We start from the raw sequence: 57,206 nt of genomic DNA, 5'->3' as shown, positions 1-57,206 counted from the left end.
TGGGTACTTCCGCCGGCGCGCAAAACCTCTCCGCCTACATGTGTAATCAGCAAGGCTATGCCCGCAAAGTTATCACCCGCTACACCACTTCACGCCAGTTTTTCGATCCGATGCGCTTTGTGCGCGGCGGCAACCTTATCGATCTCGACTGGCTGGTTGAGGCCACTTCGCAGCAAATGCCGCTTGCCATGAACTATGCCGAAGCGCAGTTCGCGTTGGGCAAAGAGCTGTGGCTATGCGCTTGCCGCGGTGACGATTACTCCGCCAGCTATTTTTCGCCGACGCCGCAAACGTGGCTGGATCTGATCCGCGCCTCCAGCGCCATCCCCGGCTTTTATCGCAGCGGCGTGTTGCTCGACGGCGTTAGCTACCTGGACGGCGGCGTCAGCGATGCGATCCCGGTGCAGGAGGCGGCCCGCCGCGGCGCCCAGACCATCGTGGTGATCCGTACCGTCCCTTCGCAGATGTTTTATACCCCGCAGTGGTTCAAGCGGATGGAGCGCTGGCTGGGAGAGAGTAGTCTGCAACCGCTGGTCAATTTGGTGCATCATCACGAAACCACCTACCGCGCCATCCAGCAGTTCATCGAGAAACCGCCGGGTAAGTTGCGGATCTTCGAAATCTATCCGCAGCGGCCGCTGCGCAGCATGGCGCTTGGCAGCCGACTACCGGCGCTGCTGGAGGACTACAAAACCGGGCGCCAGTGCGGCCGTTATTTCCTGGCAACTGTGGGTAAACTACTGGCCGACCAGCCGCCGCTGCTGCGCCACGCGCCGCGTATTGCCCGGCCCGCGCCGGTGGTGGTGCCGCCGGTGCCGGTGGCCAATGAAGCGCCCCAGGCGACCATCATTCCTGCGCCCCAGGCGAATGACCCCAGTTTTGATCATGAGGATCTGGCGTGACGCACCGTTTTATCGATACCCACTGTCACTTTGATTTTCCCCCCTTCGCGGCAGATGAGGTCGCCAGCCTGGCGCGTGCGGCGCAGGCCGGCGTCGGGCGAATTATCGTTCCAGCCATCTCTGCTGAGCGTTTTAGCCGCGTGCTGGCGCTGGCAGCTCAGCACGAAGCGCTGTACGCCGCGCTGGGTATGCATCCGATCGTCATCGAAGAGCATACTGATGAGGGACTGGCGCAGCTGGAAGCCTTGATGGCGCAGCGGCCGCCTAAACTGGTGGCGGTGGGAGAGATTGGCCTCGATCTTTATCGCGACGATCCGCAGTTTGATCGTCAGCAGGCGCTGCTGGAAGCGCAGCTGAGGCTGGCGAAGCGTTACGATCTGCCGGTGATCCTCCACTCCAGACGCACCCACGATAAGCTGGCGATGCTGCTGAAAAAACATGCCCTGCCGCGTACCGGAGTCATCCATGGCTTTGCCGGCAGCCTGCAGCAGGCCGAGCGCTTCGTTCAGCTTGGCTATAAGATCGGCGTTGGCGGCACCATTACCTATCCCCGCGCCAGTAAAACCCGTGAAGTGATGGCGCGTCTGCCGCTTTCCGCTCTGCTGCTGGAGACCGATGCGCCGGATATGCCGCTAAATGGCTTTCAGGGACAGCCCAATCGACCGGAACAAGCTGCACGGGTATTTGAGGCGCTGTGTGAACTGCGTCCGGAGTCGCCGGCAGCCATAGAAGAAGGGATCATGCACAATACGCTCGCCTTGTTTTCCCTTCCCCCGGCCTCTGTATGGTGATCGATTTCTCATAATTGTCCATCCATATCATTGATTTGCTTAAAATGTGTGAAGCCAGACGGGCAGGATAGTTTCAGGCCGATATAATCACGCGGTTAGTACTGGACTATCAAAAACACAGGGAATCTGTATGCAAATCCTCATGGGACTTATCGGCATGGTGGCGCTATTGGCCATTGCTGTGCTGCTCTCCAATAACCGAAAAGCCATTAACCTGCGCACCGTGCTCGGCGCCTGGATAATCCAGGTGGGTATCGGCGCGTTAATATTGTATGTACCGGCCGGGCGCGCGGCGCTATTAGCGATGTCGAATGGCGTCGCCAGCGTTATTGCCTACGGCAATGAAGGGATTAGTTTCATCTTCGGCGGGCTGGTCTCCGATAAAATGTTCGAGGTGTTTGGCGGCGGCGGCTTCGTCTTTGCCCTGCGCGTGCTGCCGGTGATCGTCTTCTTCTCGTCGCTGATTGCCGTGCTTTACTACCTGGGCATTATGCAACTGGTCATTCGCATTCTCGGCGGCGCGCTGCGGGCAGTGCTGAAGACCTCACGTACCGAATCGCTGTCGGCCACGGCGAACATCTTTGTTGGCCAGACCGAAGCGCCGCTGGTGGTGCGTCCTTATATCGCCACCATGACTCGCTCGGAGCTGTTTGCGGTCATGTGCGGCGGCCTGGCCTCGGTGGCGGGCTCGGTACTGGCGGGCTATGCGCAGATGGGCGTTCCGCTGGAGTACCTTATTGCCGCGTCGTTTATGGCGGCGCCGGGAGGTCTGCTGTTTGCCAAAATTATCGTACCGGAAACGGACAAACCGGACGATAACCCGGCTCATGACAGCCAAAGCGCTGACGCGGATAAACCGGCCAACGTGCTGGATGCTGCCGCCTCCGGCGCCGCGTCTGGTATGCAACTGGCGCTCAACGTCGGCGCGATGCTGCTGGCGTTTATTGCGCTGATCGCCCTGCTGAACGGCATACTCTCCGGCGTCGGCGGCTGGTTTAACCATCCTGAGCTGTCGCTGCAGATGATCCTCGGCTGGATCTTCTCACCGCTGGCGTGGGTGATTGGCGTGCCGTGGCACGAAGCGACGGTGGCGGGGTCGTTTATCGGCCAGAAGCTGATCATTAACGAGTTTGTGGCCTACATGAACTTTGGCGAATATTTAAAGGCGGATGCCGAAGTGGCGGCGGCCGGGCTGCAGGTCATTTCAGATCACACCAAAGCCATTATCTCTTTCGCGCTGTGCGGCTTTGCCAACCTGTCATCGATCGCCATTCTGATTGGCGGACTCGGGGGAATGGCGCCCAACCGGCGGCAGGATATCGCTCAGCTTGGGCTACGTGCGGTAGCGGCGGGGACGCTGTCCAACCTGATGAGCGCCACCATAGCCGGGGTTTTTCTCGCCCTGTAAGCCTGTCTCCTGAACCAGCGGCCACCGTGCCGCTGGTGTTGCAGTAAATGTGATAATTCCATCACCTCTCTCTCTTTTGAAAAATAGTTTATATTTCAATTTGTAGCGTTTTTATTGCCCGTAAATTGGGCAAAATGTGCGCCACGCTATCGAGTGCATCTGTTATTGTGTGTTAGAATTATCACATTCTCATCGGCGGTATAGTATCGATTATGCTTAAGAGGGGACTAACGATAATTGCTGCGGTATTGAGTGCTAATTTGTGATTTTAATCACGTTACAGTAATGCAAATTAGTAAGTAGTTTTCATTAACTGTGATGAATGTCGAAGTGTAACGACGAGCGAATGTTACAATAGTAACAGACTCGCAAGGTGAACAAACTATTGATCCGGCATGACGCCGGCGGAGTATGAAATGACTGATTTAAAAGCAAGCAGCCTGCGCGCGTTAAAACTGATGGACCTGACCACCCTGAATGACGACGACACCAATGAGAAAGTCATTGCCCTGTGTCATCAGGCGAAAACGCCGGTGGGTAACACCGCGGCGGTCTGCATCTACCCGCGCTTCATCCCGATCGCCCGTAAGACGCTGAATGAGCAGGGGACGCCGGATATTCGCATCGCCACGGTCACCAACTTCCCGCACGGGAATGACGATATCGACATTGCGCTGGCGGAAACCCGCGCGGCGATCGCTTACGGCGCTGACGAAGTGGACGTGGTCTTCCCGTACCGCGCGCTGATCGCCGGCAACGAGCAGGTCGGTTTCGAGCTGGTGAAAGCCTGTAAGGAAGCCTGTGCGGCGGCTAACGTGCTGCTGAAAGTGATCATCGAAACCGGTGAGCTGAAAGAAGAAGCGCTGATCCGTAAAGCGTCTGAAATCTCTATCAAAGCTGGGGCCGATTTCATCAAAACCTCGACCGGTAAAGTGCCGGTGAATGCCACGCCGGAAAGCGCGCGCATCATGATGGAAGTGATCCGCGATATGGGCGTTGAGAAAACCGTTGGCTTCAAACCGGCGGGCGGCGTGCGCAGCGCGGAAGACGCGCAGCAGTTCCTGGCGATCGCTGATGAACTGTTCGGCGCCGACTGGGCCGATTCTCGTCACTATCGTTTTGGCGCATCCAGCCTGCTGGCTAGCCTGTTGAAAGCCCTGGGTCACGGCGACGGCAAGAGCGCCAGCAGCTACTAATCCCTTGATTTGCCGGATGGCGCTGCGCTTATCCGGCCTACGAATTGATGCCTGTAGGCCGGATAAGGCGCTCGCGCCGTCATCCGGCAATTTATTCTCTTTGGGAGGTTACCGTGTTTCTCGCACAAGAAATTATTCGTAAAAAACGTGATGGTCAGGCATTAAGCGATGAAGAGATCCGCTTTTTCATCAACGGCATCCGCGACAATACTATCTCTGAAGGGCAGATCGCCGCGCTGGCGATGACCATCTTCTTCCACGATATGTCTATGCCGGAGCGCGTTTCGCTGACCATGGCGATGCGGGATTCCGGTACCGTTCTGGACTGGAAAAGCCTCAACCTTAACGGTCCGATCGTCGATAAACACTCTACCGGCGGCGTCGGGGATGTCACTTCGCTGATGCTGGGGCCGATGGTGGCCGCCTGCGGTGGTTACGTACCGATGATCTCCGGCCGCGGCCTCGGCCATACCGGCGGTACGCTGGACAAACTGGAAGCGATCCCGGGCTTCGATATCTTCCCGGACGACAACCGCTTCCGCGAGATTATAAAAGATGTTGGCGTGGCAATTATCGGGCAGACCAGCTCCCTTGCCCCGGCCGACAAACGTTTCTATGCCACCCGCGATATTACCGCGACGGTGGACTCCATCCCGCTGATTACCGCCTCGATTCTGGCGAAGAAGCTGGCGGAAGGGCTGGATGCGCTGGTGATGGACGTCAAAGTCGGCAGCGGCGCGTTTATGCCGACTTATGAACTCTCTGCCGCGCTGGCCGAAGCGATCGTGGGTGTCGCCAACGGCGCCGGCGTGCGCACCACCGCGCTGCTGACCGATATGAATCAGGTACTGGCCTCCAGCGCCGGCAACGCCGTTGAAGTTCGCGAAGCGGTGCAGTTCCTGACCGGCGAATACCGCAACCCGCGCCTGTTCGACGTGACAATGGCGCTGTGTGTGGAAATGCTGATCTCCGGCAAGCTGGCGGCGGACGATGCCGAGGCGCGCGCGAAGCTGCAGGCGGTGCTGGATAACGGTAAAGCGGCGGAAGTGTTTGGCCGCATGGTCGCGGCGCAGAAAGGGCCGAGCGACTTTGTCGAGAATTATGCTAATTATCTGCCGACGGCGATGCTGAGCAAAGCAGTCTATGCTGATACCGAAGGTTTTATCAGCGCGATGGATACTCGCGCGCTGGGCATGGCAGTGGTTTCTATGGGCGGCGGCCGCCGTCAGGCATCGGACACCATTGACTATAGCGTTGGCTTTACCGAGATGGCGCGTCTGGGTGACCGCGTCGACGGACAGCGTCCGCTGGCGGTGATCCATGCCAAAGACGAGAACAGCTGGCAGGAGGCCGCGAAAGCGGTCAAAGCGGCCATTAAACTGGACGATAAAGCCCCGGAAATTACACCGACAGTCTATCGCCGTATCACTGAATAGCGATATACTGATCTGATCGCTTTTTTGCAGCGCAAGATGTATGGAGAACAAGATGAAACGTGCATTTATCATGGTGCTGGACTCCTTTGGGATTGGCGCAACGGAAGACGCAGACCGCTTTGGCGACGTCGGCGCCGATACGCTGGGCCACATTGCAGAAGCCTGCGCCAAAGGCGAGGCTGACCACGGCCGCAAAGGCCCGCTGAATTTACCGAACCTGACTCGTCTGGGTCTGGTGAAAGCGCATGAAGGCTCCACCGGTAAAATTGCCGCGGGTATGGATGGCAATGCCGAAGTGATTGGCGCCTATGCCTGGGCGCATGAACTTTCTTCCGGTAAAGATACCCCGTCCGGCCACTGGGAAATCGCCGGCGTGCCGGTGCTGTTTGACTGGGGCTACTTCAGCGACCAGGAAAACAGCTTCCCGCAGGAGCTGCTGGATAAGCTGGTGAAACGCGCCAACCTGCCGGGCTATCTCGGCAACTGCCACTCCTCCGGGACGGTGATCCTCGATCAGCTCGGCGAAGAGCATATGAAAACCGGGAAACCGATCTTCTATACCTCCGCTGACTCGGTGTTCCAGATCGCCTGTCACGAAGAGACCTTTGGCCTCGACAAGCTGTATGAGCTGTGCGAAATCGCGCGTGAAGAGCTGACCGAAGGCGGCTATAACATTGGTCGCGTGATTGCTCGTCCTTTCGTGGGCGACAAAGCCGGTAACTTCCAGCGTACCGGTAACCGTCACGACCTGGCGGTAGAGCCGCCGGCGCCGACCGTGCTGCAGAAGCTGGTCGACGAGAAAAACGGCCACGTGGTGTCCGTGGGTAAAATCGCCGATATCTACGCCAACTGCGGTATCACTAAGAAAGTGAAAGCCACCGGACTGGACGCGCTGTTCGACGCGACCATCAAAGAGATGAAGGAAGCGGGCGACGAGACTATCGTCTTCACTAACTTCGTCGATTTTGACTCCTCCTGGGGCCACCGTCGTGACGTCGCTGGCTACGCGGCGGGTCTGGAGCTCTTCGACCGCCGTCTGCCGGAGCTGATGGAGCTGGTTGGTGAGGACGACATCCTGATCCTCACCGCCGACCACGGCTGCGACCCGACCTGGACTGGTACTGACCACACCCGCGAGCATATCCCGGTGCTGGTGTACGGCCCGAAAGTGAAACCAGGTTCGCTCGGTCACCGTGAAACCTTCGCGGACATCGGCCAGACTATTGCGAAATACTTTGGTACGTCTGACATGGAATATGGCAAAGCCATGTTCTGAGGTCATTGCCCGGTGGCGCACAGCGATCCGGGCCTACGATTTGTAGGCCGGGTAAGGCGTAGCCGCCACCCGGCAAAAACAACAATGTAAAAGGAACTGAAGATGGCAACTCCTCACATTAACGCAGAAATGGGCGATTTCGCTGACGTCGTTTTGATGCCGGGCGACCCGCTGCGCGCGAAGCACATTGCAGAAACCTTCCTCGAAGACGTGCGTGAAGTGAACAACGTGCGCGGCATGCTGGGCTTCACCGGTACCTATAAAGGCCGCAAAATCTCCGTGATGGGCCACGGGATGGGTATCCCGTCCTGCTCTATCTACACCAAAGAGCTGATCACCGATTTCGGCGTGAAGAAAATCATCCGCGTGGGCTCCTGCGGCGCGGTGCGTGAAGATGTCAAACTGCGTGACGTGGTGATCGGCATGGGCGCGTGCACCGACTCTAAAGTGAACCGTCTGCGTTTCAAAGACCATGATTTTGCGGCGATTGCCGATTTCGGCATGGTGCGTAATGCGGTAGACGCGGCGAAAGCGCTGGGCGTTGACGCGCGCGTCGGCAACATCTTCTCCGCAGACCTGTTCTATACGCCGGACCCGTCCATGTTCGACGTGATGGAAAAATACGGCATTCTGGGCGTGGAAATGGAAGCGGCGGGTATCTACGGCGTGGCGGCGGAGTTCGGCGCGAAAGCGCTGACCATCTGCACCGTCTCCGACCACATCCGTACCCACGAGCAGACCACTGCCGCTGAACGTCAGACGACCTTCAACGACATGATCAAAATCGCGCTGGAATCCGTGCTGCTGGGCGATAAAGAGTAAGAGCTGTTGTGCCGGGTGGCGGCTTCGTCTGACCCGGCCTACGGTTTTCCAGGCCCGCTAAGCGCAGCGGGCTTTTTTTATCAGCGCACCGCGCCGGCAATCCACGCCGACAGTTCTTTCAGTTCCGCTTCCTGCTCCGGGAAATCGCCGACCAGCGCCTCGCACTGCTGCTGTAATACTTCCGCCCGATACTGACAGCCGACTAAGCGTGCCGCCAGGGCCTCCAGCGGCGCCGGGTTCAGGCTATCGGTAAAGGCCTGCGCGCGGGTGATATGCCCTTTTTCGACGTCAAAATGCAGCTCAACGCCGCCCCAGCGAAAGCGCTCGTCCAGAAGATGAGAGAAGGCCGGCGCCTGGCCGAAGTTCCACTCCCAGCTGCTCTGACGGGCGAAGGTCTCAGCAAAATTTGGTAGATCCGGCGTGTTGTCCGGGGAGATCACCTCGGCGTCCACCCGTTCGCCGTAATGGCTGAAGAATGCTTCCTGGATCGCCTCGCAAACTTGCTGATGGGTAATGCCCGGCAGCAGCTCAACCAGGTTCGCCACCCGTCCGCGCACCGAGGTAATGCCTTTAGCCTGCAGCTTTTTCTGGTCCGGGTTGAGGTAGTTGGCGAGACGGCTTAAATCGGCGTTGAGCAGCAGGGTGCCGTGATGAAAACCGCGGTCCATGGTTTCACGATAGGCGGAGCCGGAGACTTTGCGGTCGCCGCTGTCGGTTTTGACCACCAGATCGTTGCGCCCGGAGGCTTCGGCGGTTACGCCGAGTGAATTAAGCGCCGTCAGCACAATAGCGGTGGAGACGGTTTTGTCGTACTCCGGTTTGCCTGCCATAAAGGTAAAGCAGGTATTGCCGAGGTCGTGGAACACCGCGCCGCCGCCGCTGCTGCGACGGGCCAGCCGCACATGGTCTTCCTCCATGCGGCGGGTATTACACTCCTTCCACGGGTTCTGCGCGCGGCCGATGACCACGGTATCGGCATTGCGCCACAGGAACAGCACCCGCTGGGTGGCGGGCATCTGGCGGAAAATGCACTCCTCGACCGCCAGGTTGAACCACGGGTCGTAAGAGTCAGAGAGCAGGAGGCGCAATGTGGACATTATAGATTTCCTTTCTTTTCATCGTCTTCATCCTCAACCGGCTTGTTGGCGGTGAGCAGGAAGGGCGATTGCTGCCAGCGGGTGCGTTTGCCCTGCAGCAGCGTGCGGGTCAGCACCACGCCGATAGCCAGGGACAGTAACAGCATCAGGCGTAAGATATTGGTGGTATTATCCACCTGCTTCGCCTCGGTCGCCAGGGTATGAGTATCGAGGGTCAGACGCAGGTAGCCCAGCGGGCCGTTTTTTCCTGGCACCGGTTCGACAATCTGCTGGTTGAAGTAGCCGCCGGCTTTTTTGCCATCCAGCGCCAGCCGGTCGCGAACCTCGACGCTTTCGCCAGAGCGCGCCACCAGGTCGCCCTGTTCGTCATATACCCCGGCGTCCAGGACGCGGCTGTTATGAGTTAGCTGGGTCAACAGCTGATTGATGCGCTTCTCGTCAGGCGTCTCGCTGCGCATCAGCGGCGCGAGATTCAGCACCACCTGCTGCGCCAGCGTGCGGGCCAGCTCTTCCAGCTGCGGATTGCGTTGTTTCTGACTGTTCTGACTGAACCACGAAGCGCCCTGCATCAGCGCGACGAGCAGGGCGAGACAGATAAGAACAATGACCGCACGATGCAGCCGGAATTTCAGTTTTGCGCGAACCATATTCCACCTTTGAAAATTTGCAGCTTAATGTTGCCAGAAGCGCTGGTTACAAGGTAGCCTCATGCGTTATTTTCCTCGCCTGAATGAAGAGATGTGGAGCCGTAATGCCTAACAGTTTGACCTGGTGCGACCTGCCTGAAGACGTTTCCCTGTGGCCTGGGTTGCCGCTTTCCCTGAGCGGCGACGAGGTCATGCCGCTGGATTATCACGCCGGGCGCAGCGGCTGGCTGCTGTATGGTCGCGGTCTGGATAAACGTCGGCTGACGGCGTGGCAGCGTGAGCTGGGCGCCGCGTTAGTGATCGTTGCCTCCTGGGTGGTCGAGGATTACCAGGTGATCCGTTTGGCCGGTTCGCTGACTCCCCGTGCGACGCGACTGGCGCATGAGGCGGGGCTGGACGTCGCGCCATTGGGTAAAATTCCCCATTTGCGCACCCCGGGCCTGCTGGTGATGGACATGGACTCCACGGCGATTCAGATCGAATGCATCGATGAGATCGCGAAACTGGCCGGCACCGGCGAGCTGGTCTCGGAAGTGACCGAGCGGGCGATGCGTGGCGAGCTGGACTTCACCGCCAGCCTGCGCCAGCGCGTGGCGACGCTGAAAGACGCCGATGCCAGTATTTTACTGCAGGTTCGCGACGCGCTGCCGCTGATGCCGGGCCTGGCGCAGCTGGTGCTCAAGCTGGAAACGCTGGGCTGGAAAGTGGCGATCGCCTCCGGCGGTTTCACCTTCTTTGCCGAGTATCTGCGCGACAAACTGCATCTCGACGCGGTATTCGCCAATGAGCTGGAGATCCGCGACGGCAAGCTCACCGGCAACGTGCTCGGCGATATCGTCGATGCGAAATATAAAGCCAATACGTTGCGCAAGCTGGCGGAAAAGTATGAGATCCCAACGGCGCAAACCGTGGCTATCGGCGATGGCGCCAACGACCTGCCGATGATTAAGGCAGCAGGGCTTGGCATCGCCTATCACGCGAAGCCCAAAGTGAATGAACAGGCGGAAGTGACTATCCGCCACGCTGACCTGATGGGGGTATTCTGTATTCTCTCGGGCAGCATGAACCAAAAGTAAGAGGTAAACGTGGCGAAAGCTCCAAAACGCGCATTTGTCTGTAATGAATGTGGTGCGGATTATCCGCGCTGGCAGGGGCAGTGCAGCGCCTGCCATGCCTGGAACACCATCACCGAGATGCGCATCGCCGCGTCGCCGCAGGTGGCGAGAAACGAGCGTCTTTCAGGCTATGCCGGTAACGCCGGCGTGTCGAAGGTGCAGAAGCTGTCAGATATCAGCCTGGAGGCGCTGCCGCGTTTCTCCACCGGCTTTAAAGAATTTGACCGCGTGCTGGGCGGCGGCGTGGTGCCGGGCAGCGCGATCCTAATTGGCGGCAACCCCGGCGCGGGCAAATCGACGCTGCTGCTGCAAACCCTCTGCAAACTGGCGGAAGGGATGAAAACCCTGTACGTCACCGGGGAGGAGTCCCTGCAGCAGGTGGCGATGCGCGCCCATCGTCTCGGGTTGCCAACGGCCAACCTGAACATGCTCTCGGAAACCAGCATTGAGCAGATCTGTCAGATCGCCGATGAAGAAAAGCCGCAGCTGATGGTGATCGACTCCATCCAGGTGATGCATATGGCCGACGTGCAGTCGTCGCCGGGCAGCGTCGCCCAGGTACGGGAAACCGCGGCCTATTTGACGCGCTTTGCTAAAACTCGCGGCGTGGCGATTGTGATGGTCGGCCACGTCACCAAAGACGGCTCGCTGGCCGGTCCGAAGGTGCTGGAGCACTGTATCGACTGCTCGGTGCTGCTGGACGGGGATGCCGACTCCCGCTTCCGCACGTTGCGCAGCCATAAAAACCGCTTTGGCGCGGTGAACGAGCTGGGCGTCTTCGCCATGACCGAGCAGGGCCTGCGCGAAGTGAGCAACCCGTCCGCTATCTTCCTCAGCCGGGGAGATGAAATCACCTCCGGTAGCTCGGTGATGGTGGTCTGGGAAGGGACCCGCCCGCTGCTGGTGGAGATCCAGGCGCTGGTCGATCACTCGATGATGTCCAACCCGCGCCGCGTTGCGGTGGGGCTGGAACAGAACCGTCTGGCGATCCTGCTGGCGGTGCTGCACCGTCACGGCGGCCTACAGATGGCCGATCAGGACGTCTTCGTCAATGTGGTCGGCGGGGTGAAGGTCACGGAAACCAGCGCCGACCTGGCGCTGCTGCTGGCGATGGTCTCCAGCCTGCGCGACCGTCCTCTGCCGCAGGATCTGGTGGTCTTTGGCGAAGTGGGGCTGGCCGGGGAAATTCGCCCGGTACCGAGCGGTCAGGAGCGTATCTCCGAAGCGGCGAAGCACGGCTTCCGTCGCGCCATCGTCCCGGCGGCCAATGTGCCGAAAAAAGTGCCGGAAGGCATGCAAATCTTTGGCGTGAAAAAGCTTTCAGACGCGCTAAGCGTTTTTGACGACTTATAATAAGTTAAAAGGAGATTAGCGATGTCGTCATTTGACTATTTAAAAAGCGCCATTAAGCAGAAAGGCTGTACCCTGCAGCAGGTGGCGGAAGCCAGCGGAATGACCAAGGGGTATCTCAGCCAGCTGCTGAATGCCAAAATCAAAAGCCCGAGCGCGCAGAAGCTTGAAGCGCTGCATCGTTTCCTCGGGCTGGAGTTTCCCCGCCGACAGAAAAGCGTCGGCGTGGTGTTTGGTAAGTTTTACCCACTGCATACCGGGCATATCTACCTGATACAGCGCGCCTGTAGCCAGGTCGATGAGCTGCATATCATTATGGGCTATGACGATACCCGCGACCGCGAGCTGTTTGAAGAGAGCGCCATGTCGCAACAGCCGACGGTGCCTGACCGCCTGCGCTGGCTGCTGCAAACCTTTAAATATCAGAAGAATATTCGCATCCACGCCTTCAATGAAGAGGGGATGGAGCCCTATCCGCACGGCTGGGACGTGTGGAGCCATGGGATCCGCGCTTTTATGAGCGAAAAAGGGATCGAGCCGAACCGGATCTATACCTCGGAAGAGGCCGATGCGCCGCAGTACCTTGAGCATCTGGGGATCGAGACGGTGCTTATCGATCCTAAGCGGACCTTTATGAATATTAGCGGCGGGCAGATCCGCGAGAACCCGTTCCGCTACTGGGAATATATTCCGACGGAAGTGAAACCGTTCTTTGTGCGGACGGTGGCGATCCTCGGCGGCGAGTCGAGCGGTAAATCGACGCTGGTCAATAAACTCGCCAATATCTTCAATACCACCAGCGCCTGGGAATATGGCCGGGATTATGTTTTTTCGCATCTCGGCGGCGATGAGATGGCGCTCCAGTATTCGGATTACGATAAAATTGCCCTTGGGCATGCGCAGTATATTGATTTTGCGGTGAAATATGCCAACAAGGTGGCGTTCATCGATACCGACTTCGTCAGCACTCAGGCCTTCTGTCTGAAGTACGAGGGACGTGAGCACCCGTTTGTGCAGGCGCTGATTGATGAATACCGCTTCGACCTGGTGATCCTGCTGGAGAACAATACCCCGTGGGTGGCCGATGGACTGCGCAGTCTTGGGAGCTCGGTGGATCGTAAAGAGTTTCAGTCGTTGCTGGTATCGCTGCTGAAAGAGAACGAGATCGAATTCGTTCATGTGAAGGAGTCGGACTACGATGCCCGGTTCCTGCGCTGCGTCGAGCTGGTGAAACAGCTGATGGGCGAGCAGGGGTAGGGGCTCTGCGGGCTGTTGCCCTCACCCCAACCCTCTCCCAATGGGAGAGGGAGCAAACATTAAAAAAGGCAACTTGCGTTGCCTTTTTGCGTTTTATTTCGCGATACGTTTGTACTTGATTCGCTTCGGCTCCAGCGCGTCGGCGCCGAGAGTGCGTTTCTTGTACTCTTCGTACTCGGTAAAGTTACCTTCGAAGAACTCAACCTTACCTTCATCCTGGTAATCCAGAATGTGGGTGGCAATACGGTCAAGGAACCAGCGGTCGTGCGAGATAACCATCGCGCAGCCCGGGAACTCCAGCAGGGCGTTTTCCAGCGCGCGCAGGGTTTCGATATCCAGGTCGTTGGTTGGTTCATCGAGCAGCAGGACGTTACCGCCGACCTGCAGCAGTTTCGCCAGGTGCAGACGACCACGTTCACCGCCGGACAGCTCGCCAACGCGTTTACCCTGGTCGACGCCTTTGAAGTTAAAGCGGCCCACGTAGGCGCGGCTCGGCATCTCGGTGTTGCCGATCTTCATGATATCCAGGCCGCCAGACACTTCTTCCCACACGGTCTTACTGTTGTCCATCGCGTCGCGGAACTGATCGACGGAAGCCAGCTTAACGGTTTCACCCAGGGTGATGGTGCCGGAATCAGGCTGTTCCTGGCCAGACATCATGCGGAAGAGGGTGGATTTACCCGCGCCGTTCGGACCGATGATGCCGACGATAGCGCCTTTCGGTACCGAGAAGCTCAGATCGTCAATCAGAACGCGGTCGCCGTAGGATTTGCGCAGATGGCTGACTTCCAGAACTTTATCGCCCAGACGCGGGCCTGGCGGAATGAACAGTTCGTTAGTCTCGTTACGTTTCTGATATTCAACGTTGTTAAGCTCTTCAAAGCGCGCCAGGCGGGCTTTGCCCTTAGACTGACGGCCTTTCGCGCCCTGGCGAACCCACTCGAGTTCTTTCTCGATAGATTTGCGGCGTGCGGCTTCCTGAGAAGCTTCCTGCGCCAGACGCTGGTCTTTCTGCTCCAGCCAGGAGGAGTAGTTGCCTTCCCACGGAATACCTTCGCCGCGGTCAAGCTCGAGGATCCAGCCGGCGACGTTATCAAGGAAGTAACGGTCGTGGGTAATCGCCACCACGGTGCCTTCGAAGTCGTGCAGGAAGCGTTCCAGCCAGGCGACGGACTCGGCGTCGAGGTGGTTGGTCGGTTCGTCGAGCAGCAGCATATCCGGTTTTTCCAGCAGCAGACGGCACAGCGCGACGCGGCGGCGTTCACCACCGGAAAGATTAGCGATTTTCGCATCCCAGTCCGGCAGGCGCAGGGCGTCGGCCGCGCGCTCCAGCTGGACGTTCAGGTTGTGGCCGTCGTGCGCCTGGATAATCTCTTCGAACTTGCCTTGCTGTGCGGCAAGCTTATCGAAGTCCGCATCCGGCTCGGCGTATTTGGCATAGACTTCGTCCAGACCCTTCAGCGCGTTAACCACTTCGGCGACCGCTTCTTCCACGGACTCGCGCACGGTGTGCTCCGGGTTGAGCTGCGGCTCCTGCGGCAGGTAGCCGATTTTGATGCCGGGCTGCGGACGCGCTTCACCTTCGATCTCGGTGTCGATACCGGCCATGATGCGCAGCAGGGTAGATTTACCGGCGCCGTTCAGACCGAGCACACCGATTTTCGCGCCAGGGAAAAAGCTGAGGGAGATATTTTTCAAAATATGACGTTTCGGCGGAACCACTTTGCCGACACGATGCATGGTATAAACGAATTGAGCCACGTTGGACTTCGCCTCTTTCTATTTTGATAGATAGTTCAAAGCCGAAGTGTAGCCTTTTTCGCGCGCTAATCCCAGCGAGGCGACAGGATTCACAGAAGCGTAAAAAAATGTCCAGGACATGGCGCGTTTAGCGTTGTCTGATTAGCATAAGTAAAGCCGCCTGCCGAACCGGCAGGGGTTTTTAAGCGGCACGATGCTGCGAAAATGCACCGGAAAGAGGAAGAGCTTGTGGAAAAAGCCAAAAAAATGGCGTGGCATCTTTTGGCTGCCAGCGTTGGTTTGTTGACGTTGAGTCAGCTGGCGCATGCGGATTCACTGGATGAACAGCGCAGCCGCTACGCACAAATTAAGCAGGCGTGGGATAACCGGCAGATGGATGTAGTCGACCAGCTGATGCCCACGTTAAGCACCTATCCCCTGTATCCCTATTTGCAGTACCGACAGATCACCGACGATCTGATGAACCAGCCGGCGCTGGTGGTGAAAAACTTTATTGACGCCAATCCGACGCTGCCCCCTGCGCGTTCATTACGTTCGCGCTTCGTGAATGAACTGGCCCGGCGCAGCGACTGGCGCGGCTTGCTGGCGTTTAGCCCGGATAAGCCGACCAGCACCGAGGCGCAGTGCAACTATTACTACGCCAAGCTGAGCGTGGGGCAGTCGCAGGAGGCCTGGAGCGGGGCGAAAGAGCTGTGGTTGACGGGCAAGAATCAGCCCGGCGCCTGTGAACCGCTGTTCAGCGCCTGGCGCGACTCCGGTCAGCAGGATCCGCTGGCCTATCTCGAACGGATCCGCCTGGCGATGAAGGCCGGCAATATCGGGCTGGTGAAATCGCTGGCCCAGCAAATGCCCGCCAACTACCAGAGCATCGCCAGCGCCGTGGTCGCCCTGGCTAACGATCCAAACAGCGTCCTCACCTTCGCCCGCACCACCGGGGCGACGGACTTTACCCGTCAGATGGCCGCCGTCGCCTTCGCCAGCGTCGCCCGCCAGGACGTGGAAAATGCCCGCCTGATGATCCCTTCGCTGGTACAGGCTCAGCAGCTCAATGAGGATCAGACCCAGGAACTGCGCGATATTGTCGCCTGGCGCCTGATGGGTAGCGATGTAACCGAAGAGCAGGCCATCTGGCGCGATGACGCAATCATGCGTTCGCAGTCCACGCCGCTGGTGGAGCGGCGGGTACGGATGGCGTTGGGGACGGGCGATCGCCATGGCCTCAACACCTGGCTGGCGCGTCTGCCGATGGAGGCGAAAGAGAAAGACGAATGGCGCTACTGGCAGGCGGATCTGCTGCTGGAGCGCGGCAGGGATGAGGAGGCGCAGGCGATCCTTCGCTCGTTGATGCAACAGCGAGGCTTCTACCCGATGGTCGCCGCGCAGCGTCTTGGCGAGGAGTATACCTTCCGCATCGATAAAGCCTCGGGCACCATCGATCCGGCGCTGGCCTCCGGGCCGGAGATGGCGCGGGTACGTGAGCTGATGTACTGGAATATGGATAACACCGCGCGCACCGAATGGGCCAACCTGGTCACTAGTCGCACCAAATCCCAGCAGGCGCAGCTGGCGCGCTATGCCTTCGATCAGCACTGGTGGGATCTGAGCGTGCAGGCGACGATCGCCGGTAAGCTGTGGGATCAGCTGGAAGAACGTTTCCCGCTGGCCTATAACGACCTGTTTGCCCGCTATGTTAGCGGCAAAGATATTCCGCAGAGCTACGCGATGGCGATTGCCCGTCAGGAGAGCGCCTGGAACCCGAAAGTGCGCTCGCCGGTCGGCGCCAGCGGACTGATGCAGATTATGCCGGGCACCGCGACGCATACCGTCAGTATGTTCAGCATTCCCGGCTACAGCGGCCCGTCGCAGCTGTTGGATCCGGAAACCAACATCAATATCGGCACCAGCTATCTGCAGTACGTTTATCAGCAGTTCGGCAATAACCGTATCTACGCCTCAGCGGCCTATAACGCCGGGCCGGGCCGGGTACGCAGCTGGCAGGGGAATAGCGCCGGACGGATCGACGCCGTGGCGTTTGTCGAGAGTATTCCGTTTTCGGAAACCCGCGGCTACGTGAAGAATGTCCTCTCCTATGACGCCTACTACCGCTACTTTATTGGGCAGCAGGATAAGATCCTCAGCGATGCGGAGTGGCGCCAGCGTTACTGATCGCCGGGAAGTATGTTATGCTTTGTACTCGTTGAAGAGTACATTCGACGGGCAGCGTAAGCTGCCCGTCTCAATATGGTGGCGCGATATGACCCAACAATCTCCCTATTCCGCGGCCGTTGCCGAACAACGTCATCAGGAGTGGCTGCGCTTTGTTGCCCTGCTTCAGCAGGCCTATGCTGAGGATCTGCATCTGCCGTTGCTGCAGCTGATGCTGACGCCCGACGAGCGCGAAGCCCTGGGTACCCGGGTGCGCATTATCGAAGAGTTGCTGCGCGGCGAGATGAGCCAGCGTGAGCTGAAAAATGAGCTCGGCGCCGGAATTGCGACCATTACCCGCGGGTCGAACAGCCTGAAATCGGCGCCGGTAGAGCTGCGCCAGTGGCTGGAGCAGACGCTGCTGGCTAGCGATAAATAGCGTTATGGAACGGGCTTAGCGCCAGCACGACCGCCTGGTGGTAAACGCTGCTGCGGGTTAATCTGCCGCCGGTGAAAACCCCAATCGCCCCCTCTTTACGACCGATCTGATCGATGCCGGTATACTGCGACATGACCGGGCCGAGGGCTTCGCCAGCGCGAACCTGCTCAAGAATAACGTCAGGCAACGGCAGCGTGGCTGAGCGCGCTTCTCCGCGCTGGCTGGCGCTTTCGATGACCACCCAGCTAAAGGTGCTGTCATCGTCGATACCGGCTTCGATAGCTACCCAGAAATCGGCATTTGGCCGGGCAAGGCGCGCATTGGCGACGCGATTTCGTGCGCCAGCGCGCGTTTCCTCGCTGCCGAAGGGCTGTTCCGGCACGCCGCTCTCGACGGCGACGGACTCAATGTGGCAGGATCCTTCGCCGAAAATCTCGTCAAAAGCCTGCAGAATTGCCTGAATTTTGGCGGGATTAGTGGTCGCTGAGACAACATGGTGCATAATCAAAACAACTCAGAATAAACTAACGTCATCGCAGTATACTCTAAATCACCCCGAGGGCAGGCGGTAATGCCCGAAAGCGGTTGATAACGAGTCCAGAACGGAAAAAAAGCATGTTACAAGTATACCTTGTTCGCCACGGTGAAACGCAGTGGAACGCCGAGCGACGTATTCAGGGTCAGTCCGACAGCCCGCTGACCGCCCATGGTGAGCGCCAGGCCTGGCAGGTTGGCGAGCGCGCCAGAACGCTGGGGATCACCCATATTATTACCAGCGATCTGGGACGAACCCGCCGCACAGCAGAGATTATCGCCGAAGCCTGCGGCTGCAGCGTGATCGCCGATGCGCGCCTGCGCGAACTGGATATGGGGGTGCTGGAGAAGCGCCATATCGACTCGCTCAGCGAAGAAGAAGAAGGCTGGCGTCGCCAGCTGGTCAACGGCACACCGGACGGTCGTATTCCGCAGGGCGAATCGATGCAGGAGCTCAGCGAGCGTATGCATGCGGCGCTGGCATCCTGTCTGGAATTACCCGCCGGTAGCCGGCCGCTGCTGGTGAGTCATGGGATCGCGCTGGGCTGCCTGGTGAGCACGATATTAGGGCTGCCGGCGTACGCTGAGCGTCGTCTGCGGCTGCGCAACTGCTCTATTTCGCGCGTCGACTATCAGCAAAGCCCGTGGCTGGCTTCCGGCTGGGTGGTGGAAACGGCGGGCGACGTCTCGCATCTTGACGCCCCCGCAATGGACGAGCTGCAGCGTTAACGGCGGATCGGGATCAGATACTCGCAGCGCAACTGAATCGGCGTGGCCTGATCCCGGCTTTCATCTTCAGGGTAGAAGCGTTCAATATCCAGCCCCTTGCGACGCGTCAGGTTCAGCATCGGCATGCAGGTGCCGTAGACGGTCAGGATGAATTCCTGCAGACCGGTACCCAGCCCTTCATACGTAAACATGACATACTCGCCGCCCTCCAGGGTCACTGGATGGGCATGCTGCAGGTGGCCGTTAGCCATCTCCGGCGTCAGCGCGGTGGTATAGAATACTTCCTGCTCATCGTCTTTTTCCAGGCTCGGACGCGGCTCATGCAGCCCGTAGAGCACCGGGGGGATTGACGGTGAGTTGCCGAGGAAGTCTCGCCAGAACTGGACCCGCATCTGGTTACGAAAATCGGAGATTTCCTCGAGCTTACAGGTATAGCTCTGGGTCACGCCAAGCAGCTGAGTAGGGGGCAGAGTGATAAACTCATGTTTCGGCAGGATAAATTCGCCAAGACGCAGCGGCGGGCGCATACCGAACGAGCTCCAGTCCGGCGAGCGGCGGTAGAGCGCCGGCGTCAGCGAGAATTGTTTCTTAAACGCTCGGGTGAAGGTCTGCTGGGAGTCGAAACGGTACTGCAGCGCAATATCAAGGATTGGACGGGCGGTCAGGCGTAATGCGACAGCAGATTTCGACAAGCGGCGCGCGCGAATATAGGCACCGATGGCATGGCCGGTGACATCCTTAAACATTCGCTGCAAATGCCACTTGGAATAACCTGCCTTCGCCGCCACATTATCCAGAGAAAGCGGCTGATCCAGGTGACCTTCCAGCCAGCTAAGGAGATCGCGAATAATCCCTGCTTGATCCATAAAATGTCCCCATCCTTAAACACAGGTGCCTGATATTAAAGTAGCGGATAATAGCATTTTTTGATGTTTTAGCATTCAGTGTTTTTTTTGCTTTTAAATGCGGTAGGTCAGGGGATTTGAACGATAATTTTGTAAAGCTGTGATCTATAAACCTTTTCTGCTAAGTGCGTGATAATCACTCAGCTATATTTTTTAATAATGGTAACAATATGAAATACAAGAAGTTTGCGATGGGGCTGCTCCTGCTGGCCGGTAGCCAGCTGGCTCAGGCGGAGCAGATTGGTTCCGTGGATACGGTCTTCAAATGGTTAGGGCCGGATCACAAAATCGTCGTCGAAGCCTTTGACGATCCGGATGTACAGAACGTGACCTGCTATATCAGCCGGGCGAAAACCGGTGGCATCAAAGGCGGGCTGGGGCTGGCGGAAGATACCTCTGACGCGGCGATTTCCTGCCAGCAGGTCGGGCCGATTGAGCTAACGGACAAAATCAAAAACGGTAAAAGCCAGGGCGACGTGGTGTTCCAGAAGCGCACCTCGCTGGTGTTTAAAAAACTGCAGGTCGTGCGTTTCTATGATGCGAAGCGCAATGCGCTGGTCTATCTGACCTACTCGGATAAAGTGGTTGATGGCTCGCCGAAGAACGCCATCAGCGCCGTGCCGATCATGCCATGGAATAAATAAACGGGAGCGCGCATGCAGCAGCCACGGATTTGGTTAGTTGAGGATGAACAGAGTATCGCTGATACCCTGGTTTACATGCTGCAGCAGGAGGGCTTCCAGGTCAGCGTCTTTGGCCGCGGTTTGCCCGCGCTGGAGGCGGCGGCGCATCAGGCGCCAGATGTCGCCATCCTCGACGTCGGCTTGCCGGATATCAGCGGCTTCGAGCTCTGTCGGCGTCTGCTGACGCGTTATCCGGCGCTGCCGGTGCTGTTTTTGACGGCGCGTAGCGACGAGGTCGATAAGCTGCTGGGGCTGGAAATCGGCGCTGACGATTACATCGCCAAGCCGTTTTCACCACGCGAAGTCTGCGCGCGGGTGCGAACCGTGCTGCGGCGGCTGCAGAAGTTTGCCGCGCCATCGCCGGTGGTACGCGTCGGCGAGTTTGTGCTCGATGAGCAGGCGGCGGCGATCAGCTGGTTCGGCCAGCCGCTGAATCTGACTCGCTACGAATTTCTGCTGTTGAAAACCCTGCTTCACGCGCCCGGTCGCGTCTTCTCCCGTCAGCAGCTGATGGAGCTGGTGTGGATCGATGCCTGGGAAAGCCTCGACCGTACCGTCGATACCCATATCAAAACCCTGCGCGCTAAGCTGCGGGCTGTGAATCCTGAAAAGGCGCCAATCAATACCCATCGCGGTATGGGCTACAGCCTGGGGAGCGGCTGATGCGTATCGGCATGCGCCTGCTGCTGGGCTATTTTCTTATCGTCGCGATCGCCGCGTGGTTTGTGCTGTCGATCTTTGTCCAGGAAGTGAAGCCGGGCGTGCGCCGGGCGACAGAGGGGACCCTCAATGATACCGCTACCCTGTTGGCGGCGCTGGCGCGTGAGGATCTGCTGGCGGCAAACCCGCAGCAGGGCAGGCTGGCGCAGGCCTTTCACCAGCTCAACCAGCAGCCGCTCAACGCCAATATTGGCGGAATTAAAAAGGTACGTAATGAGTACCGCGTCTATCTGACCGATGCCCGGGGCAAGGTGGTGTTTGACTCCAGCGGGCAGGCGACAGGGCAGGACTATTCGCGCTGGAACGATGTCTGGCTCACCCTGCGCGGCCAGTACGGCGCGCGCAGTACGCGCAGCGATCCGCATGATGAAGCCAGCTCGGTGATGTATATCGCCGCGCCGGTGATGGATAAGGGGCGGATTATCGGCGTGCTGAGCGTCGGTAAACCCAACCTGGCGATGACGCCGGTCATTAAGCGCAGCGAGCGGCGGATCCTCTGGGCCGGCGGCGCCCTGCTGGGCATTGCGCTGTTGATTGGCGGCGGCGTCGTCTGGTGGATCAATTTCTCTATCGGCAAGCTGGTGCGCTATGCGGACTCGGTGACCGCTGAGCGCCCGCTGCCGCTGCCGGAGGTTGGCAGCAGCGAATTGCGCAAGCTGGCCCAGGCTCTGGAGAGCATGCGGGTAAAGCTCGAAGGTAAGAATGCCATCGAAAACTATGTCTATGACCTGACCCATGAACTGAAAAGCCCGCTGGCGGCCATCCGCGGCGCGGCGGAGATCCTGCGTGAAGGGCCGCCGCCTGAGGTGGCGGCGCGGTTTACTGATAATATCCTCGCGCAAAACACCCGGATGCAACTGCTGGTGGAGCGGCTGCTCCAGCAGGCGAGACTGGAAAGCCGGCTGGAGATAAAGCAGCATCCGGTGTCGATAGATGCGCTATACCAACGGCTGACGGAGGAGCGCAACATCGCTCTGGCGGCGAAAGCTATCACCCTGCGCTGGCGGGAGAGTGGGATGCTGGTCAATGGCGATGGCGAGCTGCTGGCCCAGGCGCTGGGTAATCTGCTCGACAACGCGATTGACTTTACCCCCCAGGGCGGTGAGATCGCCCTGGCTGCGGAGAAGCGAAATGAAGAGGTGCAATTGAGCGTTATCGACAACGGGTGCGGTATTCCGGACTATGCCCTGGAACGAATCTTTGAGCGATTCTATTCGCTGCCGCGCGAAGACGGCCATAAGAGCAGCGGCCTTGGGCTGGCGTTCGTTCGTGAAGTCGCGCGCCTGCATCACGGCGATATCAATCTGCACAATCGGCCCGAAGGCGGCGTGGTCGCCACGCTGCGACTTCACCGTCCCTTCACATAGCTTCAAATTCTCCCCACACAGCCGTCCTATTGTGAGGCCATCACGATAGGGAGAAAGGCTATGTTGAAATCACCGTTATTCTGGAAAATCACCACGTTAATAGGCTGTATTGTGCTGCTATCTTTGCCGTTAATGATGGTCAGGGAGCTTATTAATGAACGAGCGGATTATCGTAGCGAAGTGGTGGACGCCATTGAGCAAAGCACCAGCGGCTCGCAAAAACTCGCCGGACCGCTGATCGCTATTCCGATAACCGAGACCCTGACCCGCATGGAGAACCAAAAAGAGGTCAACTATCAGCGGAGCTGGGTGTATTACTGGCTGCCGGAGTCGCTGGCGGTCGCCGGCAAACAGACCGTGGAGTCGAGGAGGGTAGGTATCTACAGCGGCCAGGTCTGGCATAACGTCTTGCAGATTAAGGCCTCGTTTGATCCGCTGCGTCTGGCGGCGCTGAGAAAAACGAATATCGTCTTAGGCCAGCCGCGGCTGGTGGTGAGCGTCGGCGATGCCCGCGGCATTGGCGCCATCCATGCCCCGGAGGTCAACGGTAACGTATTAAGCGTGGAGCCGGGGCTGGGGATAAGCGGCGATGGCGCAGGTATTCATATGCCAATGCCTGCGCTGGCGGAGGACAACAAGCCGCTTGAGATTGCCTTTTCACTCGATCTGAACGGGACGGGTGAGTTTTCACTGGTGCCGCTCGGGCGTAACAGCGAGCTGCAGCTGACCAGTAACTGGCCGCATCCCGGTTTTCTCGGCAGCTTCCTGCCAACGCAACGGGAAGTGAGTGCTGCCGGCTATCGCGCCCACTGGCAAAGCAGCTGGTTCGCCAACGATATGGGGAGCTATTTCAAGGATGATATGGAGATCCCATGGTCGCGACTGCCGGCGTTCAGTGCCGATGTGATGTCCTTTGCCGACCAGTACCAGCTAACCGATCGGGCGACAAAATATGCCATCCTGTTAATCGGGCTGACCTTTATGGCTTTTTTCGTGTTCGAGAGCCTGACCCGTCGTCCCCTGCATCCGATGCAATATCTGCTGGTGGGTTTATCGCTGGTGCTGTTTTACCTGGTGCTGCTGGCGCTCTCAGAGCACATTGGTTTTACCGCCGCCTGGCTGGCGGCCAGCCTGTCTGGCGCGGTGATGAATGGGATCTACCTTCAGGCGGTGCTCAGAGGATGGCGTAACAGCCTGCTGTTTGTCGCCGCGCTACTGCTGCTGGATGGCGTGATGTGGTTTCTGTTGCATTCTGAGGATAGCGCGCTGCTGCTGGGTACCGGGGTGCTGGCGCTGGCGCTGAGCGTCCTGATGTTTTTGACCCGTCGCGTGGACTGGTATGCGTTATCGCTGCCGAAAGGCACAGTGCCTCCGACACCGGCTGCCGATGACGATAAGCTGCGTCTCTGGAAAGAGTGACGGCATAAAAAACGGCGCCCCTGGGGCGCCGTTTTCGCATCATGGCTGCGGAATAAATCGTATTATTCCTGCAGATCGCCACAGAAACGGTAGCCTTCACCGTGAATGGTAGCGATGATTTCCGGGGTATCCGGAGTGGATTCGAAGTGTTTACGAATCCGACGAATGGTCACGTCAACGGTACGGTCATGCGGCTTCAGCTCGCGACCGGTCATTTTCTTCAGCAGCTCGGCACGAGACTGAATTTTGCCCGGGTTTTCGCAGAAGTGCAGCATCGCGCGGAATTCACTGCGCGGCAGCTTGTACTGTTCGCCGTTCGGGCTAACCAGGGAACGGCTGTTGATATCGAGTTCCCAGCCGTTGAACTTGTAGCTTTCCACGCTGCGACGCTCTTCGCTCACGGTACCGAGGTTCATGGTACGGGAGAGCAGGTTGCGCGCGCGAATAGTCAGTTCACGCGGGTTAAACGGTTTAGTGATATAGTCGTCAGCGCCGATTTCGAGGCCAAGGATCTTATCCACTTCGTTGTCGCGGCCGGTTAAGAACATCAGCGCGACGTCAGCCTGCTCGCGCAGCTCGCGCGCCAGCAGAAGACCATTTTTACCCGGCAGGTTGATATCCATGATCACCAGGTTGATATCATTTTCAGACAGGATCTGATGCATTTCCGCGCCATCGGTCGCTTCGAATACATCGTAACCTTCTGCTTCGAAAATACTTTTTAACGTGTTGCGTGTTACCAACTCGTCTTCAACGATAAGAATGTGCGGGGTCTGCATGTTTGCTACCTAAATTGCCAACTAAATCGAAACAGGAAGTACCAAAGTCCCTGACCTGCCTGCTGCATGTCGCAAATTAACATGCGCGGCGTAACATGACTAAAGTACGTAATTGCGTTCTTGATGCACTTTCCATCAACGTCAACAACATCATTAGCTTGGTCGTGGGTACTTTCCCTCTGGACCCGACGGTGTCAAAAACGGCTGACATCCTAACCATTTTAACAGCAACATAACAGGCTAAGAGAGGCCGAACACCCAATAAAACTACGCTTCGTTGACATATATCAAGTTCAATTGTAGCACGTTAACAGTCTTGTGAAATCATTGCATCGCCATGCTCTTTATAGTCACAATCTTTACCAGGCTCAACTAGTTGCGTGGATAAATTAATAAATACAGTGAATCCAAAGCCTGAAACGATGCATCAGATGAAATTGCATTGCCCATCATATGGATAAATGGGTTCTGTTAACATACTCCTTGTCACGGCCTCCTGAGAACAGTTTAGATTTTTTTATGGGTAAGAAAACGCAATTTTAGTGATTTTTGTTGCAAATTTGTAAATTTTCACCGCGTAAAATGGGGGGCGCTGCGCCTCGATAACGCCTGAGAGAGAGAAAGAAACCGCAATGCGTTTAACGATTATTTTAGTCGGTCCTGCCCGGGCCGAGAACGTCGGCGCTGCCGCCAGGGCGATGAAAACCATGGGATTTCGCGAACTACGGATCGTCGATAGCGAAGCCCACCTGGCGCCGCCGGCACGCTGGGTGGCACATGGCTCAGGCGACATCCTCGATGGTATCACCACCTATCCCACCCTTGCCGAGGCGCTGCATGACGTTGATTTTACCGTCGCCACCACCGCCCGCAGCCGCGCACGTTTTCACTATTACGCCACGCCGCAGCAGCTGTTGCCGCTGCTGGAGGAGAAGGCGCAGTGGATGAACCATACTGCCCTGGTATTTGGTCGTGAGGACGCCGGATTGACCAATGAGGAGCTGGCGCTGGCTGATGTGTTGACCGGTGTGCCGATGGCTGCGGATTATCCGTCGCTGAATCTCGGCCAGTCGGTGATGGTCTACTGTTATCAATTAGCATCGCTAATGCAACAAACGGCGCCCGCCGCCGCTGCGGCAGACCATCATCAGCTGCAGGCCTTACGTACTCGTACCCTGGCGTTACTTTCGCGTTTGGGCGTGGAGGATGATGCCAAACTGGCCGACTGGTTGTCGCAACGGCTGGGCCTGCTGCAGCAGCGTGACACGGCAATGTTGCATCGTTTGCTGCATGATATTGAAAAAAACCTGCCAGAATAAAACTCTGTAATATTTTTTATTTATGGATGTGTATGCTGTTCTATGGGCTGGTTTTCCGCCGATCTGGATGTTTTTTCTCACGGCAGCGGGAAAATACGTAAGCCTGCTGAAATGGGGCAAATTGAGAAATTCATTGACTTAAGACGGCAGATACTTTAACCAATATAGGCAGGACATACAGACAGATAAAAATACAGAGTACACAACATCCATGAATCGCATCGGCATGATTACCACCATTATCACCACCACCATTACCACAGGTAACGGTGCGGGCTGACGCGTACAGGAAACACAGAAAAAAGCCCGCACCTGAACAGTGCGGGCTTTTTTTTTGACAAGAGATCAAGGGGTAAGAACCATGCGAGTGTTGAAGTTCGGCGGTACATCAGTGGCAAATGCGGAACGGTTTCTGCGGGTTGCCGATATTCTGGAGAGTAATGCCAGGCAGGGGCAGGTAGCGACGGTCCTGTCTGCCCCGGCGAAGATCACTAACCACCTGGTAGCGATGATTGAAAAGACCATTGGCGGCCAGGATGCCCTCCCCAATATTGCCGACGCCGAACGCATTTTTGCCGAACTTCTTCAGGGCCTTGCCGACGCCCAGCCCGCTTTCCCGCTTGCCCAGTTAAAAGCCTTCGTGGAGCAGGAATTTGCTCAGATTAAGCATGTTCTGCACGGCATCAGCCTGCTGGGTCAGTGCCCGGACAGCGTCAATGCCGCGCTGATCTGCCGCGGCGAAAAGCTCTCCATCGCCATCATGGCGGGTCTGCTGGAAGCCCGTGGACATAAAGTCAGTGTCATTAACCCGGTCGAAAAACTGCTTGCCGTGGGCCACTATCTGGAATCCACCGTCGATATCGCCGAATCCACCCGCCGCATTGCCGCCAGCCAGATCCCGGCAGACCATATGATCCTGATGGCCGGGTTTACCGCCGGCAATGAGAAAGGCGAGCTGGTGGTGCTGGGGCGTAACGGCTCCGACTACTCGGCTGCGGTACTGGCCGCCTGCCTGCGCGCTGACTGCTGCGAAATCTGGACCGATGTCGACGGAGTGTACACCTGCGATCCGCGTCAGGTGCCGGATGCGCGCCTGCTGAAATCGATGTCTTATCAGGAGGCGATGGAGCTCTCCTACTTTGGCGCGAAAGTGCTGCACCCGCGCACCATCGCCCCTATCGCCCAGTTCCAAATCCCATGCCTGATTAAAAATACCGGCAACCCACAGGCGCCGGGAACGCTTATCGGCGCCAGCCGCGACGAGGACGATTTGCCGGTGAAAGGCATCTCTAACCTCAACAACATGGCGATGTTCAACGTCTCCGGGCCGGGGATGAAAGGGATGGTCGGCATGGCGGCCCGCGTCTTCGCCACCATGTCCCGCGCCGGCATCTCGGTGGTGTTGATCACTCAATCTTCTTCCGAGTACAGCATCAGTTTCTGCGTGCCGCAGAGCGACTGCGCACGTGCCAAACGGGCGATGGAAGATGAGTTTTATCTGGAGCTGAAAGAGGGGCTGCTGGAGCCGCTGGCGATTATGGAGCGTCTGGCGATCATCTCCGTGGTGGGCGACGGAATGCGTACCCTGCGCGGTATCTCGGCGAAATTCTTTGCGGCGCTGGCCCGCGCCAATATCAATATCGTGGCGATTGCCCAGGGCTCTTCCGAGCGCTCAATTTCGGTAGTGGTCAGCAATGACGACGCCACCACCGGCGTGCGCGTGACCCATCAGATGCTGTTCAACACCGATCAGGTGATTGAAGTGTTTGTCATCGGCGTCGGCGGCGTCGGCGGCGCGCTGCTAGAGCAGATCAAGCGCCAGCAGGGGTGGCTGAAGAACAAACATATCGATCTGCGCGTCTGCGGTGTAGCCAATTCTCAGGCGCTGCTGACCAGCGTGCATGGCCTGAATCTGGAAAACTGGAGTGCGGAACTGGCGGAGGCGAAAGAGCCGTTTAATCTTGGCCGCCTGATCCGCCTGGTGAAAGAGTACCACCTGCTCAATCCGGTGATCGTCGACTGTACCTCCAGCCAGGCGGTCGCCGATCAGTATGCCGACTTCCTGCGCGAAGGTTTCCATGTTGTGACGCCGAACAAAAAGGCCAATACCTCTTCGCTGGATTACTATCACCAGCTGCGCCATGCGGCCAGCAGCTCGCGGCGTAAGTTCCTCTATGACACTAACGTTGGCGCGGGCCTGCCGGTGATTGAGAACCTGCAGAACCTGCTCAACGCCGGCGATGAGCTGCGCCACTTCTCCGGGATCCTGTCCGGCTCCCTGTCGTTTATCTTCGGCAAGCTGGACGAGGGGGTGAGTTTCTCCGCGGCGACGGCGCTGGCCCGTGAGATGGGGTATACCGAGCCGGATCCACGCGACGATTTATCCGGGGTGGATGTGGCGCGTAAACTGCTGATTCTGGCCCGTGAGACCGGGCGTGAACTGGAGCTGGCGGACATTATCGTCGAGTCGGCGCTGCCGCCGGACTTCGACGCCAGCGGCGATGTCGAGACCTTTATGGCCCGCCTGCCGTCGCTGGACGATGGTTTTGCCTCGCGGGTTGCTAAGGCGCGCGATGAAGGTAAAGTCTTGCGCTACGTCGGTAACATCGAAGAGGATGGTACCTGCCGGGTAAAAATAGCCGCGGTTGACGGCAACGATCCGCTGTTCAAAGTTAAGAATGGTGAGAACGCGCTGGCTTTTTATAGCCATTATTATCAGCCATTGCCGCTGGTGCTGCGCGGCTATGGCGCCGGGAACGACGTCACGGCGGCCGGCGTATTCGCCGACCTGCTGCGCACCCTGTCCTGGAAGTTAGGAGTTTAAGATGGTCAAAGTATATGCCCCGGCTTCCAGTGCCAATATGAGCGTCGGGTTTGATGTGTTGGGCGCGGCGGTCACGCCGGTCGATGGCACGCTGCTTGGCGACAACGTCACTGTCGAAGCGGCGGAGCAATTTAGCCTGCAGAATCTTGGACGCTTCGCCAGCAAACTGCCGACGGCGCCGCAGGAGAACATTGTTTACCAGTGCTGGGAAAGCTTTTGCCGGGAGATCGGCAAGACGGTGCCGGTGGCGATGACGCTGGAAAAAAACATGCCGATTGGCTCCGGGCTGGGTTCCAGCGCCTGCTCGGTGGTCGCTGCGCTGGTGGCCATGAACGAGTTCTGCGGCAAGCCGCTGAACGAGACGCGCATGCTGGCGCTGATGGGAGAGATGGAAGGGCGTATCTCCGGCAGCATTCACTACGACAACGTGGCGCCGTGCTATCTTGGCGGCATGCAGTTGATGATCGAAGAGAATGGGATTATCAGTCAGCAGGTGCCCGGGTTTGATGAGTGGCTGTGGGTGCTGGCCTATCCGGGGATTAAAGTCTCTACTGCTGAAGCGCGGGCGATTCTGCCGGCGCAGTATCGCCGCCAGGATTGTATCACCCATGGTCGCCACCTCGCGGGCTTTATTCACGCCTGCTACACCCGCCAGCCGCAGCTGGCGGCAAAATTGATGAAAGATGTGATTGCCGAACCGTACCGAACCAAACTGCTGCCGGGCTTTAGCGAAGCGCGTCAGGCGGCCATGGAGATGGGCGCCCAGGCTTGCGGCATCTCCGGCTCTGGCCCAACGCTGTTCGCGTTGTGTGATAAACCGGATACCGCACAGCGCGTCGCCGACTGGCTTGGCGCGCACTATCTGCAGAATCAGGAAGGCTTTGTTCATATTTGCCGGCTGGACACGGCGGGCGCACGCGTAGTGGGATAACCAATGAAACTGTATAACTTAAAAGATCATAACGAGCAGGTCAGCTTTGCGCAGGCCGTCACCCAGGGACTTGGCAAGCATCAGGGCCTGTTCTTTCCGCACGATCTGCCGGAATTCAGCCTGACTGAAATTGACGACATGCTGGCGCAGGACTTTGTCACCCGTAGCGCCAAAATTTTATCCGCCTTTATCGGCGATGAGATCCCGCAGGATGTCCTGCAGCAGCGGGTGCGCGCGGCGTTTGCGTTTCCGGCGCCGGTAAGCAAGGTTCAGGAAGATGTCGGCTGTCTGGAGCTGTTCCATGGCCCTACGCTGGCGTTCAAGGATTTCGGCGGCCGCTTTATGGCGCAGATGCTGACCCACATCGCAGGCGATAAGCCGGTCACCATCCTCACCGCGACCTCTGGCGACACCGGGGCGGCGGTGGCGCATGCTTTCTACGGCCTGCCGAACGTCAAGGTAGTGATCCTCTATCCGCGCGGCAAGATCAGTCCGCTGCAGGAGAAGCTGTTCTGTACCCTCGGCGGCAATATTGAAACCGTGGCGATTGATGGCGACTTTGATGCCTGCCAGGCGCTGGTGAAGCAGGCGTTTGACGATGAAGAGCTGAAGGCGACGCTGGGTCTCAACTCGGCTAACTCCATCAACATCAGCCGCCTGTTGGCGCAGATCTGTTACTACTTCGAAGCGGCGGCGCAGCTGCCGCAGGAAGCCCGCAATCAGCTGGTGATTTCCGTGCCGAGCGGCAACTTCGGCGATCTGACCGCCGGTCTGCTGGCCAAGTCGCTGGGGCTGCCGATCAAGCGCTTTATCGCCGCCACCAACGCCAACGACACCGTTCCGCGCTATCTGCAGGGCGGCGAGTGGGCGCCAAAAGCCACCCAGGCGACGCTGTCCAACGCCATGGACGTCAGCCAGCCGAACAACTGGCCGCGCGTTGAAGAGCTGTTCCGCCGTAAAATCTGGCGTCTCAGCGAGCTGGGCTATGCCGCGGTCGATGATGAGACCACCAAAGCAGCGATGCGCGAGCTGAAGGCCATCGGCTACATCTCTGAACCGCATGCGGCGATTGCCTGGCGCGCGCTGCGCGATCAGCTGCAGCCGGGAGAGTACGGCCTGTTCCTCGGCACCGCCCATCCGGCGAAGTTCAAAGAGAGCGTGGAGGAGATCCTGCAGGAGACTCTGCCGCTGCCGAAGGAGCTGGCCGACCGCGCCGACCTGCCGCTGCTGTCTCACAACCTGCCGGCGGATTTCGCCGCGCTGCGTAAGCTGATGATGGGCTAAGCCAGGCAATAATATCGGCAACATGATCAACCAAACCGGGCAGCTATTGCCCGGTTTTTATATTTAACGCACTTTTTCCATATCAGCAAAATTTCTCTCCATAAAATTCCCCACACTATTTTATTGTCAGCGCACTGCTTTTATTGCAAACTCTTTTACGGATTGTCCTCTTTGCCGGATAATTCCACTGGATTATCTTTTTTATTTATTATTTCATGCTGCTTATATTTATGCTGCTGATTTTATTATGAAGCAGCTATAGATATCATTTGTTATAGATGCATTGTTAATGCACAAGGTTTTCAAGGAGGAAACATGCGTATTTTATCTCTTTTTTTGGTGGTGTTCGCTTTAACAGGCTGCTCCGGGACAACGATTGGCGGTAATGAAGATAAATTAACGCCAGCCTATCTGAAACAACATCTCATTGTCGGAAAAACCACCAAGGCCGAGGTTCGTCAGTATTTTGGTGCCCCGGATTCTGGTCATACGACGGTGACGGCGTCGGGTAAAGAGAGCTGGTATTATTCAGTAGATAAAGGGATCAACCTGGTCAGCCTCGCGGGTTCCATGATCCCGGTAACCGGGGCATCGCAAGCTGCCGATGCGGTCGATAAGTCCAGCCAAAAAGATTCGAACTCGCTGATGATTTTCTTCGATGAAAAAGGCGTGGTGGAAAACTGGGTGCGTTAAAATAAGTAATAATCTGCTTAATTATATTGAAAAGGGGAATGACTCCCCTTTTTTATTACCGTAACGTGTTACTGCTCGTGGCGTTTAAACACCAGTTCGCCTTTCTCTGAGGCATCCGCATCAAAGAAATAGCCTTCGCTATTAAAAGCTTTGAGCTGCTCCGGCTGGGTTAAGCGGTTTTCAATAATGTAGCGACTCATCAGGCCGCGGGCTTTCTTCGCATAAAAACTGATCACTTTGAATTTGCCGTTCTTCTCATCGAGGAATACCGGCTTGATCAGCTGACCCTGCAATTTTGGCGTTTTCACCGATTTAAAATATTCATCGGAAGCCAGGTTGATGACGATATCGTCGCCCTGGTCGCGCAGCGCCTGATTCAGCTTCTCGGTAATGGTATCCCCCCAGAACTGGTACAGATCTTTGCCGCGCGGATTTTCCAGACGGATCCCCATCTCCAGGCGGTAGGGCTGCATCAGGTCTAACGGGCGCAGCACGCCATACAGCCCGGAGAGCATGCGCAGATGCTGCTGGGCGAAGTCAAAGTCGTCCTCGGTGAGCGTCTCTGCCTGCAGGCCAGTGTAGACATCGCCTTTAAAGGCGAGGATCGCCTGGCGGGCATTTTGCGGCGTAAAGTCAGGGTGCCAGTCGTGGAAGCGGGTGGCGTTTAGATCCGCCAGCTTGTCACTAATGCTCATCAGCTTGCCGATTTGCGGTGCGCTCAGCTTACGGGCGATGCCGATAAGCTGCTGAGAATACTCGAGGAGTTCGGGCTGGGTATAGCGAGTCGTTGCCAGCGGGCTTTGATAATCGAGCGTTTTAGCAGGTGAAATCAGAATCAGCATATCCAGTCCTTGCAGGTAATTTCGACGAATTTTAACAAAAAAAGTGCATGGTGGGATCGATAGCTGCAATTGCCGCGCTATTCGCGCGGCAATTCATTCCAGGCGCCCGGGGCCAGCTGTTGGTCAATATCCGGGTAACGAGTGGCATCGAAAGTCGGCTGGATACCCAGCCGCCGCTGACGCAGATAATCGCTGGCGATAATCCGCACCGTCGGGGAGAGCAGCAGAATGGCCGTCAGGTTGGTCATCGCCATCAGCGCCATGATGATATCCGCGCTCTGCCAGACGACAGGCAGGCTAACCATGGTCCCCAACAGCACCATCAGGACGGTGAGTATTCGCAGCCCCCAGATATAGCGCGGCTTATCCAGGCGCAGGAAGACCAGATTATTTTCCGCGTACACGTAATTGGCTACGATAGAGCTAAAGGCGAACAGCAGCACGATGAGGGCGATAAAACCCGCTCCCCAGCCGCCGACCAGCACGCTCATCGCGTGTTGCAAGTCCTGAATACCGTTGAGCGTATATTCATTGTCGGGCCGCGGCGCCAGCATGACGATAATCGCGCTTGCGGTACAGATCACGATAGTATCGATAAACACGCCAATCATCTGCACGATCCCCTGCGCCGCCGGGTGCGGCGGCCAGGAGGCGGCGGCCGCGGCGGCGTTAGGCGAAGAGCCCATCCCTGCTTCATTGGAGAACATGCCGCGCTGGAAGCCGCTGGTCAGCGCCTGGCTGATGGTGTAGCCCACCGCGCCGGCGGCGGCCTCCTGCCAGCCGAAGGCGCAGCGAAAGATGGTGGCGAAAATCGTCGGCAGGGCGGTGATGTGCCACAGGCCGATGAGCAGGCTGGTGGCGATCCACAACAGCGCCATAAAGGGAACGATCCATTGCATCAGACGCGCCACGCCGCGTAAACCACGGAGGATCGCCAGCAAAACGACAACGGCCAGCACGCCGCCGCTGACCGCCGCCGGCAGATCGAACGCATAGCGCAAGGCATGGGCCACGGAGTTAGCCTGCACGGTATTGAAGATAAAACCATAGGCCAGCAGGAGGAGGATCGAAAACAGGACGCCCATCCAACGCATGCCGAGCCCGCGCGCCATGTACCAGGCAGGGCCACCGCGAAACTGTCCGCGGCTATCGCGTTCTTTATACAGCTGAGCAAGGGAACATTCAGCAAAGCTGCTGGCCATGCCGAGCAGGGCGGAAACCCACATCCAGAATACGGCGCCGGGCCCACCGGCGGCGATCGCCAGCGTCACCCCGGCAAGATTGCCGCTGCCGACCCGGGCGGCAAGGCTGGTACAGAGCGCCTGAAAGGACGTTAAACCACCCGGCTGCGGGTGCAGGCTTTTTTTTAGACTGCGGCCGAATTTGCGCACGTAACGAAACTGAATACCCCGGGTTTGCCAGCTAAACCAGATACCGGCGCCCAGTAGCAGATAAATCATCACTGAGCCCCAGAGTATTTCATTGATAAATGAGAGAAAATCAGGCATTAAACATCCTCTTGTCCATGCCGGTACGCCAGTGTAAGCGTTACCAATTAAGTGACAATCCTTTCGCTTTCAGCAAATTAATCTGCATAGTTTATCACACTCTGCGCTCTTCTCTCGTCGGCGGTTGCGCTGACCCGGCAGCGTGTTATCATCTGGGCAGACCGGTTACATCCCCTTAACTGCTGTTTAAGAGAAATATATCATGACGGATAAATTAACTTCTCTGCGTCAGTACACCACTGTCGTCGCTGACACCGGAGATATTGCGGCAATGAAGCTGTATCAGCCTCAGGATGCCACCACTAACCCTTCCCTGATTCTCGGCGCGGCTCAGATCCCTGAGTACCGTAAGCTGATTGACGACGCTGTCGCCTGGGCTCGTAGCCAGAGCAGCGATCGCGCGCAGCAGATCCTCGATGCTTCCGATAAGCTGGCGGTGAACATCGGTCTCGAAATTCTGAAACTGATCCCGGGCCGTATCTCCACCGAAGTGGACGCACGTCTCTCCTATGACACCGAAGCGTCTATCGCGAAAGCCAAGCGCATCATCAAGCTGTACAACGACGCGGGCATCAGCAACGATCGCATTCTGATCAAACTGGCCTCCACCTGGCAGGGCATTCGCGCCGCTGAACAGCTGGAAAAAGAAGGCATTAACTGTAACCTGACGCTGCTGTTCTCCTTCGCTCAGGCTCGCGCTTGCGCCGAAGCGGGCGTCTTCCTGATTTCGCCGTTCGTTGGCCGTATCCTCGACTGGTACAAAGCCAACACCGACAAGAAAGAGTACGCACCGGCAGAAGATCCGGGCGTGGTTTCCGTCAGCGAAATCTACGAGTATTACAAGCAGCACGGCTATGAAACCGTCGTGATGGGCGCAAGCTTCCGTAACGTTGGCGAAATTCTGGAACTGGCTGGCTGTGACCGCCTGACCATCGCCCCGGCGCTGCTGAAAGAGCTGTCCGAAAGCGAAGGCGCCGTTGAGCGTAAGCTGGTATATACCGGTGAAGTGAAAGCGCGTCCGGAGCGTATTACCGAATCTGAGTTCCTGTGGCAGCATAACCAGGATCCGATGGCGGTAGACAAACTGGCGGAAGGTATCCGTAAGTTTGCGATCGACCAGGAAAAACTGGAAAAAATGATCGACGAACTGCTGTAATCGCGCAGGTGGCCGACGCCCGTCGGCCACATTACACTGTCTGTCCCGCCTCCGGCAGTGTATCATTTCGTTTAACGCCACAGTTTGAACGGAATAACCATGAATACCTTACGAATCGGCTTAGTTTCCATTTCCGATCGCGCCTCCAGCGGCGTCTATCAGGACAAAGGCATCCCGGCACTGGAAGAGTGGCTGGCACGCGCCCTGACCACCCCTTTCGAGCTGCAAACCCGTCTGATTCCGGATGAGCAGGCCATCATTGAGCAAACGCTGTGCGAACTGGTTGACGAAATGGGGTGCCATCTGGTGCTGACCACCGGCGGAACCGGCCCTGCGCGTCGCGATGTGACGCCCGACGCAACGCTGGCGATCGCCGATCGCGAGATGCCGGGCTTCGGCGAGCAAATGCGCCAGGTTAGCCTACACTTTGTGCCGACGGCTATCCTTTCCCGGCAGGTCGGTGTGATCCGCAAGCAGGCGCTGATCCTCAACCTTCCCGGGCAACCGAAAGCAATTCAGGAGACTCTGGAAGGGGTGAAAGATGCTGACGGCAACGTGCTGGTGCACGGTATTTTCGCAAGTGTACCTTATTGTGTACAGTTGCTTGAAGGGCCTTATGTGGAAACCGATGGCCGTGTAGTAGAAGCTTTTCGTCCCAAGAGCGCCAGACGCGAAACTTTATCCTGAATTTGATGCATTTTTGATATAACCTGCATCGCTAATGGTGTGCCGTTTTATTTACGATATAGTGATTTTTACTTTACACACTATAAAACACGCTGCACACCTCAGGATGAAATTGCGTTATGTCATATGCAAACCGACCGCTCAACCGCCAGGATTATAAAACGCTGACGCTGGCCGCCCTGGGCGGCGCGCTGGAGTTTTATGACTTTATCATTTTCGTTTTCTTCGCCGCCGTCGTCGGCGAGCTCTTCTTCCCTGCGGATATTCCCGAATGGCTGCGCCAGGTGCAAACTTTTGGCATTTTCGCCGCCGGTTACCTGGCGCGTCCGCTGGGGGGCATCATCATGGCCCACTTTGGCGATCTGGTGGGGCGCAAGAAAATGTTCACCCTCAGCATCCTGCTGATGGCGCTGCCAACCCTGGCGATCGGTCTGCTACCGACCTATAGCTCGGTAGGTATCATCGCCCCGCTGCTATTGCTGCTGATGCGTATTCTGCAGGGAGCGGCGATCGGCGGTGAAGTTCCAGGCGCCTGGGTGTTTGTCGCTGAGCATGTCCCGGAAAAACGCATTGGTATCGCCTGCGGCACGCTGACGGCCGGCCTGACGGTTGGCATTCTGCTGGGGTCGGTGGTGGCCACGCTTATCAATACCAGTCTGACGCCGCAGGGGATCCACGACGGCGGCTGGCGGATCCCCTTCCTGCTGGGCGGCGTATTTGGTCTGATAGCGATGTATCTGCGCCGCTGGCTGCAGGAGACGCCGATTTTTCTTGAGATGCAGCAGCGCAAAGCGCTGGCGCAGGAGCTGCCGGTAAAAGCGGTGGCGCTCAAGCACCAGAAGGCGGTGGTGATCTCTATGCTGCTGACCTGGCTGCTGTCGGCTGGCGTGGTGGTGGTGATCCTGATGTCGCCGGTCTGGCTGCAGAAGCACTATGGTTTTGCGCCGGCCATTACCCTGCAGGCCAACAGCATCGCCACCATTATGTTGTGCATCGGCTGTCTGCTCGCCGGGCTGGCGGCGGACCGCTTCGGCGCCAGCCGCACTTTTATCGTCGGCAGCCTGCTGCTGGCGGTTGCCAGCTGGGCATTTTACCATCTTGCCGGCGCCAGCCCGCAGCGGCTGTTTCTGCTCTACGGTACGGTGGGGCTGTGCGTCGGCGTGGTGGGGGCGGTGCCCTATGTGATGGTGCGGGCCTTCCCGGCGGAAGTACGCTTCACCGGCATCTCTTTCTCCTACAACCTGTCGTACGCGATCTTTGGCGGCCTGACGCCGATTGCGGTCACCATGCTGATGGGGGTGTCGCCGATGGCGCCGGCCTGGTATGTGCTGGCCCTGTCGCTGATGGGGCTGGGATTAGGTATCTGGCTGCGTCAGGAGCTGACGGCGCCGACGGGGATGCCGGAAGGGGAGCTGCAGCGTTAACGATGGCTAGCTGATGCTGATAATGACCTGCCGCCGCCCTGTGACCGGACGGCGGCGGAAGATTAGCGCGGTTCGCCGATCGGCAGCACGGTGCGGCCGAACTGTTCGTTCAGCACTTCACCCATCGCCAGGTAAATAGCGCTGGCGCCACAAATCAGGCCGACCCAGCCGGCTACCTTCACAATGCCTTCGTTATCGGCCAAATGGCCAATCGCCAGCAGCGCGAACAGTACGGTCAGGCTCAGGAAGACAAACTGCAGCATGCGGGCTGCCTTCAGGGTGCCAAAGAACATAAACAGGGTAAAGACGCCCCACAGGCCGAGGTACATACCGAGGAAGTGCGCGTTTGGCGCGTCTGCCAGGCCCATCTTCGGCATCAGAAGAATCGCCACCAGCGTCAGCCAGAAGCTGCCGTAGGAGGTAAAAGCGGTTAAGCCAAAAGTGTTGCCTTTTTTGTATTCCAGCAGGCCGGCAAAAATTTGCGCAATGCCGCCGTAAAAAATGCCCATCGCCAGGATAGCTACATCGAATGCGAACAGGCCGCTATTCGCCAGGTTAAGCAGAATAGTGGTCATGCCGAAGCCCATAAGGCCCAGCGGTGCCGGATTAGCCAACTTAGTGTTGCCCATAATTCCTCAAAATTATCATTAAAAGGGAAGCATTACCCCGCGACTTGGCGGCGGGGCGCGGCATAATAATGAGGCGCTGATGGGCTGTCTATGATCTGGCGGGGTATTTTTCACCAATTTCCGCGGTGTCTGACGGCGGCTGGAGCATTTGCCGTAAACAGGCAATATGCAGGACCGCGGGGATGGTGACCCGGTAGGCGCTGCCGCTCACCGCTTTCACGCTGTTCAGTGCGGCGCCGAGCGGTCCGCCCAGCCCGGCGCCGCGTACCAGGCCATGACCGATGACGCTCACCGCGGCGTGCGTGCGCAGGATGGCGGTTAAGCGTTCGTCCAGCAACAAAGTGACGCCTTCGCTTAGCTTGCGATGCCTCAGCAGATGAGCCATCAGGCTGTCCAGCTCATGGCTCCGGCACTCCACCGCGGCGAGAAAGTGCGCTTTTTGCTCCGCGTTCAGTTTATTCCAGCTGTGCTGCAGAAAATGCGCCAGCAACTGCTGCTCGATCTGCGGCGTCGACAGCTGTTTGTCGACCTTCGCTTTCAGTCGTTTACATACATCCAGCAGGATCGCGCGATAAAATTTGCCATGGCGGCGCAGCGTGTTGGCGATGCTATCGCCGCCAAAATGCTGTAGCTCACCGGCGATTAGCTGCCAGTTGCGGCGATAACGCTCCGGGTGCCCCTCCATCGCTAAAAATGTCTCGTTGCGCAGGAGCGTGCTGGAGAGACGGGGTTTGCCATTTTCCCCGTGGGTCAGAATGCGGGTAAAGGCTTCCAGATGCGCCTCGCTGCACTCAGGCAGAAAGGCGAGATCGTCATCCTCCAGGTAATTAATATGCATAACGTTTTCTCTCGGGCAGGGGCGACGTTAGTCATCGCCGATAATTTTCAGTGATGCCATATCTGAGGAGTGCACCGTGTGGCCGGAGAAGGCGATTTTCTTCACGCAACGTTTGTTGTCGTTATCGCTATTGATGTTGATCCAGCCGGTGGTGCTGCCCTCTTTGATCCCGGCGGGGACGTTCAGCGTGTGGCTGGCGCCGCGGCTGGCCTTAAAGTAGACCGTCGCCCCCGAGAGCTGTACATCGCCGCGGTCGGCGCTGAGCTGAATGCGTTTGACCACCCGGCAGACAGGAAGCGTCAGCGTCAGGTCGTTGGTTTCATTGCGCGGCATAGCTATCACGCCGAGAATTTTATGGTCGTTAGCGGCCGCCGAGGTGATAAATGACACGCCGAGGATAAGCCCTACGGAAAGCCGGTATAGCGATTTCATTAATTTGTCCCCTGAATAAGCGAAGTGCGATGGCGGGGAAGTTTATCACTGCGAAAACGGGGCTTTTAGCGCGCAAGTATTGCGGGTTATGTCAATGATATTATGAATGTATTTCCTATTTTAATCCGTTTTTTGTATGTATATTTCGCCGTCGTTTTTGCCATCCAACAACCTTGTTCGGCAAGTCATCCGTAACCCTGTGCGAATCCGAGGCAAAAAATTTTTATGCTTGCCCCTTGATGCCGGAGTGGGCGACCCCATCTTGTAGTCAACCGCAGTGAAGAACCTGAAAAAAAATGATGTCTGGGCAGTTGAAACCGCACGTTTCGCCCTTATTACAGGTTCACAACCACATGTTGATCGAATTTTTAGTGGAGACGTTTAGATGGGTAAAATTATTGGTATCGACCTGGGTACTACCAACTCTTGTGTAGCGATTATGGATGGCACTACTGCACGCGTGCTGGAGAACGCCGAAGGCGATCGCACCACGCCTTCTATCATTGCCTATACCCAGGATGGTGAAACTCTGGTTGGTCAGCCGGCTAAACGTCAGGCAGTGACAAACCCGCAAAACACCCTGTTTGCGATTAAACGCCTGATTGGCCGCCGCTTCCAGGACGAAGAAGTTCAGCGTGACGTTTCTATCATGCCATACAAAATTGTTGCCGCAGACAATGGCGACGCATGGCTGGATGTGAAAGGCACCAAAACTGCACCGCCGCAGATCTCTGCTGAAGTGCTGAAGAAAATGAAGAAAACGGCTGAAGATTACCTGGGTGAACCGGTAACTGAAGCGGTTATCACCGTACCGGCTTACTTTAACGATGCGCAGCGTCAGGCAACCAAAGATGCCGGCCGTATCGCCGGTCTGGAAGTTAAACGTATCATCAACGAACCAACCGCGGCCGCGCTGGCTTACGGTCTGGATAAAGAAGTGGGCAACCGTACTATCGCGGTTTACGACCTCGGTGGTGGTACTTTCGATATCTCGATTATCGAAATCGACGAAGTTGATGGCGAAAAAACCTTTGAAGTTCTGGCGACCAACGGTGATACCCACCTGGGCGGCGAAGACTTCGATACTCGTCTGATCAACTACCTCGTTGATGAGTTCAAGAAAGATCAGGGCATTGACCTGCGCAACGACCCGCTGGCCATGCAGCGCCTGAAAGAAGCCGCTGAGAAAGCGAAGATTGAACTGTCTTCTGCTCAGCAGACCGACGTTAACCTGCCGTACATCACTGCAGACGCGACCGGTCCGAAACACATGAACATCAAAGTGACTCGCGCGAAACTGGAAAGCCTGGTAGAAGACCTGGTTAACCGTTCCATCGAGCCGCTGAAAGTCGCTCTGCAGGATGCCGGTCTGTCCGTTTCCGATATCAACGACGTGATCCTCGTTGGTGGTCAGACTCGTATGCCGATGGTGCAGAAGAAAGTGGCCGAGTTCTTTGGTAAAGAACCGCGTAAAGACGTTAACCCGGATGAAGCCGTGGCGATCGGTGCTGCCGTTCAGGGCGGTGTACTGACTGGCGATGTGAAAGACGTTCTGCTGCTCGACGTAACCCCGCTGTCGCTGGGTATCGAAACCATGGGCGGCGTGATGACTGCGCTTATCAACAAAAACACCACCATCCCGACCAAGCACAGCCAGGTGTTCTCTACCGCTGAAGACAACCAGTCTGCGGTAACCATCCATGTGCTGCAGGGTGAGCGTAAACGCGCGTCTGATAACAAATCTCTGGGTCAGTTCAACCTGGATGGTATTAACCCGGCGCCGCGCGGCATGCCGCAGATCGAAGTGACCTTCGACATCGATGCTGACGGTATCCTGCACGTCTCCGCGAAAGACAAAAACAGCGGTAAAGAGCAGAAGATCACCATCAAAGCGTCTTCCGGTCTGAATGAAGAAGAAATTCAGAAAATGGTTCGCGAAGCAGAAGCTAACGCCGAATCTGACCGTAAGTTCGAAGAGCTGGTCCAGACCCGCAACCAGGGCGACCATCTGCTGCACAGCACTCGTAAGCAGGTTGAAGAAGCAGGCGATAAACTGCCGGCTGACGACAAAACTGCCATTGAGTCTGCGCTGACCGCGCTGGAATCTTCTCTGAAAGGCGAAGACAAAGCGGATATCGAAGCGAAAATGCAGGCGCTGGCGCAGGCTTCTCAGAAGCTGATGGAAATTGCTCAGCAGCAGCACGCTCAGCAGCAGGCGGGTTCCGCTGACGCTCAGGCGAGCAACGCGAAAGACGACGATGTTGTCGACGCTGAGTTCGAAGAAGTGAAAGATAAAAAATAATCGCCCTTTGAACGGGTAAAACACTGGCACGGGCGAAGAGGTTTCCTCTCCGCCCGTGCACGCATGTTAAGGGGCTGAAAAACACCGATGGCAAAGCAAGATTACTACGAGATTTTAGGCGTTTCCAAAACAGCGGAAGAGCGTGAAATCAAAAAGGCTTATAAGCGCCTGGCCATGAAATATCACCCGGACCGCAACCAGGGTGATAAAGAGGCTGAAGCCAAATTTAAAGAAATCAAAGAAGCGTATGAAATCCTGACTGATGCCCAGAAGCGTGCGGCCTACGATCAGTACGGCCACGCGGCCTTCGAACAGGGCGGCATGGGCGGCGGCGGCGGTTTTGGCGGCGGTGCCGACTTCAGCGATATCTTTGGCGATGTTTTCGGCGATATCTTTGGCGGCGGACGTGGTCGTCAGCGCGCGGCACGCGGCGCCGATCTCCGTTACAACATGGAGCTGACGCTGGAAGAAGCGGTGCGCGGCGTCACTAAAGAGATCCGTATTCCGACGCTGGAAGAGTGCGACGTCTGCCACGGCAGCGGCGCCAAGGCCGGCAGCAAACCGCAGACCTGTCCGACCTGTCATGGCGCAGGCCAGGTGCAGATGCGCCAGGGCTTTTTTGCGGTACAGCAGACCTGTCCGCACTGCCAGGGACGCGGTACGCTGATTAAAGATCCGTGCAATAAATGTCATGGCCATGGCCGCGTAGAAAAGACCAAAACCCTGTCGGTTAAAATTCCGGCGGGCGTGGATACCGGTGACCGGATCCGTCTGGCGGGCGAAGGCGAGGCCGGCGAACATGGCGCGCCGGCAGGCGATCTGTACGTTCAGGTTCAGGTGAAGCAGCACGCTATCTTTGAGCGTGAAGGCAATAACCTGTACTGCGAAGTTCCGATCAACTTCACCATGGCGGCGCTGGGCGGTGAGATCGAGGTCCCAACGCTCGACGGCCGCGTGAACCTGAAAATTCCAGGTGAAACCCAGACCGGCAAGCTGTTCCGCATGCGTGGAAAAGGCGTGAAATCCGTTCGCGGCGGCGCGCAGGGCGATCTGCTGTGCCGCGTGGTGGTGGAGACGCCGGTGGGGCTGAATGAGAAGCAGAAGCAGCTGCTGAAAGAGCTGCAGGAGAGCTTCGGCGGTCCGACCGGGGAAAACAACAGCCCGCGTTCGAAAAGCTTCTTTGACGGCGTGAAGAAGTTCTTCGACGACCTGACCCGCTAATTCCGCCTTTGTTGATATCCGGCCCGGGCCTTTGCTGCCCGGGCTTTTTTTCGCCTTAGAACTCCCCTTTAACTCGTAAAAAGCGAATATCAGCGCAACTTAAATCTGATTTTTTCGAGTTATCAGTGTGTGTATTATGCTTTTATCGAGTTATTCACCAACAGGATGAAAGTAAAAGTGAAACATCTGCAACGATTCTTTAGTAGCGATGCTTCCGGCGGCATTGTCTTAATTATCGCCGCCGCGCTGGCGATGGTGATGGCCAATACCAGCGTGACCAGCGGTCTGTATCACTCCTTCCTTGAGACGCCAGTACAGCTGCGTGTGGGCGCGCTGGAGATCAACAAGAACATGCTGTTATGGATCAATGATGCCCTGATGGCGGTGTTCTTTTTGCTGATTGGCCTGGAGGTCAAGCGTGAGCTGATTCAGGGGTCGCTGGCGAGCCGCCGTCAGGCGGTCTTCCCGGTGATAGCCGCGCTGGGCGGCATGATCGTCCCGGCCCTGGTCTACCTGGCCTTTAACGCCCAGGATCCTGTCGCCAGAGAAGGGTGGGCGATCCCGGCGGCGACGGATATTGCCTTTGCCCTCGGCGTGCTGGCGCTGTTAGGTAGCCGGGTCCCGACGGCGCTGAAGATTTTCCTGATGGCACTGGCGATTATTGATGACCTCGGGGCTATCGTGATTATCGCGCTGTTTTATACCCACGACCTGTCCATGCTCTCGCTGGGCGTGGCGGCGGCGGCGATCGCGGTGCTGGTGGCCCTGAATCTGAGCGGCGTGCGGCGTACCGGGATCTATATTCTGGTTGGCGCGGTGCTGTGGACGGCGGTGCTGAAGTCTGGCGTTCACGCGACCCTTGCCGGGGTGATTGTCGGCTTTATGATCCCGCTCGAAGAAAAGCATGGCAAGTCGCCGGCCAAAGCGCTTGAGCATGTCCTGCACCCGTGGGTGGCGTTTATGATCCTGCCGCTGTTTGCCTTCGCGAACGCGGGGGTCTCACTGCAGGGGGTCACCCTTGCCGGGCTGACGTCGCTCCTGCCGCTGGGCATTATGGCTGGCCTGTTTATCGGTAAGCCGCTGGGGATTAGCCTGTTCTGCTGGCTGGCCCTGAAGCTGAAGTGGGCTTCGCTGCCGGAGGGAACCACCTGCAAGCAAATTATGGCGGTGGGGATCCTGTGCGGGATTGGCTTTACGATGTCGATTTTCATCGCCACCCTGGCCTTTGGCAGCGTGGATCCCGCGTTGATCAACTGGGCCAAGCTTGGCATCCTGATCGGCTCAGTGCTATCAGCGGTCGTCGGCTACCTCATACTGCGTCAGCGCGTGACGGATACTCGCCTCGCGGTATAACCTTTCTGCAGGAGAGCCCGCCAGGCTCTCCTGGACATTATCAGGGAGAGAAGCATGTCACATATTAACTACAATCATCTGTACTACTTCTGGCACGTGTATAAAGAAGGGTCCGTCGTGGGCGCGGCGGAGGCGCTGTTTCTGACGCCGCAGACCATTACCGGGCAGATCAAAGCCCTGGAGGAGCGCCTGCAGGGGAAATTATTTAAGCGAAAGGGAAGGGGGCTTGAGCCGAGCGAGCTGGGGGAGCTGGTTTTTCGCTATGCCGACCGGATGTTTACCCTCAGCCAGGAGATGCTCGACATCGTCAACTATCGCAAAGAGTCGAACCTGCTGTTTGACGTCGGCGTGGCCGATGCGCTCTCGAAACGGCTGGTCAGCGGCGTGCTGGATGCCGCCGTCGTTGAGAGCGAGCAGATTCATCTGCGCTGTTTTGAATCCACTCATGAGCTGCTGCTGGAGCAGCTGAGCCAGCATAAGCTCGACATGATTATCTCTGACTGCCCGATCGACTCGACGCAGCAGGAAGGGCTATTTTCGGTGAAGATCGGCGAGTGCAGCGTCAGCTTCTGGTGCATGAATCCGGCGCCGACGAAGCCGTTCCCGGCCTGCCTCGAAGAGCGGCGGCTGCTGATCCCCGGCCGGCGATCGATGCTGGGACGTAAGCTGCTGAACTGGATTAACGTGCAGGGCCTGAAGGTGGAGATCCTCGGCGAGTTTGACGACGCGGCGCTCATGAAAGCCTTCGGCGCCGCACATAATGCGATATTTGTCGCGCCGACGCTCTACGCGCATGATTTCTACCATGATGAATCGATTGTCGAAATTGGCCGTATGGATAGCGTGATGGAGGAGTATCACGCTATTTTCGCTGAACGAATGATTCAGCACCCGGCGGTACAGCGTATCTGTAATCGCGATTATTCGTCGCTGTTCACCGAACCCCGATAGCCGGAAGGCGTGGGCTGGCGTGGCTCAGATCGCGCCAGCGTGCGCTACCGGGGGAAGATGATAGGCATAAAAAAACCCGCTTTCGCGGGTTTCTTTAACAAAGTTCAGCAAGCAGGCGATTAAGCCAGTTTGTTGATCTGTGCAGTCAGGTTTGCTTTATGACGCGCAGCTTTGTTTTTGTGGATCAGACCTTTAGCAGCCTGACGGTCCACGATCGGTTGCATTTCGTTAAATGCTTTCTGTGCAGCAGCTTTGTCGCCAGCTTCGATAGCTGCGTATACTTTCTTGATGAAAGTACGCATCATAGAGCGACGGCTTGCGTTGTGCTTGCGAGCCTTTTCAGACTGAACGGCGCGCTTCTTAGCTGATTTGATATTAGCCAAGGTCCAACTCCCAAATGTGTTCTATATGGACAATTCAAAGGCCGAGGAATATGCCCGTTTAGCCTTCTTTTGTCAATGGATTTGTGCAAATAAGCGCCGTTTAACACCACAGCGCTTCATTACGTAGTGATGGCGCAAGATTCTACCAGCTTGTTGCAGGCGAATACAGCTTTTCCACCATAAAAATCGCCGGGCGCGGCCAGTTTTCACGCTTTCTCGCGCTGAGTGAATGAATTCCTGAGAACTTTCGTTGCCGAGGTGCAATCGCTGGTTAACGTTGACAGTTGTACAAGGTATACTCGGACGATTTTCACTGTTTTGAGCCAGACATGAAGCTGATACGCGGCATACATAATCTCAGTCAGGCCCCGCACGGGTGCGTGCTGACCATTGGTAATTTCGACGGCGTGCATCGTGGGCATCAGGCGCTGCTGCAGCGGTTGCGCGAAGAGGGCCGCCAGCGCGGTTTACCGGTCGTGGTGATGATTTTCGAACCCCAGCCGCTGGAGCTCTTTGCCGCTGATAAAGCCCCGGCGCGATTGACCCGCCTGCGTGAAAAGCTGGGCTATCTGGCTGAAAGCGGGGTTGACTATGTATTGTGCGTTCGCTTTGACCGCCGGTTCGCCGCGCTAACCGCGCAGGATTTTATCAGTGAACTGCTGGTGCGTCGCCTGGGCGTGCAGTTCCTCGCCGTTGGTGACGATTTCCGCTTTGGCGCTGGTCGCCAGGGGGATTTCTTGTTATTACAAAAGGCGGGGGCGGAATATGGCTTCGACGTCACCAGCACCCAAACCTTCTGCGAAGGCGGGGTGCGAATCAGCAGCACGGCGGTACGCCAGGCGCTGGCCGATGACGATCTCCTGCTGGCGGAGACGCTGCTCGGCCATCCGTTTAGCATCTCCGGACGCGTCGTGCATGGTGATGAACTAGGCCGAACCATAGGTTTTCCGACGGCGAACTTACCGCTGCGTCGTCAGGTTTCCCCGGTTAAAGGGGTCTATGCGGTAGAAGTGACAGGGCTGGGCGACAAACCGATAGCGGGTGTCGCCAATATTGGCACCCGTCCAACGGTTGCGGGCGTGCGTCAGCAGCTCGAAGTACATCTGTTGGACGTTGTAATGGACCTCTACGGTCGCCATATCAATGTAATACTGCGTAAAAAGATACGTAACGAGCAGCGGTTTGCGTCGCTGGACGAGCTGAAGGCGCAAATCGCACGTGATGAGTTAACGGCCCGCGAATTATTTGGGCTGACCAGCCAGGCCTGAGCCACTGGTGTTTATCAAACCGAAATACGGAACCGAGAATCTGATGAGTGACTATAAATCGACCCTGAATTTGCCGGAAACAGGGTTCCCTATGCGTGGCGACCTCGCCAAACGCGAACCGGGAATGCTGGCGCGTTGGACCGATGATGACCTGTACGGCATCATTCGTGCAGCCAAAAAAGGCAAAAAAACCTTCATTCTGCATGATGGCCCTCCTTATGCGAATGGCAGCATTCATATTGGTCACTCGGTAAACAAGATTCTGAAAGACATTATCGTTAAGTCCAAAGGACTGACGGGCTATGACTCGCCTTACGTTCCGGGCTGGGACTGCCACGGTCTGCCGATCGAGCTGAAAGTGGAGCAGGAATACGGCAAGCCGGGTGAGAAATTTACCGCTGCCGAATTCCGCGCTAAGTGCCGCGAATATGCCGCCGAGCAGATCGATGGCCAGCGTAAAGACTTTATCCGTCTCGGCGTGCTGGGCGACTGGTCGCATCCGTACCTGACCATGGACTTCAAAACCGAAGCCAACATCATCCGCGCGCTGGGCAAAATCATCGGTAATGGCCACCTGCATAAAGGCGCCAAACCGGTGCACTGGTGCGTAGACTGCCGTTCCGCGCTGGCGGAAGCGGAAGTGGAGTATTACGACAAAACCTCTCCGTCTATCGATGTCGCGTTCCACGCGGTAGACAAAGCCGCGGTACTGGCGAAATTCGGCGTAGCCGACGTCAACGGTCCGGTGTCGCTGGTTATCTGGACCACCACGCCGTGGACCCTGCCGGCCAACCGCGCTATCTCTCTGTCTCCTGAGTTCGACTATGCGCTGGTGCAGGTTGACGGCCAGGCGCTGATCCTGGCGAAAGACCTGGTTGAGAGCGTAATGAAGCGCGTTGGCGCGACGGACTACACTATTCTGGCGGCGGTACAAGGTTCTGAGCTTGAGCTGATGCGCTTTAAGCATCCGTTCCTCGATTTCGACGTGCCGGCGATCCTTGGCGACCACGTGACGCTGGATGCCGGTACCGGTGCGGTGCATACCGCTGGCGGCCACGGTCCGGACGACTACACCATCAGCCAGAAATACGGTCTGGAAATCGCCAACCCGGTTGGCCCGGACGGCGCTTACCTGCCTGGCACCTGGCCGTCCCTGGACGGCATTAATGTTTTCAAAGCCAATGACATCATCGTTGAGATGCTGCGTGAGCGTGGCGCGCTGTTACACGTTGAGAAACTGCAGCACAGCTATCCATGCTGCTGGCGCCACAAGTCGCCGATCATCTTCCGCGCCACTCCGCAGTGGTTCGTGAGCATGGATCAGAAAGGCCTGCGCGCGCAGTCGCTGAAAGAGATCAAAGGCGTGCAGTGGATCCCGGACTGGGGCCAGGCGCGTATCGAATCGATGGTCGCTAACCGCCCTGACTGGTGTATCTCCCGTCAGCGCACCTGGGGCGTGCCGATGTCGCTGTTCGTGCATAAAGAAACCCATGAACTGCACCCGCGTACCCTTGAGCTGATGGAAGAAGTGGCAAAACGCGTTGAAGTTGACGGCATCCAGGCGTGGTGGGATCTCGATTCCCGCGACATTCTTGGCGATGACGCCGACAGCTATGAGAAAGTGCCGGATACCCTCGACGTCTGGTTTGACTCCGGGTCGACCCACTCTTCCGTGGTTGACGTGCGTCCGGAATTCGCCGGTCACGCCGCCGATATGTATCTGGAAGGTTCTGACCAGCATCGCGGCTGGTTCATGTCCTCGCTGATGATTTCCACGGCGATGAAAGGCAAAGCGCCATATCGCCAGGTACTGACCCACGGCTTCACCGTCGACGGTCAGGGCCGCAAAATGTCCAAGTCTATCGGCAACACCGTTAGCCCGCAGGACGTGATGAACAAGCTCGGCGCCGATATCCTGCGCCTGTGGGTGGCTTCCACCGACTACACCGGCGAAATGGCGGTCTCTGACGAGATCCTCAAACGCGCTGCGGACAGCTATCGTCGTATCCGTAACACCGCGCGCTTCCTGCTGGCGAACCTTAACGGTTTCGATCCGGTGAAAGACATGGTTAAACCGGAAGAGATGGTGGTGCTGGACCGCTGGGCGGTCGGCTGCGCGCAGGCGGCACAGGAAGATATCCTGAAAGCCTACGAATCCTACGACTTCCATGAAGTGGTGCAGCGCCTGATGCGCTTCTGCTCCATCGAGATGGGCTCGTTCTACCTCGACATCATCAAAGACCGCCAGTACACCGCCAAGGCGGACAGCGTGGCGCGTCGCAGCTGCCAGACCGCGCTGTTCCATATCGTGGAAGCGCTGGTGCGCTGGATGGCGCCGATCATGTCCTTCACCGCAGATGAAATCTGGGGCTATCTGCCGGGCGAGCGTGAGAAATATGTCTTCACCGGCGAGTGGTATGAAGGTCTGTTCGGCCTGGCCGACGACGAAGCGATGAACGACGATTTCTGGGATGAGCTGCTGAAGGTGCGTGGCGAAGTCAACAAGGTGATCGAGCAGGCGCGTGCGGATAAGAAAGTCGGCGGCTCGCTGGAAGCGGCAGTCACGCTGTATGCTGATGCCGATCTGGCGGCTAAGCTCAATGCGCTGGGCGATGAATTGCGATTTGTCCTGTTGACCTCCGGGGCGAACGTCGCAGACTATGCGAGCGCGTCCGCTGATGCACAGCAAAGCGAACTGCTCAAAGGGCTGAAAGTCGCATTGAGTAAAGCTGAAGGTGAGAAATGCCCGCGCTGCTGGCATTACACCACCGATATCGGCAAGGTGGCGGAACACGCGGAAATCTGCGGACGCTGTGTGAGCAACGTCGCCGGTGACGGCGAGCAACGTAAATTCGCCTGATGAGTAAATCGATCTGTTCAACGGGGCTACGCTGGCTGTGGGTGGTCGTAGCCGTGCTGATTATCGATCTGGGCAGCAAATTCCTGATCCTCCAGAACTTCGCTCTGGGGGAGACGGTTCCGCTGTTCCCGTCGCTTAATCTGCATTATGCCCGCAACTATGGCGCGGCCTTTAGCTTCCTCGCCGACAGCGGCGGCTGGCAGCGCTGGTTCTTTTCCGGGATCGCGATCGGCATTTGCGTAGTGCTGACGGTGCTGATGTACCGTTCGAAGGCGACGCAAAAGCTGAACAATATTGCCTACGCGCTGATTATCGGCGGCGCGCTGGGCAACTTGTTCGATCGCCTGTGGCATGGCTTTGTGGTCGATATGATCGACTTCTACGTCGGCGACTGGCATTTTGCCACCTTCAACCTCGCCGATAGCGCGATCTGCATCGGCGCAGCGCTGATTGTGCTGGAAGGCTTCCTGCCGAAACCGACTGTGAAAGAGCAGGCGTAAATCTCAATGCCGGGTGACGTGACGCTTACCCGGCCTACAGAATTTTTGGCCCCCGTAGGCCCGGTAAGCGTAATGCCGCCGGGCACCGGGTGACCTAAACAAGCGAGCAATTTGCATGTCTAAATCCGTACAGAGCAACAGCGCGGTACTGGTGCACTTCACTCTGAAACTGGACGACGGCTCCACTGCCGAGTCCACCCGCAGCAACGGCAAACCGGCGCTGTTTCGCCTCGGCGACACCTCTTTGTCTGAAGGGCTGGAGCAACAGCTTCTCGGTTTGAAAGAGGGGGAGAAAAAGGCCTTTTCGCTGGAGCCTGACGCCGCCTTTGGCGTACCCAGCCCGGACCTGATTCAGTATTTCTCTCGCCGCGAGTTTATCGACGCTGGCGAGCCGGAGATCGGCGCGATTATGCTCTTTACCGCAATGGATGGCAGCGAAATGCCTGGCGTGATCCGCGAAGTGAACGGCGATTCCATCACCGTTGACTTCAACCATCCGCTGGCCGGGCGCACTGTTCATTTTGATATTGAAGTGCTGGAGATCGATCCGGCGCTGGAGGAGTAACATGCAGATCCTGTTGGCTAACCCGCGCGGTTTTTGCGCTGGCGTTGACCGCGCTATCAGCATTGTAGAAAACGCGCTGACGCTGTATGGCGCACCGATCTATGTTCGTCATGAAGTGGTGCACAACCGCTATGTGGTGGATAGCCTGCGCAAGCGTGGCGCCATTTTTATCGAACAGATTAGCGAAGTGCCGGACGGCGCGATCCTTATTTTCTCCGCCCACGGCGTGTCGCAGGCGGTACGCAACGAAGCGAAGAGCCGCGACCTGACGGTGTTCGATGCCACCTGTCCGCTGGTGACCAAAGTCCATATGGAAGTCGCCCGCGCCAGCCGCCGCGGCGAAGAGTCGATTCTGATTGGCCATGCCGGCCACCCGGAAGTCGAAGGCACCATGGGACAGTACAACAACCCGCAAGGGGGGATGTACCTGGTCGAGTCGCCGGAAGACGTGCTGAAGCTGGAAGTGAAAAATGACGCCCGGCTGTCGTTTATGACCCAGACCACGCTCTCCGTCGACGATACCTCGGATGTGATTGACGCCCTGCGCGCGCGTTTTCCGAAAATCGTCGGCCCGCGCAAAGACGACATTTGCTATGCCACCACTAACCGTCAGGAAGCCGTGCGCGCGCTGGCGGAGCAGGCTGACGTGGTGCTGGTGGTCGGGTCGAAAAACTCCTCCAACTCTAACCGCCTCGCCGAGCTGGCGCAGCGGATGGGTAAGGCGGCTTACCTGATTGACGACGCCTCCGATATCCAGGAAGCGTGGGTCAAGGATGCGGCCTGCGTCGGCGTGACGGCGGGCGCGTCGGCGCCGGATATTCTGGTGCAGAACGTCATTACCCGCCTGCAGGAGCTGGGCGGCGGCGAAGCCGTGCCGCTGGAAGGCCGGGAAGAGAATATCGTCTTTGAAGTGCCGAAAGAGCTGCGTGTGGATGTCCGTGAAGTAGAGTAAGTTCTTTCCTCCAGCAGTATGAGAAGATGCCAGACTTAACGTCTGGCATTTTTTAGGGAGAAACCATGCGCTTACCAATCATTCTTGATACCGATCCGGGCATCGACGATGCCGCCGCCATTGCCGCGGCGCTGTTCGCGCCTGAGCTGGATCTGCAGTTGATGACCACCGTAGCGGGCAATGTCTCGGTGGAGAAGACGACCCGTAACGCGCTGCAATTGCTGCATTTCTGGAATGCCGATGTACCGCTGGCGCAGGGCGCGTCGATGCCGCTGGTGCGTCCGTTGCGCGACGCCGCCTCGGTGCATGGCGAATCCGGCATGGAGGGGTATGACTTTGTTGAGCATCAACGTCAACCGCTGGCGAAGCCGGCCTTCCAGGCGATCCGTGATGCGCTTATGCATGCTGCCGAGCCGATCACCCTGGTGGCGATTGGCCCGCTGACCAATATAGCGCTGCTGCTGACCCAGTACCCGGAATGCGTGTTTAATATTCGTCGGCTGGTGATCATGGGCGGCTCGGCGGGCCGCGGCAACTTCACGCCGAATGCGGAATTCAATATCGCTATCGACCCGGAGGCCGCTGCGAAAGTGTTCCACAGCGGGCTGGAGATTGTGATGTGCGGGCTGGACGTCACCAACCGGGCGCTGCTGGCGGCGGATTATCTGGCGACGCTGCCGACGCTGAACCAGACCGGTAAAATGCTCCATGCGCTGTTTAGCCACTATCGCAGCGGCAGCATGAGCAGCGGTCTGCGCATGCATGACTTGTGCGCTATTGCGTGGCTGGCCCGCCCGGAACTGTTCACTCTCCAGCCGTGCTTTGTGGCGGTGGAGACGCAGGGGACCTGGACCGCCGGCACCACGGTGGTGGATATCGAAGGACGACTGGGCCAGCCGGCGAACGCCCAGGTGGCGCTGGATATCGACGTCGAAGGGTTTCAGCGCTGGGCGGCGGAGGTGATTGCCCTGGCGCCGTGATATATCACTCGATTTTCAAGGAGAGAAGCAATGACCTATGGACAGGCGTATTTGAGCGGCTGGAAAGAGACCTTTAACTTTAGCGGACGCGCCAGTCGACGGCAGTTCTGGACGTTTTTTCTCACCAATGTATTGATCGCCACCGCGCCGCTGGCCGCCTGGAGTCTGGCCACCCTTGTTGACCCTCACTACGGGATCCTCAGTTTTGTTGTCATACCCTTTGCGGCGCTGTGGCTGCTGTTGATGGCGATCCCCCTGCTGGCTGTAGGCTGCCGGCGGATGCATGATATCGGCCGCTCCGGGATCTGGTTTGTGTTGGGGGTTATCATTCCGTGGTTTGCAATTATTTCGCTGGCTCTGTGCTGCCTGCGCTCAGCGCCGGCACCGTCTCGCTGAGATAATCGATCATCGCCCGCATCCTGGCGGGCATATGCTTATCTCCCGCCCACAGCAGCCACAGATCGCCGGAGTAGCTGCTGATAAATTCCCACTCGGGCAGCACCTGCACGATGTCGCCGTTCGCCAGCGCCTCACGGGCGGTGAACAGCGGCAGGCTGCCGATCCCTAAATGCTGTCTGACCGCGTCGAGGCGTACGGCGGTATGGTTGGCGGCGTACCGCCCGTAGGTTTGCACCGTTTCTGTTTTGCCTTCCCGACGGAACTTCCAGCGCGCATCGGCGGGCGTTTCGCCAAGGCTAATGCAGCTATGCGCGCGCAGATCCTGCGGCGTGTACGGCGTACCGTGCTGCTGTAAATAGGCCTCAGTGGCGCAGATAACGTGCCTGATTGGCATCAGCGGTTTGCCATGCAGGCCGGGGGAGGGGGTATCGGTGATGCGTAGCGCCAGATCAATACCGTCATCGATAAAATCGAGAGGGCGATCTTCCAGCCGCAGGCAGACGTCCACCTGCGGGTAGCGGTGGAAAAACGCCATCATCAGCGGGTGGATCACAAAGCGGCCGACGGCTTTCGGGACGCTTAGCGTCAGCTTTCCCTGGGCGACCGTTTGGCGACTGCCTGCGGAATCCATTGCCTGTCGCGCCGCTTCCAGCATCTGCTGGGCATGCTGATATATCGTTTCCCCGGCATCGCTAAGACGCAGCTTGCGGGTGGTACGCTGCAGCAGTTTGCAGCCCATCTCTCGCTCCAGCCGTGAAACGCTGCGGCTAACGGCTGAAGGGGTAATGCCGTTCTGGCGGGCGACGGCGGAGAAGCTGCCCTGGTCGACTATCTGAACGAAAAGAGCGAGGTCGGGCAGGAGGTTCAGATTCATTTGTGCTCCCGGAGCAAGAGTGCATTGGCGGGTGGTGGGATTATCGCTGTCGGCATTAATAATATACTGGGCGGACAGAGAGGAGAATCACTATGACTGAACGGGTTTATTACACCAGCGATGCTACCGACGGGCGCGCCCAGATCATTGCCTGCACTGCAGAAGCGGATGGCCGTTACGCCATCGAACTGGATCGGACGCTGTTTCACCCGCAAGGGGGCGGTCAACCGGCGGACCGTGGATGGATTGCCGGGCAGGTGGTTGAGACGGTGGTTGTGCGCGGCGAAAGGGTGCTGCATATTCTGTCGCAACCCCTTCCCCTCGGTGAAGTGGAGATGAAAATTGATGCCTCCGCGAGACAGCTGCATGCTCGTCTGCATTCTGCCGGCCACCTGCTTGGCCTGGCGGGCGAACAGCTTGGCTGGCAACCGGTGAAAGCGCACCACTGGCCCGGCGAAGGGCGGATAACCTTTGCCAGCAGGAATAGCGCCGCGCTGCCGGACGCCAGTGCGCTACTGGCGCTAGTGAAGGCATGGCAGGCGCAGGACTTACCGCGTCAGGTGACGTTCGCTGATGGCATGCGCAAGGTGGGATTCGGCGAGCTGCCAGCCTATCCCTGCGGAGGCACCCACGTCGCCCGTCTGGCGGAGCTGGGCGACATTGTCATTAGTCAGATTAAGATGAAGAAGGGGCAGCTGGTGGTCAGCTACACCCTGGCGTAAGCGTTTTATCTCTGCTCAGGATAGGTCTGCTTGCCGTGATAGATACGCTCAGGTCGGCCAACCTTGCCGTAGCTGATTTCCGCTTCCAGAAAGTCGTTCTTTACTCCTTGTTCCAGATAACGGCGAGCGGTGGTTTTGCTGCTGCCGAGGATACGGGCCAGCGAGTCGGCGGTATGCACCACCGTCGGGTCGGCAAACAGCTGGAGCACGCGCTGAAAGGTGCTTTCATCGATCCCGCGCAGTGGTGCGCTGGCGGGTTCCGTTTGTTCCCGGGCCTGAATATTAAACAGCGCGTCGACATGGAGCTGGCTGGCCTGTTCACTGGAGCGCAGCGAGCTACGATAGCGGGCAAAGCGCTCCAGCGTGTGCTGCAGGCGCTGATAGTGCACCGGCTTAATCAGGTAATCAAACACCCCAAGACGCAGCGCTTCGCTGATGGTTTCCATGTGATTATCCGCAGTAATAAAGATAATCCGTCCCTTGTAATGTGTACTGACTGCATGGCGGATCAGATCGATACCTTTGCCGTCGGGTAAAAAATTATCCAGCAGGATCAGCTGCGGTTGATACAGTCTGAGCTGTTTCCTGGCGCTCTCAAGCTTATCCGCAATACCAATGACGTCGAACTGGGGAAACTGTTTAATGTTATCCACCAGGATCTCCGCCAGCATAGGTTCGTCTTCAACAATAAGAGTAGTGATGCTATCCATGATGTTCATCTCGGGTCAGGGGGATATAAAGCGTAAAAATGGTGCCAAAAGGAATATTATTTTCGACGACGATACTGCCGCCTGCTTGTTCCACGTAGCTGCGTACCAGCCAGAGTCCGATACCATGATCTTTGCTGGCGCTGCTGGTGACGCCGCGCTCGAAGATCCGATCGCGCAGCGCCTCGTCAATGCCGCATCCCTGGTCGGCGATCTCAATGATCACCTCCTGGCCATCACTGTTGATCAGGCATTCGATCTGTTTTGAACCCTGCGGTTGACGCAGGCTGGCATTGTAGGCGTTATCAAGTAGATTCCCCACGATCGAGATCCATTCGTTGTGCGAAAGGGCGGTAGGTAATCTATCAACGAAGCAGGCCGGATCGAAAATCAGCTCAAGTCCAAGCTCTTTGGCCCGGTAATATTTGCCGATCAACAGCCCGGCCAGGTGGTTGTCCTGGAAATTGCGTGCAATAAAATCGATCACCTTCTGGTGACTTTCCGACTGCTGTTGGATCAGTTCCAGCGCTTGGTTATAGCGTTTAAGAAACAGCAGACCGGCGATAGTGGAGATCAGATTGCGATGCTCATGCTGTACGGCGCGCAGGTTATCGGCATATTGTTGTACCTGGCTAAGCTGCAGGCTAAGGGTGTTGATATCGTCTTTGCTGCGAAAGCTGATCACCCAGCCCTGTGGCTCATTGTTTAAGATCACCGCCATCCGGCTGGCGATCACTTTGATCTGATTGAAGGTAACGATCTCGTCTTTTTTATTGGTCTGTGGCGCATCGTAGAAGAAGACCTCCTGCGAGATAACGCTGCTGATCCGTTTGCCGATAAGCGTCGGTTCCGGCTGACACAAATTGAGCAGGCGACGCGCAGTCTGATTAATCGCAGTGATTTTATAATCGGAGTCGATGGCGATAAGCCCTTCGAACACCGATTCAAACAGCACGCTTTGCTGGATCAACAGCTGTGACAGCTGCTGGGGTTCCATATTGAGCATCTGTTTTTTGATATGCAGTGAGAAGCGGCGGGCGCAAAAGAGCAGAAGCAGTAACATGATGGCCATCGGGATCAGCAGCGAACTTATCTGCAGGCTGAGCCAGTTTTCCAGTTGCTCAATGGTATAGCCTACCGACACAATGCCGATCACCTTGCCGGTTGCGTCCTGAATCGGCGATTTACCGCGCAGCGACGATCCCAGCGAGCCTTTGCGCACTGACACGTAGCTTTTAGCGTTTATCAACGCCTCATCGCTATCGCCGCCTTCCATCGATTTGCCGATTTCATCAGGATTGACGTGATAGAGGCGCTGGCCGCTGGCATCACCGACGGTGATGTAGGTGGCGTCGGAGAACGAACGCATGGGGTCGATAAGGGCTTTGATTCTGGCGAGATCGCGTTTCTGTACCGCCTCCACCAGCTCCGGCATCGCCGAAATCTGCATCGCCTGAATCAGCGCCCGTTGCCCGACCTGATAATGCAGACGCTCCTCGGTAATGTCTGTCAGATACCATGACATCGCCAGCATGACGATCGTCGAGGTGAATAAGATCAGCAGGAAGATGCGATTCTGAAACGATCGCCTGGCAAACCAGTGGGTGATTTTTCGGGTATACATTGGGTAGATAGACATTAAATTGTTATTCTCCCCGTTTTGCGCCCCCGGCGCCGACAGGTGGAGCACAGAACAGAAAATTTCAGACATGTGCCCGGCCCCGTCATGCCAGGAGTGGGTATCAAATCAGCCCGGAGGTGGGGCGACAGCCACACCTCCGGGAAGGATGCCGGCCTACATCGCCAGCACGTACTTGAGCATCA

At 57.4% G+C, this 57,206-nt stretch carries 54 protein-coding genes, 1 pseudogene and 1 other annotated feature (1 of these 56 running past the window's edge); of the genes and pseudogenes, 40 read left to right on the top strand and 15 right to left on the bottom strand.

All coding sequences use genetic code 11. The features are described from left to right. From HMPREF3140_RS25820 to deoD, 7 genes are all read left to right on the top strand, one after another. Positions 1–902 carry the 3' portion of a patatin-like phospholipase family protein gene (locus tag HMPREF3140_RS25820; RefSeq protein WP_004146038.1) on the top strand. 172 nt of this gene lie to the left of the window's left edge, so the window shows 902 of its 1,074 coding nt (coding positions 173–1,074); the start codon falls outside the window, past its left edge; the stop codon is at positions 900–902. Beyond that, entirely contained in the window at positions 899–1,693 is a 795-nt protein-coding gene (locus HMPREF3140_RS25815) for a metal-dependent hydrolase (RefSeq protein ID WP_002887780.1), read from the top strand. The genes HMPREF3140_RS25820 and HMPREF3140_RS25815 overlap by 4 nt, the downstream gene beginning before the upstream one ends. Before the next feature lie 130 nt (positions 1,694–1,823). Further along, complete coding sequence (locus HMPREF3140_RS25810; protein WP_009309164.1) at positions 1,824–3,101, top strand: NupC/NupG family nucleoside CNT transporter; 1,278 nt, start codon at positions 1,824–1,826, stop codon at positions 3,099–3,101. A gap of 416 nt (positions 3,102–3,517) precedes the next feature. Further along, a complete protein-coding gene (gene deoC, locus HMPREF3140_RS25805) occupies positions 3,518–4,297 on the top strand; it encodes a deoxyribose-phosphate aldolase (protein WP_002887784.1) in 780 nt (259 codons plus the stop codon). Positions 4,298–4,410: 113 nt separating this feature from the next. Continuing rightward, positions 4,411–5,733 carry a thymidine phosphorylase gene (deoA, locus tag HMPREF3140_RS25800; protein WP_002887787.1) on the top strand — a complete coding sequence of 441 codons (1,323 nt, stop codon included), beginning with the start codon at positions 4,411–4,413 and terminating at the stop codon, positions 5,731–5,733. A 52-nt stretch (positions 5,734–5,785) separates the two neighbouring features. Continuing rightward, a complete protein-coding gene (gene deoB / locus HMPREF3140_RS25795) occupies positions 5,786–7,009 on the top strand; it encodes a phosphopentomutase (protein WP_004151380.1) in 1,224 nt (407 codons plus the stop codon). A 102-nt stretch (positions 7,010–7,111) separates the two neighbouring features. Then, positions 7,112–7,831 (top strand): purine-nucleoside phosphorylase, encoded by a 720-nt coding sequence (deoD, locus tag HMPREF3140_RS25790; protein WP_002887789.1) that lies wholly within the window; start codon positions 7,112–7,114, stop codon positions 7,829–7,831. Positions 7,832–7,911: 80 nt separating this feature from the next. Here deoD and lplA read toward each other — a convergent pair whose 3' ends face one another. Both lplA and HMPREF3140_RS25780 read right to left on the bottom strand, forming a co-directional pair. Then, positions 7,912–8,928 carry a lipoate--protein ligase LplA gene (gene lplA, locus HMPREF3140_RS25785; RefSeq protein ID WP_004146971.1) on the bottom strand — a complete coding sequence of 339 codons (1,017 nt, stop codon included), beginning with the start codon at positions 8,926–8,928 and terminating at the stop codon, positions 7,912–7,914. After that, positions 8,928–9,575, bottom strand: a complete 648-nt coding sequence (locus tag HMPREF3140_RS25780; RefSeq protein WP_002887794.1) for a YtjB family periplasmic protein — start codon at positions 9,573–9,575, stop codon at positions 8,928–8,930. Before HMPREF3140_RS25780 ends, lplA begins: the two co-directional genes overlap by 1 nt. A 104-nt stretch (positions 9,576–9,679) precedes the next feature. On the opposite strand from HMPREF3140_RS25780, the gene serB reads away from it, so the two are divergent. Genes serB through nadR form a run of 3 tightly spaced genes read left to right on the top strand, consistent with a single transcriptional unit; the run spans position 9,680 to position 13,297 of the window. Beyond that, positions 9,680–10,651, top strand: a complete 972-nt coding sequence (serB, locus tag HMPREF3140_RS25775) for a phosphoserine phosphatase (protein WP_004177487.1) — start codon at positions 9,680–9,682, stop codon at positions 10,649–10,651. Positions 10,652–10,660: 9 nt separating this feature from the next. Further along, positions 10,661–12,043 (top strand): DNA repair protein RadA, encoded by a 1,383-nt coding sequence (gene radA / locus HMPREF3140_RS25770; RefSeq protein WP_002887800.1) that lies wholly within the window; start codon positions 10,661–10,663, stop codon positions 12,041–12,043. Between the two features lie 21 nt (positions 12,044–12,064). Further along, complete coding sequence (gene nadR, locus HMPREF3140_RS25765) at positions 12,065–13,297, top strand: multifunctional transcriptional regulator/nicotinamide-nucleotide adenylyltransferase/ribosylnicotinamide kinase NadR (protein ID WP_002887802.1); 1,233 nt, start codon at positions 12,065–12,067, stop codon at positions 13,295–13,297. Positions 13,298–13,390: 93 nt separating this feature from the next. Here the strand turns inward: nadR and ettA are convergent, their stop codons facing one another. Continuing rightward, complete coding sequence (ettA, locus tag HMPREF3140_RS25760; RefSeq protein ID WP_002887805.1) at positions 13,391–15,058, bottom strand: energy-dependent translational throttle protein EttA; 1,668 nt, start codon at positions 15,056–15,058, stop codon at positions 13,391–13,393. A gap of 228 nt (positions 15,059–15,286) precedes the next feature. On the opposite strand from ettA, the gene sltY reads away from it, so the two are divergent. After that, complete coding sequence (gene sltY / locus HMPREF3140_RS25755; RefSeq protein WP_040226612.1) at positions 15,287–17,224, top strand: murein transglycosylase; 1,938 nt, start codon at positions 15,287–15,289, stop codon at positions 17,222–17,224. Between the two features lie 88 nt (positions 17,225–17,312). Next, positions 17,313–17,642 carry a trp operon repressor gene (trpR, locus tag HMPREF3140_RS25750; RefSeq protein WP_002887809.1) on the top strand — a complete coding sequence of 110 codons (330 nt, stop codon included), beginning with the start codon at positions 17,313–17,315 and terminating at the stop codon, positions 17,640–17,642. Here trpR and yjjX read toward each other — a convergent pair. Continuing rightward, on the bottom strand, positions 17,629–18,144 hold the full coding sequence (gene yjjX / locus HMPREF3140_RS25745; RefSeq protein WP_004178555.1) for an inosine/xanthosine triphosphatase: 516 nt from the start codon (positions 18,142–18,144) through the stop codon (positions 17,629–17,631). The two genes, trpR and yjjX, sit on opposite strands and share 14 nt — an antisense overlap. A gap of 113 nt (positions 18,145–18,257) precedes the next feature. Here yjjX and gpmB point away from each other — a divergent pair, with 113 nt between their 5' ends. After that, positions 18,258–18,905: a 2,3-diphosphoglycerate-dependent phosphoglycerate mutase GpmB gene (gene gpmB, locus HMPREF3140_RS25740; protein ID WP_002887811.1), complete on the top strand. Its 648-nt coding sequence runs from the start codon at positions 18,258–18,260 to the stop codon at positions 18,903–18,905. Here the strand turns inward: gpmB and robA are convergent. Beyond that, positions 18,902–19,771, bottom strand: coding sequence for an MDR efflux pump AcrAB transcriptional activator RobA (robA, locus tag HMPREF3140_RS25735; protein WP_064186150.1), 870 nt, complete (start codon positions 19,769–19,771; stop codon positions 18,902–18,904). The two genes, gpmB and robA, sit on opposite strands and share 4 nt — an antisense overlap. A gap of 209 nt (positions 19,772–19,980) precedes the next feature. Here robA and creA point away from each other — a divergent pair, with 209 nt between their 5' ends. From creA to creD, 4 genes are read left to right on the top strand one after another with little or no spacing between them, the layout of a single operon-like run. Then, positions 19,981–20,454, top strand: a complete 474-nt coding sequence (creA, locus tag HMPREF3140_RS25730; protein WP_002887814.1) for a protein CreA — start codon at positions 19,981–19,983, stop codon at positions 20,452–20,454. A 12-nt stretch (positions 20,455–20,466) separates the two neighbouring features. Then, positions 20,467–21,156, top strand: coding sequence for a two-component system response regulator CreB (creB, locus tag HMPREF3140_RS25725; protein ID WP_032410780.1), 690 nt, complete (start codon positions 20,467–20,469; stop codon positions 21,154–21,156). Continuing rightward, complete coding sequence (creC, locus tag HMPREF3140_RS25720) at positions 21,156–22,580, top strand: two-component system sensor histidine kinase CreC (protein WP_002887823.1); 1,425 nt, start codon at positions 21,156–21,158, stop codon at positions 22,578–22,580. The genes creB and creC overlap by 1 nt, the downstream gene beginning before the upstream one ends. Positions 22,581–22,640: 60 nt before the next feature. Continuing rightward, positions 22,641–23,999, top strand: a complete 1,359-nt coding sequence (gene creD / locus HMPREF3140_RS25715) for a cell envelope integrity protein CreD (RefSeq protein WP_032410783.1) — start codon at positions 22,641–22,643, stop codon at positions 23,997–23,999. A gap of 62 nt (positions 24,000–24,061) precedes the next feature. Here creD and arcA read toward each other — a convergent pair whose 3' ends face one another. Beyond that, positions 24,062–24,778, bottom strand: a complete 717-nt coding sequence (arcA, locus tag HMPREF3140_RS25710; protein ID WP_002887843.1) for a two-component system response regulator ArcA — start codon at positions 24,776–24,778, stop codon at positions 24,062–24,064. A gap of 95 nt (positions 24,779–24,873) precedes the next feature. Between arcA and yjjY the strand changes: the two genes are divergently transcribed. From yjjY to HMPREF3140_RS25680, 7 genes are all read left to right on the top strand, one after another. Next, positions 24,874–25,014 carry a YjjY family protein gene (yjjY, locus tag HMPREF3140_RS28495; protein WP_004146984.1) on the top strand — a complete coding sequence of 47 codons (141 nt, stop codon included), beginning with the start codon at positions 24,874–24,876 and terminating at the stop codon, positions 25,012–25,014. A gap of 396 nt (positions 25,015–25,410) precedes the next feature. Next, on the top strand, positions 25,411–26,097 hold the full coding sequence (locus HMPREF3140_RS25705; protein ID WP_002887846.1) for a tRNA/rRNA methyltransferase: 687 nt from the start codon (positions 25,411–25,413) through the stop codon (positions 26,095–26,097). A gap of 211 nt (positions 26,098–26,308) precedes the next feature. Further along, on the top strand, positions 26,309–26,377 hold the full coding sequence (thrL, locus tag HMPREF3140_RS27975) for a thr operon leader peptide (protein ID WP_004222578.1): 69 nt from the start codon (positions 26,309–26,311) through the stop codon (positions 26,375–26,377). Next, positions 26,316–26,433 (top strand) — a sequence feature (Thr leader region). Its footprint overlaps the gene before it by 62 nt. Before the next feature lie 25 nt (positions 26,434–26,458). Continuing rightward, complete coding sequence (thrA, locus tag HMPREF3140_RS25695; RefSeq protein ID WP_032410785.1) at positions 26,459–28,921, top strand: bifunctional aspartate kinase/homoserine dehydrogenase I; 2,463 nt, start codon at positions 26,459–26,461, stop codon at positions 28,919–28,921. Position 28,922: 1 nt separating this feature from the next. Continuing rightward, complete coding sequence (gene thrB / locus HMPREF3140_RS25690; protein ID WP_032410787.1) at positions 28,923–29,852, top strand: homoserine kinase; 930 nt, start codon at positions 28,923–28,925, stop codon at positions 29,850–29,852. A gap of 3 nt (positions 29,853–29,855) precedes the next feature. Then, positions 29,856–31,136, top strand: a complete 1,281-nt coding sequence (gene thrC, locus HMPREF3140_RS25685) for a threonine synthase (RefSeq protein WP_002887863.1) — start codon at positions 29,856–29,858, stop codon at positions 31,134–31,136. Between the two features lie 315 nt (positions 31,137–31,451). Beyond that, entirely contained in the window at positions 31,452–31,829 is a 378-nt protein-coding gene (locus HMPREF3140_RS25680) for a hypothetical protein (RefSeq protein WP_002887866.1), read from the top strand. Positions 31,830–31,897: 68 nt separating this feature from the next. Here HMPREF3140_RS25680 and yaaA read toward each other — a convergent pair whose 3' ends face one another. Both yaaA and HMPREF3140_RS25670 read right to left on the bottom strand, forming a co-directional pair. Beyond that, positions 31,898–32,671: a peroxide stress protein YaaA gene (yaaA, locus tag HMPREF3140_RS25675; protein ID WP_002887869.1), complete on the bottom strand. Its 774-nt coding sequence runs from the start codon at positions 32,669–32,671 to the stop codon at positions 31,898–31,900. 77 nt (positions 32,672–32,748) lie between these two features. Continuing rightward, positions 32,749–34,179, bottom strand: a complete 1,431-nt coding sequence (locus HMPREF3140_RS25670) for an alanine/glycine:cation symporter family protein (protein ID WP_002887871.1) — start codon at positions 34,177–34,179, stop codon at positions 32,749–32,751. A 202-nt stretch (positions 34,180–34,381) separates the two neighbouring features. Here HMPREF3140_RS25670 and tal point away from each other — a divergent pair, with 202 nt between their 5' ends. The 3 genes from tal (at position 34,382) to HMPREF3140_RS25655 (ending at position 37,446) form a co-directional block, all read left to right on the top strand. Next, entirely contained in the window at positions 34,382–35,335 is a 954-nt protein-coding gene (tal, locus tag HMPREF3140_RS25665) for a transaldolase (protein WP_002887897.1), read from the top strand. A 99-nt stretch (positions 35,336–35,434) separates the two neighbouring features. After that, positions 35,435–36,022, top strand: a complete 588-nt coding sequence (gene mog, locus HMPREF3140_RS25660; protein ID WP_002887898.1) for a molybdopterin adenylyltransferase — start codon at positions 35,435–35,437, stop codon at positions 36,020–36,022. A 119-nt stretch (positions 36,023–36,141) separates the two neighbouring features. Continuing rightward, entirely contained in the window at positions 36,142–37,446 is a 1,305-nt protein-coding gene (locus tag HMPREF3140_RS25655) for an MFS transporter (protein ID WP_004146012.1), read from the top strand. Between the two features lie 62 nt (positions 37,447–37,508). Here the strand turns inward: HMPREF3140_RS25655 and satP are convergent, their stop codons facing one another. The 3 genes from satP to HMPREF3140_RS25640 form a co-directional block, all read right to left on the bottom strand. Beyond that, positions 37,509–38,075 carry an acetate uptake transporter gene (gene satP, locus HMPREF3140_RS25650; protein WP_002887905.1) on the bottom strand — a complete coding sequence of 189 codons (567 nt, stop codon included), beginning with the start codon at positions 38,073–38,075 and terminating at the stop codon, positions 37,509–37,511. An 88-nt stretch (positions 38,076–38,163) separates the two neighbouring features. Then, positions 38,164–38,913: an acidic protein MsyB gene (msyB, locus tag HMPREF3140_RS25645; RefSeq protein WP_023282157.1), complete on the bottom strand. Its 750-nt coding sequence runs from the start codon at positions 38,911–38,913 to the stop codon at positions 38,164–38,166. A gap of 27 nt (positions 38,914–38,940) precedes the next feature. Beyond that, positions 38,941–39,345, bottom strand: a complete 405-nt coding sequence (locus tag HMPREF3140_RS25640; protein WP_002887909.1) for a DUF2541 family protein — start codon at positions 39,343–39,345, stop codon at positions 38,941–38,943. Between the two features lie 385 nt (positions 39,346–39,730). Between HMPREF3140_RS25640 and dnaK the strand changes: the two genes are divergently transcribed. The 4 genes from dnaK to nhaR all read left to right on the top strand — a co-directional run bounded on the left by dnaK (position 39,731) and on the right by nhaR (position 45,172). Beyond that, entirely contained in the window at positions 39,731–41,647 is a 1,917-nt protein-coding gene (gene dnaK, locus HMPREF3140_RS25635; protein WP_032410792.1) for a molecular chaperone DnaK, read from the top strand. An 87-nt stretch (positions 41,648–41,734) separates the two neighbouring features. Continuing rightward, a complete protein-coding gene (gene dnaJ, locus HMPREF3140_RS25630; protein ID WP_002887955.1) occupies positions 41,735–42,868 on the top strand; it encodes a molecular chaperone DnaJ in 1,134 nt (377 codons plus the stop codon). Positions 42,869–43,045: 177 nt separating this feature from the next. Further along, positions 43,046–44,221: a Na+/H+ antiporter NhaA gene (gene nhaA, locus HMPREF3140_RS25625; protein WP_004192071.1), complete on the top strand. Its 1,176-nt coding sequence runs from the start codon at positions 43,046–43,048 to the stop codon at positions 44,219–44,221. 54 nt (positions 44,222–44,275) lie between these two features. Continuing rightward, positions 44,276–45,172, top strand: a complete 897-nt coding sequence (gene nhaR / locus HMPREF3140_RS25620; RefSeq protein ID WP_002887961.1) for a transcriptional activator NhaR — start codon at positions 44,276–44,278, stop codon at positions 45,170–45,172. 119 nt (positions 45,173–45,291) lie between these two features. Here nhaR and rpsT read toward each other — a convergent pair whose 3' ends face one another. Further along, entirely contained in the window at positions 45,292–45,555 is a 264-nt protein-coding gene (gene rpsT / locus HMPREF3140_RS25610; RefSeq protein ID WP_002887965.1) for a 30S ribosomal protein S20, read from the bottom strand. Between the two features lie 116 nt (positions 45,556–45,671). Here rpsT and HMPREF3140_RS29455 point away from each other — a divergent pair. The 8 genes and pseudogenes from HMPREF3140_RS29455 to HMPREF3140_RS25575 form a co-directional block, all read left to right on the top strand. Beyond that, positions 45,672–45,877, top strand: a pseudogene (locus tag HMPREF3140_RS29455) (DUF2575 domain-containing protein); the annotation flags it as partial. Positions 45,878–45,884: 7 nt separating this feature from the next. Next, positions 45,885–46,823, top strand: coding sequence for a bifunctional riboflavin kinase/FAD synthetase (gene ribF, locus HMPREF3140_RS25605; protein WP_002887969.1), 939 nt, complete (start codon positions 45,885–45,887; stop codon positions 46,821–46,823). 43 nt (positions 46,824–46,866) lie between these two features. Next, positions 46,867–49,683, top strand: a complete 2,817-nt coding sequence (gene ileS / locus HMPREF3140_RS25600) for an isoleucine--tRNA ligase (protein WP_002887972.1) — start codon at positions 46,867–46,869, stop codon at positions 49,681–49,683. Then, entirely contained in the window at positions 49,683–50,183 is a 501-nt protein-coding gene (lspA, locus tag HMPREF3140_RS25595) for a signal peptidase II (protein ID WP_002887973.1), read from the top strand. The genes ileS and lspA overlap by 1 nt, the downstream gene beginning before the upstream one ends. Positions 50,184–50,298: 115 nt before the next feature. Next, positions 50,299–50,748, top strand: a complete 450-nt coding sequence (fkpB, locus tag HMPREF3140_RS25590; RefSeq protein ID WP_002887976.1) for an FKBP-type peptidyl-prolyl cis-trans isomerase — start codon at positions 50,299–50,301, stop codon at positions 50,746–50,748. A gap of 1 nt (position 50,749) precedes the next feature. Next, a complete protein-coding gene (gene ispH / locus HMPREF3140_RS25585; protein WP_002887979.1) occupies positions 50,750–51,700 on the top strand; it encodes a 4-hydroxy-3-methylbut-2-enyl diphosphate reductase in 951 nt (316 codons plus the stop codon). Between the two features lie 65 nt (positions 51,701–51,765). Further along, positions 51,766–52,680 (top strand): ribonucleoside hydrolase RihC, encoded by a 915-nt coding sequence (gene rihC, locus HMPREF3140_RS25580; RefSeq protein WP_002887981.1) that lies wholly within the window; start codon positions 51,766–51,768, stop codon positions 52,678–52,680. A gap of 30 nt (positions 52,681–52,710) precedes the next feature. After that, on the top strand, positions 52,711–53,076 hold the full coding sequence (locus HMPREF3140_RS25575; protein WP_032410793.1) for a DUF805 domain-containing protein: 366 nt from the start codon (positions 52,711–52,713) through the stop codon (positions 53,074–53,076). On the opposite strand, the gene HMPREF3140_RS25570 is transcribed toward HMPREF3140_RS25575, so the two are convergent. Beyond that, positions 53,024–53,953: a LysR family transcriptional regulator gene (locus tag HMPREF3140_RS25570; RefSeq protein ID WP_002887987.1), complete on the bottom strand. Its 930-nt coding sequence runs from the start codon at positions 53,951–53,953 to the stop codon at positions 53,024–53,026. The genes HMPREF3140_RS25575 and HMPREF3140_RS25570 overlap by 53 nt on opposite strands. Positions 53,954–54,045: 92 nt before the next feature. Here HMPREF3140_RS25570 and HMPREF3140_RS25565 point away from each other — a divergent pair, with 92 nt between their 5' ends. Continuing rightward, positions 54,046–54,675: an alanyl-tRNA editing protein gene (locus tag HMPREF3140_RS25565; RefSeq protein WP_002887990.1), complete on the top strand. Its 630-nt coding sequence runs from the start codon at positions 54,046–54,048 to the stop codon at positions 54,673–54,675. Between the two features lie 5 nt (positions 54,676–54,680). On the opposite strand, the gene HMPREF3140_RS25560 is transcribed toward HMPREF3140_RS25565, so the two are convergent. Then, a complete protein-coding gene (locus HMPREF3140_RS25560) occupies positions 54,681–55,385 on the bottom strand; it encodes a citrate response regulator transcription factor CitB (protein WP_004222618.1) in 705 nt (234 codons plus the stop codon). Beyond that, positions 55,378–57,006, bottom strand: a complete 1,629-nt coding sequence (locus HMPREF3140_RS25555) for a citrate sensor histidine kinase CitA (protein ID WP_050483798.1) — start codon at positions 57,004–57,006, stop codon at positions 55,378–55,380. Before HMPREF3140_RS25555 ends, HMPREF3140_RS25560 begins: the two co-directional genes overlap by 8 nt. Positions 57,007–57,206: the final 200 nt, after the last annotated feature.

Source organism: Klebsiella sp. HMSC16A12, from assembly GCF_001808265.1.
Lineage (GTDB): Bacteria > Pseudomonadota > Gammaproteobacteria > Enterobacterales > Enterobacteriaceae > Klebsiella > Klebsiella pneumoniae.
This window is presented reverse-complemented; position numbering and strand designations above follow the sequence as displayed.

Coding starts and splice junctions, on each gene's coding strand:
- yjjY (WP_004146984.1), top strand. CDS start 24,874: ATGACTAAAGTACGTAATTGCGTTCTTGATGCACTTTCCATCAACGTC.
- yjjX (WP_004178555.1), bottom strand. CDS start 18,144: ATGCACCATGTTGTCTCAGCGACCACTAATCCCGCCAAAATTCAGGCA.
- HMPREF3140_RS25560 (WP_004222618.1), bottom strand. CDS start 55,385: ATGGATAGCATCACTACTCTTATTGTTGAAGACGAACCTATGCTGGCG.
- HMPREF3140_RS25575 (WP_032410793.1), top strand. CDS start 52,711: ATGACCTATGGACAGGCGTATTTGAGCGGCTGGAAAGAGACCTTTAAC.
- satP (WP_002887905.1), bottom strand. CDS start 38,075: ATGGGCAACACTAAGTTGGCTAATCCGGCACCGCTGGGCCTTATGGGC.
- creA (WP_002887814.1), top strand. CDS start 19,981: ATGAAATACAAGAAGTTTGCGATGGGGCTGCTCCTGCTGGCCGGTAGC.
- HMPREF3140_RS25655 (WP_004146012.1), top strand. CDS start 36,142: ATGTCATATGCAAACCGACCGCTCAACCGCCAGGATTATAAAACGCTG.
- thrC (WP_002887863.1), top strand. CDS start 29,856: ATGAAACTGTATAACTTAAAAGATCATAACGAGCAGGTCAGCTTTGCG.
- dnaK (WP_032410792.1), top strand. CDS start 39,731: ATGGGTAAAATTATTGGTATCGACCTGGGTACTACCAACTCTTGTGTA.
- arcA (WP_002887843.1), bottom strand. CDS start 24,778: ATGCAGACCCCGCACATTCTTATCGTTGAAGACGAGTTGGTAACACGC.
- HMPREF3140_RS25705 (WP_002887846.1), top strand. CDS start 25,411: ATGCGTTTAACGATTATTTTAGTCGGTCCTGCCCGGGCCGAGAACGTC.
- fkpB (WP_002887976.1), top strand. CDS start 50,299: ATGTCTAAATCCGTACAGAGCAACAGCGCGGTACTGGTGCACTTCACT.
- HMPREF3140_RS25810 (WP_009309164.1), top strand. CDS start 1,824: ATGCAAATCCTCATGGGACTTATCGGCATGGTGGCGCTATTGGCCATT.
- msyB (WP_023282157.1), bottom strand. CDS start 38,913: ATGCATATTAATTACCTGGAGGATGACGATCTCGCCTTTCTGCCTGAG.
- dnaJ (WP_002887955.1), top strand. CDS start 41,735: ATGGCAAAGCAAGATTACTACGAGATTTTAGGCGTTTCCAAAACAGCG.
- nadR (WP_002887802.1), top strand. CDS start 12,065: ATGTCGTCATTTGACTATTTAAAAAGCGCCATTAAGCAGAAAGGCTGT.
- thrB (WP_032410787.1), top strand. CDS start 28,923: ATGGTCAAAGTATATGCCCCGGCTTCCAGTGCCAATATGAGCGTCGGG.
- rihC (WP_002887981.1), top strand. CDS start 51,766: ATGCGCTTACCAATCATTCTTGATACCGATCCGGGCATCGACGATGCC.
- creC (WP_002887823.1), top strand. CDS start 21,156: ATGCGTATCGGCATGCGCCTGCTGCTGGGCTATTTTCTTATCGTCGCG.
- yaaA (WP_002887869.1), bottom strand. CDS start 32,671: ATGCTGATTCTGATTTCACCTGCTAAAACGCTCGATTATCAAAGCCCG.
- tal (WP_002887897.1), top strand. CDS start 34,382: ATGACGGATAAATTAACTTCTCTGCGTCAGTACACCACTGTCGTCGCT.
- thrA (WP_032410785.1), top strand. CDS start 26,459: ATGCGAGTGTTGAAGTTCGGCGGTACATCAGTGGCAAATGCGGAACGG.
- trpR (WP_002887809.1), top strand. CDS start 17,313: ATGACCCAACAATCTCCCTATTCCGCGGCCGTTGCCGAACAACGTCAT.
- lspA (WP_002887973.1), top strand. CDS start 49,683: ATGAGTAAATCGATCTGTTCAACGGGGCTACGCTGGCTGTGGGTGGTC.
- HMPREF3140_RS25780 (WP_002887794.1), bottom strand. CDS start 9,575: ATGGTTCGCGCAAAACTGAAATTCCGGCTGCATCGTGCGGTCATTGTT.
- deoC (WP_002887784.1), top strand. CDS start 3,518: ATGACTGATTTAAAAGCAAGCAGCCTGCGCGCGTTAAAACTGATGGAC.
- deoB (WP_004151380.1), top strand. CDS start 5,786: ATGAAACGTGCATTTATCATGGTGCTGGACTCCTTTGGGATTGGCGCA.
- robA (WP_064186150.1), bottom strand. CDS start 19,771: ATGGATCAAGCAGGGATTATTCGCGATCTCCTTAGCTGGCTGGAAGGT.
- nhaR (WP_002887961.1), top strand. CDS start 44,276: ATGTCACATATTAACTACAATCATCTGTACTACTTCTGGCACGTGTAT.
- HMPREF3140_RS25670 (WP_002887871.1), bottom strand. CDS start 34,179: ATGCCTGATTTTCTCTCATTTATCAATGAAATACTCTGGGGCTCAGTG.
- HMPREF3140_RS25565 (WP_002887990.1), top strand. CDS start 54,046: ATGACTGAACGGGTTTATTACACCAGCGATGCTACCGACGGGCGCGCC.
- ileS (WP_002887972.1), top strand. CDS start 46,867: ATGAGTGACTATAAATCGACCCTGAATTTGCCGGAAACAGGGTTCCCT.
- creD (WP_032410783.1), top strand. CDS start 22,641: ATGTTGAAATCACCGTTATTCTGGAAAATCACCACGTTAATAGGCTGT.
- serB (WP_004177487.1), top strand. CDS start 9,680: ATGCCTAACAGTTTGACCTGGTGCGACCTGCCTGAAGACGTTTCCCTG.
- deoD (WP_002887789.1), top strand. CDS start 7,112: ATGGCAACTCCTCACATTAACGCAGAAATGGGCGATTTCGCTGACGTC.
- ribF (WP_002887969.1), top strand. CDS start 45,885: ATGAAGCTGATACGCGGCATACATAATCTCAGTCAGGCCCCGCACGGG.
- ispH (WP_002887979.1), top strand. CDS start 50,750: ATGCAGATCCTGTTGGCTAACCCGCGCGGTTTTTGCGCTGGCGTTGAC.
- HMPREF3140_RS25680 (WP_002887866.1), top strand. CDS start 31,452: ATGCGTATTTTATCTCTTTTTTTGGTGGTGTTCGCTTTAACAGGCTGC.
- creB (WP_032410780.1), top strand. CDS start 20,467: ATGCAGCAGCCACGGATTTGGTTAGTTGAGGATGAACAGAGTATCGCT.
- mog (WP_002887898.1), top strand. CDS start 35,435: ATGAATACCTTACGAATCGGCTTAGTTTCCATTTCCGATCGCGCCTCC.
- lplA (WP_004146971.1), bottom strand. CDS start 8,928: ATGTCCACATTGCGCCTCCTGCTCTCTGACTCTTACGACCCGTGGTTC.
- HMPREF3140_RS25640 (WP_002887909.1), bottom strand. CDS start 39,345: ATGAAATCGCTATACCGGCTTTCCGTAGGGCTTATCCTCGGCGTGTCA.
- gpmB (WP_002887811.1), top strand. CDS start 18,258: ATGTTACAAGTATACCTTGTTCGCCACGGTGAAACGCAGTGGAACGCC.
- HMPREF3140_RS25570 (WP_002887987.1), bottom strand. CDS start 53,953: ATGAATCTGAACCTCCTGCCCGACCTCGCTCTTTTCGTTCAGATAGTC.
- HMPREF3140_RS25555 (WP_050483798.1), bottom strand. CDS start 57,006: ATGTATACCCGAAAAATCACCCACTGGTTTGCCAGGCGATCGTTTCAG.